The organism is Streptomyces hoynatensis, assembly GCF_003626535.1.
Taxonomy (GTDB): Bacteria; Actinomycetota; Actinomycetes; order Streptomycetales; family Streptomycetaceae; genus Streptomyces; species Streptomyces hoynatensis.
Genome location: NZ_RBAL01000017.1, coordinates 55462 through 111330, shown reverse-complemented (window position 1 = coordinate 111330; position 55869 = coordinate 55462). Strand labels below are relative to the sequence as shown.

The 55869-nt window shown below is 74.9% G+C and carries 54 protein-coding genes (2 of these 54 cut by a window edge); 26 read left to right on the top strand and 28 right to left on the bottom strand.

Features of this window, described 5'->3' with window-relative positions; translation table 11 throughout:
• Both D7294_RS24245 and rhaI read right to left on the bottom strand, forming a co-directional pair.
• Positions 1-1676 carry the 5' portion of a bifunctional aldolase/short-chain dehydrogenase gene (locus tag D7294_RS24245; RefSeq protein WP_120683275.1) on the bottom strand. 463 nt of this gene lie to the left of the window's left edge, so only the first 1676 of its 2139 coding nucleotides appear in the window; it begins with the start codon at positions 1674-1676; the stop codon falls past the left edge of the window.
• Positions 1677-1680: 4 nt separating this feature from the next.
• Positions 1681-2841 (bottom strand): L-rhamnose isomerase, encoded by a 1161-nt coding sequence (gene rhaI / locus D7294_RS24240; protein ID WP_120683273.1) that lies wholly within the window; start codon positions 2839-2841, stop codon positions 1681-1683.
• 260 nt (positions 2842-3101) lie between these two features.
• Here rhaI and D7294_RS24235 point away from each other — a divergent pair, with 260 nt between their 5' ends.
• From D7294_RS24235 to D7294_RS24225, 3 genes are all read left to right on the top strand, one after another.
• Complete coding sequence (locus tag D7294_RS24235) at positions 3102-3422, top strand: L-rhamnose mutarotase (protein ID WP_120683271.1); 321 nt, start codon at positions 3102-3104, stop codon at positions 3420-3422.
• A 74-nt stretch (positions 3423-3496) separates the two neighbouring features.
• Positions 3497-4519 carry a LacI family DNA-binding transcriptional regulator gene (locus D7294_RS24230; protein WP_120683269.1) on the top strand — a complete coding sequence of 341 codons (1023 nt, stop codon included), beginning with the start codon at positions 3497-3499 and terminating at the stop codon, positions 4517-4519.
• 27 nt (positions 4520-4546) lie between these two features.
• A complete protein-coding gene (locus D7294_RS24225; protein WP_120683267.1) occupies positions 4547-4969 on the top strand; it encodes a secondary thiamine-phosphate synthase enzyme YjbQ in 423 nt (140 codons plus the stop codon).
• Between the two features lie 732 nt (positions 4970-5701).
• Here the strand turns inward: D7294_RS24225 and D7294_RS24220 are convergent.
• The 3 genes from D7294_RS24220 to D7294_RS24210 form a co-directional block, all read right to left on the bottom strand.
• Positions 5702-8167 carry a glycoside hydrolase family 2 protein gene (locus D7294_RS24220; protein WP_241562589.1) on the bottom strand — a complete coding sequence of 822 codons (2466 nt, stop codon included), beginning with the start codon at positions 8165-8167 and terminating at the stop codon, positions 5702-5704.
• 269 nt (positions 8168-8436) lie between these two features.
• Positions 8437-8997 carry a YbaK/EbsC family protein gene (locus D7294_RS24215; RefSeq protein ID WP_120683263.1) on the bottom strand — a complete coding sequence of 187 codons (561 nt, stop codon included), beginning with the start codon at positions 8995-8997 and terminating at the stop codon, positions 8437-8439.
• Complete coding sequence (locus tag D7294_RS24210) at positions 8991-9293, bottom strand: ArsR/SmtB family transcription factor (protein WP_120683261.1); 303 nt, start codon at positions 9291-9293, stop codon at positions 8991-8993. The genes D7294_RS24215 and D7294_RS24210 overlap by 7 nt, the downstream gene beginning before the upstream one ends.
• 599 nt (positions 9294-9892) lie before the next feature.
• Between D7294_RS24210 and D7294_RS24205 the strand changes: the two genes are divergently transcribed.
• A complete protein-coding gene (locus tag D7294_RS24205; RefSeq protein WP_422070734.1) occupies positions 9893-11662 on the top strand; it encodes an ABC transporter ATP-binding protein in 1770 nt (589 codons plus the stop codon).
• 64 nt (positions 11663-11726) lie between these two features.
• On the opposite strand, the gene D7294_RS24200 is transcribed toward D7294_RS24205, so the two are convergent.
• The 3 genes from D7294_RS24200 to D7294_RS24190 all read right to left on the bottom strand — a co-directional run bounded on the left by D7294_RS24200 (position 11727) and on the right by D7294_RS24190 (position 16710).
• Entirely contained in the window at positions 11727-13271 is a 1545-nt protein-coding gene (locus D7294_RS24200; protein ID WP_120683257.1) for a glycoside hydrolase family 31 protein, read from the bottom strand.
• A gap of 144 nt (positions 13272-13415) precedes the next feature.
• Entirely contained in the window at positions 13416-14633 is a 1218-nt protein-coding gene (locus D7294_RS24195; protein WP_120683255.1) for a thiolase family protein, read from the bottom strand.
• Between the two features lie 532 nt (positions 14634-15165).
• The gene (locus D7294_RS24190) at positions 15166-16710 is read right to left on the bottom strand and encodes an FAD-dependent monooxygenase (RefSeq protein WP_120683253.1); all 1545 of its coding nucleotides are present in this window, start codon (positions 16708-16710) and stop codon (positions 15166-15168) included.
• 353 nt (positions 16711-17063) lie between these two features.
• Between D7294_RS24190 and D7294_RS24185 the strand changes: the two genes are divergently transcribed.
• Positions 17064-17840: a class I SAM-dependent methyltransferase gene (locus D7294_RS24185; protein ID WP_120683251.1), complete on the top strand. Its 777-nt coding sequence runs from the start codon at positions 17064-17066 to the stop codon at positions 17838-17840.
• A gap of 161 nt (positions 17841-18001) precedes the next feature.
• Here D7294_RS24185 and D7294_RS24180 read toward each other — a convergent pair whose 3' ends face one another.
• The 9 genes from D7294_RS24180 to D7294_RS24140 all read right to left on the bottom strand — a co-directional run bounded on the left by D7294_RS24180 (position 18002) and on the right by D7294_RS24140 (position 27013).
• A complete protein-coding gene (locus D7294_RS24180) occupies positions 18002-18979 on the bottom strand; it encodes a sirohydrochlorin chelatase family protein (protein WP_120683249.1) in 978 nt (325 codons plus the stop codon).
• Between the two features lie 240 nt (positions 18980-19219).
• Positions 19220-20257, bottom strand: coding sequence for an N-acetylglucosamine kinase (locus tag D7294_RS24175; protein WP_241562588.1), 1038 nt, complete (start codon positions 20255-20257; stop codon positions 19220-19222).
• Positions 20254-20931, bottom strand: coding sequence for a uracil-DNA glycosylase (locus D7294_RS24170; protein WP_120683247.1), 678 nt, complete (start codon positions 20929-20931; stop codon positions 20254-20256). Before D7294_RS24170 ends, D7294_RS24175 begins: the two co-directional genes overlap by 4 nt.
• Positions 20932-20993: 62 nt before the next feature.
• Entirely contained in the window at positions 20994-22121 is a 1128-nt protein-coding gene (locus D7294_RS24165) for a WD40/YVTN/BNR-like repeat-containing protein (protein WP_120683245.1), read from the bottom strand.
• A gap of 179 nt (positions 22122-22300) precedes the next feature.
• Positions 22301-23653, bottom strand: coding sequence for an FAD-dependent oxidoreductase (locus D7294_RS24160; protein WP_120683243.1), 1353 nt, complete (start codon positions 23651-23653; stop codon positions 22301-22303).
• Positions 23654-23791: 138 nt separating this feature from the next.
• Positions 23792-24442 carry a TetR/AcrR family transcriptional regulator gene (locus D7294_RS24155; RefSeq protein WP_120683241.1) on the bottom strand — a complete coding sequence of 217 codons (651 nt, stop codon included), beginning with the start codon at positions 24440-24442 and terminating at the stop codon, positions 23792-23794.
• Positions 24443-24646: 204 nt separating this feature from the next.
• Positions 24647-25342 (bottom strand): HAD family hydrolase, encoded by a 696-nt coding sequence (locus tag D7294_RS24150; RefSeq protein WP_120683239.1) that lies wholly within the window; start codon positions 25340-25342, stop codon positions 24647-24649.
• Positions 25343-25383: 41 nt separating this feature from the next.
• Positions 25384-26334, bottom strand: a complete 951-nt coding sequence (locus D7294_RS24145) for a M56 family metallopeptidase (protein WP_120683237.1) — start codon at positions 26332-26334, stop codon at positions 25384-25386.
• A gap of 100 nt (positions 26335-26434) precedes the next feature.
• Complete coding sequence (locus D7294_RS24140; RefSeq protein WP_120683235.1) at positions 26435-27013, bottom strand: DUF5134 domain-containing protein; 579 nt, start codon at positions 27011-27013, stop codon at positions 26435-26437.
• 115 nt (positions 27014-27128) lie between these two features.
• On the opposite strand from D7294_RS24140, the gene D7294_RS24135 reads away from it, so the two are divergent.
• Positions 27129-27680 (top strand): GNAT family N-acetyltransferase, encoded by a 552-nt coding sequence (locus D7294_RS24135; protein WP_120683233.1) that lies wholly within the window; start codon positions 27129-27131, stop codon positions 27678-27680.
• On the opposite strand, the gene D7294_RS24130 is transcribed toward D7294_RS24135, so the two are convergent.
• The gene (locus tag D7294_RS24130; RefSeq protein ID WP_120683231.1) at positions 27664-28341 is read right to left on the bottom strand and encodes a glycerophosphodiester phosphodiesterase; all 678 of its coding nucleotides are present in this window, start codon (positions 28339-28341) and stop codon (positions 27664-27666) included. The genes D7294_RS24135 and D7294_RS24130 overlap by 17 nt on opposite strands.
• 151 nt (positions 28342-28492) lie before the next feature.
• Here D7294_RS24130 and D7294_RS24125 point away from each other — a divergent pair, with 151 nt between their 5' ends.
• From D7294_RS24125 to D7294_RS24115, 3 genes are read left to right on the top strand one after another with little or no spacing between them, the layout of a single operon-like run.
• Positions 28493-29899, top strand: coding sequence for a DUF6421 family protein (locus D7294_RS24125; protein WP_120683229.1), 1407 nt, complete (start codon positions 28493-28495; stop codon positions 29897-29899).
• 52 nt (positions 29900-29951) lie between these two features.
• Positions 29952-30740: an SDR family NAD(P)-dependent oxidoreductase gene (locus tag D7294_RS24120; RefSeq protein ID WP_120683227.1), complete on the top strand. Its 789-nt coding sequence runs from the start codon at positions 29952-29954 to the stop codon at positions 30738-30740.
• Positions 30737-31810 carry a threonine aldolase family protein gene (locus D7294_RS24115; protein ID WP_174248426.1) on the top strand — a complete coding sequence of 358 codons (1074 nt, stop codon included), beginning with the start codon at positions 30737-30739 and terminating at the stop codon, positions 31808-31810. Before D7294_RS24120 ends, D7294_RS24115 begins: the two co-directional genes overlap by 4 nt.
• A 60-nt stretch (positions 31811-31870) precedes the next feature.
• Here the strand turns inward: D7294_RS24115 and D7294_RS24110 are convergent, their stop codons facing one another.
• Positions 31871-32584 (bottom strand): lysophospholipid acyltransferase family protein, encoded by a 714-nt coding sequence (locus D7294_RS24110; protein WP_120683222.1) that lies wholly within the window; start codon positions 32582-32584, stop codon positions 31871-31873.
• A 313-nt stretch (positions 32585-32897) separates the two neighbouring features.
• On the opposite strand from D7294_RS24110, the gene D7294_RS24105 reads away from it, so the two are divergent.
• The 3 genes from D7294_RS24105 (at position 32898) to D7294_RS24095 (ending at position 35188) form a co-directional block, all read left to right on the top strand.
• Positions 32898-33263: a TlpA family protein disulfide reductase gene (locus tag D7294_RS24105; RefSeq protein WP_120683356.1), complete on the top strand. Its 366-nt coding sequence runs from the start codon at positions 32898-32900 to the stop codon at positions 33261-33263.
• 141 nt (positions 33264-33404) lie between these two features.
• Positions 33405-34190 (top strand): electron transfer flavoprotein subunit beta/FixA family protein, encoded by a 786-nt coding sequence (locus D7294_RS24100; RefSeq protein ID WP_120683220.1) that lies wholly within the window; start codon positions 33405-33407, stop codon positions 34188-34190.
• 35 nt (positions 34191-34225) lie between these two features.
• Positions 34226-35188: an electron transfer flavoprotein subunit alpha/FixB family protein gene (locus D7294_RS24095; protein ID WP_120683218.1), complete on the top strand. Its 963-nt coding sequence runs from the start codon at positions 34226-34228 to the stop codon at positions 35186-35188.
• A 39-nt stretch (positions 35189-35227) separates the two neighbouring features.
• On the opposite strand, the gene D7294_RS24090 is transcribed toward D7294_RS24095, so the two are convergent.
• Positions 35228-35446, bottom strand: coding sequence for a hypothetical protein (locus tag D7294_RS24090; RefSeq protein ID WP_120683216.1), 219 nt, complete (start codon positions 35444-35446; stop codon positions 35228-35230).
• 293 nt (positions 35447-35739) lie between these two features.
• Between D7294_RS24090 and D7294_RS24085 the strand changes: the two genes are divergently transcribed.
• The 4 genes from D7294_RS24085 to D7294_RS24070 all read left to right on the top strand — a co-directional run bounded on the left by D7294_RS24085 (position 35740) and on the right by D7294_RS24070 (position 39226).
• Positions 35740-36705: an ROK family protein gene (locus D7294_RS24085; RefSeq protein WP_120683214.1), complete on the top strand. Its 966-nt coding sequence runs from the start codon at positions 35740-35742 to the stop codon at positions 36703-36705.
• 28 nt (positions 36706-36733) lie between these two features.
• On the top strand, positions 36734-37756 hold the full coding sequence (locus D7294_RS24080; RefSeq protein WP_120683212.1) for an NUDIX hydrolase: 1023 nt from the start codon (positions 36734-36736) through the stop codon (positions 37754-37756).
• Positions 37757-37837: 81 nt separating this feature from the next.
• Complete coding sequence (locus D7294_RS24075) at positions 37838-38494, top strand: class F sortase (protein ID WP_120683210.1); 657 nt, start codon at positions 37838-37840, stop codon at positions 38492-38494.
• 168 nt (positions 38495-38662) lie between these two features.
• Positions 38663-39226: a hypothetical protein gene (locus tag D7294_RS24070; RefSeq protein ID WP_120683208.1), complete on the top strand. Its 564-nt coding sequence runs from the start codon at positions 38663-38665 to the stop codon at positions 39224-39226.
• 36 nt (positions 39227-39262) lie between these two features.
• Here the strand turns inward: D7294_RS24070 and D7294_RS24065 are convergent, their stop codons facing one another.
• Complete coding sequence (locus D7294_RS24065; protein WP_120683206.1) at positions 39263-40663, bottom strand: dipeptidase; 1401 nt, start codon at positions 40661-40663, stop codon at positions 39263-39265.
• Between the two features lie 249 nt (positions 40664-40912).
• Between D7294_RS24065 and D7294_RS24060 the strand changes: the two genes are divergently transcribed.
• The gene (locus D7294_RS24060; protein WP_338325690.1) at positions 40913-42166 is read left to right on the top strand and encodes a geranylgeranyl reductase family protein; all 1254 of its coding nucleotides are present in this window, start codon (positions 40913-40915) and stop codon (positions 42164-42166) included.
• Between the two features lie 177 nt (positions 42167-42343).
• Here the strand turns inward: D7294_RS24060 and D7294_RS24055 are convergent, their stop codons facing one another.
• Entirely contained in the window at positions 42344-42685 is a 342-nt protein-coding gene (locus D7294_RS24055; RefSeq protein WP_120683202.1) for a hypothetical protein, read from the bottom strand.
• A 59-nt stretch (positions 42686-42744) separates the two neighbouring features.
• Here D7294_RS24055 and D7294_RS24050 point away from each other — a divergent pair, with 59 nt between their 5' ends.
• The 3 genes from D7294_RS24050 to D7294_RS24040 are packed head-to-tail and all read left to right on the top strand — an operon-like array spanning position 42745 to position 45241.
• Positions 42745-43266, top strand: coding sequence for an MMPL family transporter (locus tag D7294_RS24050; RefSeq protein WP_120683200.1), 522 nt, complete (start codon positions 42745-42747; stop codon positions 43264-43266).
• Positions 43267-43292: 26 nt separating this feature from the next.
• Positions 43293-44579: a sensor histidine kinase gene (locus D7294_RS24045; RefSeq protein WP_174248423.1), complete on the top strand. Its 1287-nt coding sequence runs from the start codon at positions 43293-43295 to the stop codon at positions 44577-44579.
• The gene (locus D7294_RS24040; RefSeq protein WP_120683198.1) at positions 44576-45241 is read left to right on the top strand and encodes a response regulator; all 666 of its coding nucleotides are present in this window, start codon (positions 44576-44578) and stop codon (positions 45239-45241) included. Before D7294_RS24045 ends, D7294_RS24040 begins: the two co-directional genes overlap by 4 nt.
• On the opposite strand, the gene D7294_RS24035 is transcribed toward D7294_RS24040, so the two are convergent.
• Genes D7294_RS24035 through D7294_RS24025 form a run of 3 tightly spaced genes read right to left on the bottom strand, consistent with a single transcriptional unit; the run spans position 45219 to position 47806 of the window.
• On the bottom strand, positions 45219-45701 hold the full coding sequence (locus tag D7294_RS24035; RefSeq protein WP_120683196.1) for a DUF4442 domain-containing protein: 483 nt from the start codon (positions 45699-45701) through the stop codon (positions 45219-45221). The genes D7294_RS24040 and D7294_RS24035 overlap by 23 nt on opposite strands.
• Before the next feature lie 50 nt (positions 45702-45751).
• Complete coding sequence (locus D7294_RS24030; RefSeq protein ID WP_120683195.1) at positions 45752-46528, bottom strand: maleylpyruvate isomerase family mycothiol-dependent enzyme; 777 nt, start codon at positions 46526-46528, stop codon at positions 45752-45754.
• Between the two features lie 12 nt (positions 46529-46540).
• Positions 46541-47806, bottom strand: coding sequence for an MFS transporter (locus D7294_RS24025; protein WP_120683193.1), 1266 nt, complete (start codon positions 47804-47806; stop codon positions 46541-46543).
• Between the two features lie 18 nt (positions 47807-47824).
• Here D7294_RS24025 and D7294_RS24020 point away from each other — a divergent pair, with 18 nt between their 5' ends.
• Positions 47825-49048: an ROK family protein gene (locus D7294_RS24020; RefSeq protein ID WP_120683191.1), complete on the top strand. Its 1224-nt coding sequence runs from the start codon at positions 47825-47827 to the stop codon at positions 49046-49048.
• Positions 49049-49211: 163 nt separating this feature from the next.
• Here D7294_RS24020 and D7294_RS24015 read toward each other — a convergent pair whose 3' ends face one another.
• Positions 49212-50636, bottom strand: a complete 1425-nt coding sequence (locus tag D7294_RS24015) for a P-loop NTPase family protein (protein ID WP_120683189.1) — start codon at positions 50634-50636, stop codon at positions 49212-49214.
• Between the two features lie 2 nt (positions 50637-50638).
• Positions 50639-50833, bottom strand: a complete 195-nt coding sequence (locus D7294_RS24010; protein ID WP_120683187.1) for a hypothetical protein — start codon at positions 50831-50833, stop codon at positions 50639-50641.
• A gap of 249 nt (positions 50834-51082) precedes the next feature.
• On the opposite strand from D7294_RS24010, the gene D7294_RS24005 reads away from it, so the two are divergent.
• From D7294_RS24005 to D7294_RS23995, 3 genes are read left to right on the top strand one after another with little or no spacing between them, the layout of a single operon-like run.
• The gene (locus tag D7294_RS24005; protein ID WP_120683185.1) at positions 51083-52321 is read left to right on the top strand and encodes a Mur ligase family protein; all 1239 of its coding nucleotides are present in this window, start codon (positions 51083-51085) and stop codon (positions 52319-52321) included.
• Positions 52322-52361: 40 nt separating this feature from the next.
• Positions 52362-53090, top strand: a complete 729-nt coding sequence (locus D7294_RS24000; protein WP_120683183.1) for a type 1 glutamine amidotransferase — start codon at positions 52362-52364, stop codon at positions 53088-53090.
• Between the two features lie 59 nt (positions 53091-53149).
• On the top strand, positions 53150-54088 hold the full coding sequence (locus D7294_RS23995) for a cytochrome c oxidase assembly protein (RefSeq protein WP_120683181.1): 939 nt from the start codon (positions 53150-53152) through the stop codon (positions 54086-54088).
• A 117-nt stretch (positions 54089-54205) separates the two neighbouring features.
• On the opposite strand, the gene D7294_RS23990 is transcribed toward D7294_RS23995, so the two are convergent.
• The gene (locus D7294_RS23990; protein ID WP_120683179.1) at positions 54206-55138 is read right to left on the bottom strand and encodes an alpha/beta hydrolase; all 933 of its coding nucleotides are present in this window, start codon (positions 55136-55138) and stop codon (positions 54206-54208) included.
• A gap of 110 nt (positions 55139-55248) precedes the next feature.
• Here D7294_RS23990 and D7294_RS23985 point away from each other — a divergent pair, with 110 nt between their 5' ends.
• Both D7294_RS23985 and D7294_RS23980 read left to right on the top strand, forming a co-directional pair.
• Complete coding sequence (locus D7294_RS23985) at positions 55249-55695, top strand: MarR family winged helix-turn-helix transcriptional regulator (protein ID WP_120683177.1); 447 nt, start codon at positions 55249-55251, stop codon at positions 55693-55695.
• Positions 55696-55862: 167 nt separating this feature from the next.
• On the top strand, positions 55863-55869 hold the start of the coding sequence (locus tag D7294_RS23980) for an exonuclease SbcCD subunit D (RefSeq protein WP_120683175.1). The gene runs 1166 nt beyond the window's last position; 7 of the gene's 1173 nt are visible here — the first part of the coding sequence; the start codon lies at positions 55863-55865; its stop codon lies beyond the right edge, outside the window.

Below are 55869 nucleotides of genomic sequence, written 5' to 3'. Positions count from 1 at the left end.
ATGGCGTGCTGCAGGTCCCAGTCCCGCGCCGTGGTCTCCAGCAGCGGCTTGGAGATGGAGATGCCCGCGTTGTTGACCACCAGGTCGACCCCGCCGAACGCCAGCAGCGCCTCCCGGAAGGCCGCCGCGATCTGCTCCTCCGAGGTGACGTCCACCGCCACCGGCACCGCCCGGTCCGGGCCGCCCAGCTCCTCGGCCACCTGCCCGGCCGCCTCGGCGTTGACGTCCGCCACCACCACGCAGGCGCCCTCGGCGGCCAGCCGGTGCGCCACCGCCCGGCCGATCCCCGAGCCGGCGCCGGTCACCAGCGCGATCCGGGTCGCCAGCGGCTTGGGCGGAGGCATCCGCCGCAGCTTCGCCTCCTCCAGCTCCCAGTACTCGATGCGGAACTTCTCCGACTCCTCGATGGGGGAGTAGGAGGAGACGGCCTCGGCGCCCCGCATCACGTTGATCGCGTTGACGTAGAACTCGCCCGCCACGCGCGCCGTCTGCTTGTCCTTGCCGAAGGAGAACATGCCCACGCCCGGCACCAGCACGATCGCCGGGTCCGCGCCGCGCATGGGCGGCGAGTCGGGGGCGGCGTGCCGCGCGTAGTAGGCCGCGTACTCCGCGCGGTACTCCGCGTGCAGCTCCTTCAGCCGCGCCACGGCCTCCTCAAGCGGCGCCGCCGGCGGCAGGTCGAGCACCAGCGGGCGGACCTTGGTGCGCAGGAAGTGGTCGGGGCACGAGGTGCCGAGCGCCGCGAGCCGCGGGTGCCCGGCGCGGGAGAGGAAGTCCAGCACCACCTCGGCGTCGTTGAAGTGGCCCACCTGCGGCCGGTCGGCCGAGGCAAGCGCCCGGATCGCCGGGGCCAGCGCCGCGGCCCTGGCCCGCCGCTCCTCCTCGGGCAGCGGCTCGAAGCCCTCCCGCACCGGCCCGAACGGCTCCGGCCTGCCCCGCTCGGCCAGGAAGGCCTCCGCCGTGCGGATGATGTCGAGTGAGTTCCGCTCGCACTCCTCGCTCGTGGCGCCCCAGGCGGTGATGCCGTGGCCGCCGAGCACGCAGCCGATCGCGTCCGGGTTGGCCCGCTGGACCGCCGCGATGTCCAGGCCGAGCTGGAAGCCGGGCCGCCGCCAGGGCACCCACACCACGCGGTTGCCGAAGCACTCCTTGGTCAGCGCCTCGCCGTCGGCCGCGCAGGCGAGCGCGATGCCGGAGTCCGGGTGCAGGTGGTCGACGTGGGCGGCGTTCACCAGGCCGTGCATCGCGGTGTCGATGGAGGGGGCAGCCCCGCCCTTGCCGTGCAGGCAGTAGTCGAACGCGGCGACCATCTCGTCCTCGCGCTCGACCCCGGGGTAGGTCTCGCGCAGCGCGCGCAGCCGGTCGAGGCGCAGCGCGGCCAGGCCCTCGGGCCGCAGCGTGCCCAGGTCGCCACCCGAGCCCTTGACCCACACCAGCTCCACCTCCTCGCCGGTCACCGGGTCGGGGGCGGTGCCCTTGGCCGAGGTGTTGCCACCCGCGTAGTTCGTGTTGCGCGGGTCGGCGCCCAGCCGGTGGGAGCGCGCGAGGAGTTCCGCGACCACCGGGTGCAACTCCGCGCCCGCGGCCTCGTTCGCCTCGTGCGTCTTGTGTGCCGTGTTCGCCGTGTTCGCCGTGTTCGCCGTGTTCGCCGTGTTCGCCTTGTCGTCGTTCGTCATCGCCTCAGGCCCCCCAGCCCGCCTGCCGGCCGCCGACCCGCTCGGCGACGATGCGTTCCGCCCAGCCCGAGCGGCCGTAGGCCGCGACCGGGTCGGGGTCGAGTCCCTGCTCCTGGCGCACCTCGGCGAGCAGCGGGCGGACGTCCGTGTTGTAGGCGTCCATCAGCACGGCGTTGGCGCCGAGCACGTCCCCGGCGGCCTGCGCCGCGGCCAGCGCCTCCCGGTCCACGAGCAGCGCCTTGGCCGTGGCCTCCTGGACGTTCATCACCGACCTGATGATGGCCGGGATCTTCGGCTCGATGTTGTGGCACTGATCGAGCATGAAGGCCACGTCCGGCGTGAGCCCGCCGCCGCGCACCACCTCGTACATGATGCGGAACAGCTGGAACGGGTCGGCCGCCCCGACCATCAGGTCGTCGTCGGCGTAGAAGCGGGAGTTGAAGTCGAAGCCGCCGAGCTTCCCCTCCCGCAGCAGCAGCGCGACGATGAACTCGATGTTGGTGCCGGGGGCGTGGTGCCCGGTGTCGACGACGACCTGCGCCTTGGGGCCGAGCTTCAGGCAGTGGGCGTAGGCCGTTCCCCAGTCGGGCACGTCCGTGGTGTAGAAGGCGGGCTCGAAGAACTTGTACTCGAGCAGCATCCGCTGGTCGTCGCCCAGCCGCTCGTAGACCGCGGACAGGGCCTCGGCCAGCCGGTCCTGGCGGGCGCGGATGTCGTCCTGGCCGGGGTAGTTGGTGCCGTCGGAGAACCACAGCTTCAGGTCGCGGGAGCCGGTGGCGTCCATGATGTCGACGCACTCAAGCAGGTGGCCCAGGGCCTTGCGCCGCACCGCCGCGTCCGGGTGGCACACGCTGCCCAGCTTGTAGTCGTCGTCCTGGAAGACATTGGAGTTGATGGCGCCGAGCCGCAGCCCGCGCTCCTCGGCGTAGGCGGCGAGCGCCGCGTAGTCGTCGACCTTGTCCCACGGGATGTGCAGGGCGACGGTGGGCGCCACGCCGGTGAACCGGTGGACCTGGGCGGCGTCGTCGAGCTTCTCCTGGGGGCTGCGCGGAACCCCCTGCTGGGCGAACACCTTGAAGCGGGTGCCGGAGTTTCCGTAGGCCCACGAAGGGGTCTCGATTGCCTGCGAGGTCAAGGCCGCCTTGACGGCGGATGGGGCGGTCATGCGATCACGGCTCCCGGGGGTGCGCAACGTACGTTATGAATCGTTTCACCACTGCGAAGCTAAAAGCCACGCGGGGTGCTGTCAAGGTGAGCGCAGGCGAGAACCCGCAGGAAGGATGCCGGAATCCGGCGCGCACCCCCCGCCTCGCGCCCCGCCCGCGCCGCCCCGCGCCCACGGCGCGCGGGACAACGCGGATCTTGACGCTGAACCCGGCCCGTGGCTAGCTTGCCCACCGGTCGTGAAACCTTTCAGGAGGCGTCGTGCAGCGGGTGTGTTTTCTGCTCAAGGTCCGCCAGGACCGGCTCGAGGAGTACCGCCGGCGCCACGAGTCGGTCTGGCCGGAGATGCAGGAGGCCCTCTCCGCCACGGGCTGGCACAATTACTCCCTCTTCCTGCGGGAGGACGGCCTGCTGGTGGGCTACCTGGAGACGGAGGACTTCGCCGCCGCCCAGGAGGCCATGGCGGCCACCGAGGTCAACGCCCGCTGGCAGGCGGAGATGGCGGACTTCTTCGAGTCCCTCGACGGCGCCAGGCCCGACGAGGCGATGAAGCCGCTCACCGAGGTCTTCCACCTGGCGTGAGGGCGCCCTTCCGGCCGGTGACTACCATGTCCCGGCGGCGTACAGGAGCGTAACGAGACGGAACGGGGCACGCCATGGCGCACACGGTGGGGATCAAAGAGGTGGCCCGGCACGCCGGGGTGTCCGTGGGCACGGTCTCCAACGTGATCAACCGCCCGCAGATGGTGGCCGAGGAGACCAGGGAACGCGTGCAGGCCGCCATCGTCGCCCTCGGCTACGTCCGCAGCGAGTCGGCCAGGCAGCTGCGCGCCGGGCAGAGCCGCATCATCGCCCTGCTGGTGCTCGACATGGCCAACCCCTTCTTCGTCGACGTCGCCACCGGCGCGGAGCGGGTGGCCAGGGCCGCCAAACTGGGCGTCATGCTCTGCAACAGCGCGCAGAGCACCTCGGAGGAGGCCGACTACCTGTCGCTCTTCGCCGAGCAGCGGGTGCGCGGCGTCCTGGTCACCCCGGCCGACATGTCCGGCCACAACCTCGCCGACTTCCGCCGCCACGGCATCCCCTTCGTCCTCGTCGACCGGGTGCTGCCCAGCGCGGAGGGCTGCTCGGTCTCGGTGGACGACGTCCTCGGCGGCACCCTCGCCGTCCGCCACCTGCTGCGCCAGGGACACTCCACGGTGGCCTACGTCAGCGGGCCGATGTCCCTCGCCCAGTGCCAGGACCGCAAGCAGGGCGCGGTGGCCGCCCTCGCGGAGGCGGGACTGCCCGAGTCGACGCTGCGTCACCTGGAGGCGGAACGCCTCGACGTCACGGCGGGCCGGGAGGCCGGGGCCAGGCTTCTGGCCATGACCCCGCGGCCCACCGCCGTCTTCTGCGCCAACGACCTGCTGGCCCTGGGCGTCCTGCAGGCCCTGTTCGCCGCCGACGTCCGGGTGCCCGACGAGGTCGCGCTCGTCGGCTACGACGACATCGAGTTCGCCGCGGCCGCCGCCGTACCCCTCACCTCGGTGCGCCAGCCCGCGGTCAGGATGGGCAGGCAGGCCGCCGAGCTGCTGCTGGAAGAGACGAGCGAGCAGGCCGGCGCGCACCAGCACCAGCGGATCGTCCTCGACCCGGAGCTCATCGTCCGCGAGTCGAGCCTGGCCGCCAGGCGCTGAGCGCGGCGCACTCGTAGCGTGGGAGCCATGAGCGACGCCTTTCACACCACGGTCCTCCACCTGACCACCGGCGGGCGGGAGTCCGTCACCGACCTCACCCGGCAGTGCGAGTCCTTCCTGGCGGAGGCGGCCGCCGGAGCCGACGGCCTGCTCAACGTCTTCGTGCCGCACGCCACGGCGGGCATCGCGATCCTGGAAACCGGTTCCGGCAGCGACGAGGACCTCCTCGCGATCCTGCGGGACCTCCTGCCCCCCGACGCCGGCTGGCGCCACCGCCACGGCCACCCGGGCCACGGCCGCGACCACGTTCTCCCCTCCCTGCTCGCCCCCCACGCGACCCTCCCGGTCGTCGGCGGCCGCCTGCAACTCGGCACCTGGCAGTCGATCTGCCTCGTCGACACCAACGTCGACAACTCCTCCCGCCAGGTCCGCCTGAGCTTCCTGGGCTGAGCCGCCCGCCTCCGGGCGCGACCGCGAACTCTCCCCACCCTGACCGTGAATGGAGAACGCCGCGGGCCGGGCGGACCCGGAGAGGACGGCACGGGCCCCCGGCCCCCTCGCCGACGCCGGGGCGCCTGCTCACCGCCGGGCCGATCGGCCGGGCGGCTCACGGTTCTGGCGCGCGGCGGTGTGAAGCGGGCGGCGGAGGCACCTTTGCCGCAGGGCGCAGGCCGAGGCCGGGCCGGGGCGTCCGGAGGCGGGGTGGACGGCGCGGAGCCGGGGCCGGCTTCTTCCGGTCGGCCGCGAGGGATGCCGCGAGCCGGCCCCTCCTTGGCGACGGCCGGAGGACTGCCGGGCTGCTCCGCCGGGGGCGGTTCGGGCGAGCAGCAGGGCCGCGTCCCGTCGGGTCGCCGGGGAACGTCCACGGCGCACACCGCCAGTGCGAGCGCGATCGAAGCCGAGCAACGATGGCCGCAGTGAGGCAGGGGTACGCCCGCGCAGCAGCCGGCCGGCGATCCGTGCGATGGCCGTGTCCTGGCCTGGCACGCGGACCCCGGTGCGGTAGGCCAGCGCCGGCGGCCCGGGCGCCCGGTGCGCCAGACCCACGGCCGGGCGTGAGGAGCGCCGCGGGCGGCACTCCCCGTCACGCCCCTGCGCGTGACGGGGATGCGCCTCGATCGGCGAGTGGGCGCGGCCGGCCCGGCAACGCCGCCCTGGCCTCAGGACCGGGGCGGCGCCGCCTCAGAGCAGGTCGTTCGCGGTGCGCAGCACGGGGGCGGTCAGCAGCGTCCGCGGGTCGAGTTCCGCCGCCGAGCGCACCGTGAACTCCGCCTGCTCGCCCGGCAGGAGGGTCACCAGCGCGTCGTCCGCCTCGGCCGCCGGGTCGGCGCGGTCGGCCAGCAGCGTCAGGTCCCGGAGCAGCGACCCGGCGGTGACGGTGACCAGGTAGCCGCCGGCGGTCCGCGCCACCTCGCCGCTCAGCCGGGCGGCGGGCAGGCCGGAGGCGCGGTCCTCGTGGGTCCACCAGGTGGCGCGCCGCGCGCCGGGCGCCTCGGCGGTGAGCAGCAGCGGAACGGTGCCGTCCCCCAGCAGCGCGGCCGGCACCGGCACCACCTGGGTGCCGCGTGGGGCGATCTTGAGGTCCGCCCCGGCCTCCCCGGCGGGCGCGCCGTCCAGGGTGTGGGCGCGCAGCCGAAGCTCGCCGTGCCAGGGCTCGGCGTGGTCGTCGAGCGCCACCAGCTCCAGACCGCCGGACGCGGCGCGGCGGAACCGCAGCAGCCGGTCCGCCTGCGCCTGGCGCAGGGCGTACCAGGCCGGCTTGCGCCGTCCGTCGCCGTCGATGACGGACCAGGAGACCACCGGCCAGCAGTCGTTGAGCTGCCACAGCACGCTGCCCGTGCAGCGGGGCGCCAGCGTGCGGAAGTGCCCGACGCCGAACGCGACGGCCCGCGCCTGGTTGAGCTGGGTCGCCCAGTGCCAGTCGGCGAAGTCCTCCGGGACGGGCAGATGCGGCTCCAGGCCGCGGCGCAGCTTCTCGTTGCCGTCGTCGGCCTTCTGGTGCACGAGCAGCTGGGGACCGTCGGGGTGCAGCGGCTCGTCGTGGACGACCCGGGTCAGCGCGGTCCAGGACGGCGGGCCCTGATAGCCGAACTCGGAGGCGAAACGCGGAGTCCAGTCGGCGTAGCAGGTCCAGTCGCGCCGGTTCCACACGTCCCAGATGTGCACGTCGCCCAGGTGCGGGGCGTCCGGTGAGGCGTAAGCGCCGAAGGAGTACGGGCTGTTGGGGACGTAGGGGCGGGTCGGGTCCAGCTCGGCGACGATCCGCGGCAGCAGGTCCTCGTAGTAGCCGGCGCCCCAGGTCTTGCCCTCCAGGCGGGCCCGCCAGCCGCCCCACTCGGCGAACGCGGCGATCGTCTCGTTGCCGCCGCACCACAGCGCGAGGGAGGCGTGCGGGGAAAGCGCGGCGACCGCCTCGCGCGCCTCGGCCTCCACCTCGCTCCGCAGCGGCTCCTCCTCCGGATAGCCGGCGCACGCGAAGAGGAAGTCCTGCCAGACCAGCACGCCCAGCTCGTCGCAGACGTCGTAGAACTCGCGCGGCTCGTAGATGCCGCCGCCCCAGACCCGCAGGAGATTGCACTCGGCCTCCACCGCCTGCATCACGCGGTGGCGGTAGCGGGCGGCGTCGATCCGGGTGACGAAGGCGTCGTCGGGGATCCAGTTCGCGCCGCGGACCAGGACCTCCTGGCCGTTGACCGACAGGTGGAACGGGATGCCGTGCTCGTCCGGGGTGGTGTCCAGCGCGACGGTGCGGAAGCCCACGCGCCGCTCGTAGCGGCCGAGTTCGGCGCCGGCGGCGTCCTCCAGGGTGACCACCAGGGGATGCAGGTGCTGCTCGCCGTAGCCGCGCGGCCACCACAGGGCGGCGTCCGGCACCTCCAGCTCCACCGTCAGCCGGGGCGCGCCCGCGGGGACGTCCACGCGCCGGCGCACGCCGCCGACGGAGACGGTGGCGCGCACGCCCGCGGCGGGCGCCTGCGGGGTGGCCCAGGCCAGGTCCAGCTCCGCGGTGACACGGCCGGTGGAGCCGTGCACCGAGGTGAGCGGCCGGACGCCGGCCAGCCGCGCGGTGTGCCAGCGCTCCAGCGCGAGGGGCCGCCAGATGCCCGCGGTCACCAGGTCGGGCCCCCAGTCCCAGCCGAAGTTGCACGCCATCTTGCGCAGCGCCCAGAAGGGGTGGGCGTTGGCATGGGGGCGGGGGCCGTAGCGTTCGGCGGCGCGCTCCACGTAGTCGAGCGCGGAGGCGAAGGTGATCACCAGGTCGTGGGCCCCGTCGCGCAGCCGGTGGGTGAGGTCGAAGCGGTAGGTGCGGAACTGGTTCTCCGTGTGGCCGAGGCGCTCGCCGTCGAGGTGGAGCTCTGCGAGGGTGTCCAGGCCCTCGCAGACCAGTTCCACGCGCTCGCCGGGCGCGGGTGCCGCCGCCTCGAAGGCGGTGCGGTACTCCCAGTCGTGCCGCCCGATCCAGGCGAGTTCCCGTTCGTTGTCGCCGTCGAAGGGATCGGGGATGAGGCCGGCGCCGATCAGGTCGGTGTGCACGCAGCCGGGGACTTCGGCGGCGACGGCGGTGCCGGTGGCGGCCTCGAACCCGGGGGCGGGGGGTCCGCCCGCCGACCGCAGGGTCCAACCGGTGTGCAGGAGAGTGCGGTCCACGTGGTTCGTTCCGTTCGTTCCGTGACTGTACAGGTGCGTTGTTGTCGGACTATGTGCCTTCACCGTACCGAGCCAGGACTGCACCGTCACGCGGACGTCGGTGCAGGCGGAGGGGCACGCCGTCGCCACCCGGGGGATCGGGGGGCGGAGGGCCGCACTCTCGGCGGCCGGTTGCGTCACCGATGAGCCGCCGGACATCCGGCATCTCCCACGCGGCGATCAAGGGTGGATGGCCGATCGCGCGCCGCGACGGGTCGCCCCTGGTGGGATCACGCCTCCCTGGTGGCGATCGGCCGGATCTGCGCGCCGATGCGCCGCAGGTGATCCCGGTAGTCTTGAGTGTTCAGGGACAGAGAGCGATCCAGCCGTGCGGCGTTGAAGAAGATCTCGGGGTGTTCCAAGGCCCCAGGATCCACGACGAGTTCGAGATCCGGGTGGAAGCTGAACGGCAGAATGGTGCCGCTGACGCTGCCGGACAGCGCCTCGGCCTTGTCCGTCGACGCGAAGGACACGTACGTACCGCCGGCCAGAGCCTTCAGCCCTTGCAGATCGACCCTGGCATCACCGGAGACGACGGCGAGGAAGTACCGCCTGCTGCGTTTGCCGGTCTTCACCATGACGACCAGGCACTTGGCCGCGTGGGCCACCGGGTGGCCGCGGTACCGGCTGACCACCTCGGTGCGCCCCTCGGGGGCGTGGTCGATGACGCGGTACCGGGCTCCGTGCGCGTCGAGCAGCGAGATGAGCCGCGCGTAGGTGTCCCTATCGGCGCTGCCGGAGTCCGCAGCGCCTTGCGGCGGGGAGGCGTACTGCTGGGGCACTTTTACCATCCTTCGTCGAACATCCGCTTGACCTCGGCGATGCGCTGCTCGTCGCGGCGATAGAAGGTCCACTGCTTGATCTTCGTGGCGCGCAGCAGCCCGGCTTCGGTGAGCAGCTTGAGGTGCACGCTCGCGGTGGGCCGGCTCACGCCGAGCTTGTCGGCGATGAACACCGAGCAGACCCCGTCCTCGACGAGGTCGCCGTCGCGCTGCGGCGGAAAGTGGGCGGTGGGGTCCCGCAGCCACTGCATGATCGCCAGGCGCTTCTCACTGCCGAGCGCCTTCAGCACCTCGACATCAATCATTTAGGCAGTTTGCTAACTGGCTAACTCTCATGTCAAGCCCTGCTTCCGCCGGCCGGCGCGAGAGGCGTTCACCACGCGTGCGCCTCCACGCCAAGCGGCGACGCCGCGCCGGCGACGGCGGCCGCCCCACCACTCGACGGCTGAAGTGACGCCTCCTGCCGGTCGCGCCCACGGCACGTCACATCACCACGGATGTACGGCCTTTGGGGCGCCGCCGGACCCGGTGCCCCGCCCCCGGGCGCGCGCGGGGGCGCGGGGGCGTGCCGAGACGCCGGGGCGATGCCCCCGTGCACCGGCGGAGCCGTCCCGTGGCGTGCGCCGGGACGGGAAAACCCTTGGACTGCGCCGGAGCCGGTACGGGACACTGACGGTCCCTGCCCCGTACTCGCCCTTTCCGCCGGTACCGCGTGGCGGCCCGGCCCGGCGCCGGCCCCCTGCAGGGCGCCCTGAAAGGGATCCGTTCGACTCGACACTCATCGCGGCAGGTTCCCGGCCACCGGCGTCCTCCTGGAGGAAGCGTGTGGCGGACCGCCGCACGACCGTACAGAGGTGGGATGGGAACGTCGCTTGCACAGGAGAGTCAACCGCAGAGGGGCTCCATGCTCCTCGCCCTGCGCCACTACACGGGTGAGCTGATCCGGCTGCGCCTGCTGGCCGTGCCCGGGATGCTGCTCCCGGCGCTGGGCACCATCGGCACCAACTACATCGCGCCGCTGATCGTCGCCAAACTCGTCGGCCACATCGCCGAAGGCGGCGCGACGTCCGCGGACGCGACCCTGCCCTACATCCTCGCCTTCGCCGGGGTCCTGCTGCTGGCCGAGACGCTGTGGCGCATCGGCATCCACTGCCTGAACCGGCTCGACGCGCTCGGCATCGAGCACCTGTACGTCATCGGCATGGACGAGCTGTTCAGCAAGGACGCCGCGTTCTACCACGACAACTTCGCCGGATCGCTGACCAAACGGGTGCTCAGCTTCGCCTCGCGCTTCGAGGAGTTCGTCGACACCCTGACGTTCTCCGTGCTGGGCAGCCTCGTGCCGCTGGCGTTCGGCGCGTTCGTGCTGTGGGGCTACGAGCCGCGGCTCGTCATCGGGCTCCTCACCGTGATCGCGCTGACGGCGCTGCTGGTGGTGCCGCTCATCCGGCGCCGCCAGTCGCTCGTCGACCAGCGCGAGCAGGCCATTGCCCGGGTGTCGGGACACGTCGCCGACAGCCTGATGAACATGGACACGGTTCGCGCGTTCGCCGCCGAGGAGCGCGAGGCCGCGGAACACCGTGCCCGCGTCGCGGAGTCGAGACGGCTGTCGCTGCGCTCCTGGGACTACGGCAACCTGCGCATCGACACGGTGGTCGCGCCCATGTCCGTGCTGGCCAGTACGCTGGGGCTGGCGATGGTGCTCGGGCTCTCCGGGGACGGGCTCGGCGTCGAGGCGCTCGTGGTCACGTTCACCTACTACAGCAACGCGACGCGGCTCATGTTCGACTTCAACCGGATCTACCGGCACCTGGAGAACTCGCTGACGGAGGCCGCCCAGTTCACCGAACTGCTGCTGACGCCGCCGACCGTGGTCGACCCGCCGTCGCCCGAGCCGCTGCGGCCCCGGGACGCCGACGTCAGGTTCGAGGGCGTCTTCTTCACCCACGCGGGCGGCAGACCGCTCTTCGAGGGGCTCGACCTGCAGGTCCCCAGCGGGTCGCGGATCGGGCTGGTCGGCCGCTCCGGCGGCGGCAAGACCACCCTCACGCGGCTGCTGCTGCGGATGACGGACATCGACGCCGGCCGCATCCTGATCGGCGGGCAGGACATCAGCAGGCTGCGCCAGGCGGACCTGCGCAGCCAGATCGCCTACGTGCCGCAGGACCCGGCGATGTTCCACCGCTCGCTGCGGGACAACATCGCCTTCGCCCGGCCGGACGCCACGGACGCCGACATCCGGCGCGCGGCAGACGCCGCGCACGTCACGGAGTTCGCCGACACGCTGCCTCAGGGCTTCGACACCATGGTGGGCGAGCGCGGTGTGAAGCTGTCGGGCGGCCAGCGCCAGCGGGTCGCCCTGGCCCGGGCCGTCCTGCGCGACGCCCCGATCCTGCTGCTGGACGAGGCGACCAGCGCCCTGGACTCGGAAAGTGAACTCCTGGTCCAGGAGGCGCTGTGGCGGCTCATGGAGAAGCGCACGGCGCTCGTCGTCGCGCACCGGCTGAGCACCGTGGCCGGGATGGACCGGCTCGTGGTCCTCGACCAGGGCCGGATCGTCGAGCAGGGCACGCACGAGGAACTGCTCGCGCTTGAGGGCACCTACGCAAAGCTGTGGCGGCACCAGTCGGGCGGCTTCCTCGACGAGTCGGCCGCGCCGCTCCTCGCCGACTGAACCGGGCGCGACCGCGGCCCGCCGGTCCTCCTCCGGCGGCCCGCGGTTGCCCCGGCGGCCGGACTCACGCCCGGGCGGCGGGCGTTGCGGGGGCCACGCGGCGGAACCAGGGGAGGCGGGACAGGGGAGCGTCGACCTCCAGGGTGGCGGGGCCCTCGGCCTCCCGGCCGTCATCGGCGCGCCAGTGCCCGGGCGGCAGCGTGACGCGCCTGCGGGTGGCTCCCTTCTCGGTCACGGGGGCGACGAGGATGTCGGGGCCGAGCAGGAACTGGTCGGTGACATGGGCGAATCCATGCCCCGGGTGGTCGAATTCGAGCGGCCGCAGCAGGGGTTCACCGGTGCGGGCGGACTCCCGGGCGAGGGCGAGGATCTCGGGGCCGAGGCGCCGGTGGAGCTCGGCCGCCTGCCGGCAGTAGGCCAGCTGCTCGGCGCTCAGCAGCCGCCAGGGTGCGGCCGAGAACTGCATCATGGGAAAGAGCGCCGCGGCCTGGGCGGAGCGGACGAACAGTTCCGGGTCGAAAACGGCACTGCCGAAGGAACCGTACTCCCCACCACCGATCATGTCCGGGCAGATGTAGGCGTGTCCGGTCAGGGCCTGTGCCAGGGCGTTGGGGACGAGGGCCGCAAGACCGTCCCGGCCGGCCCATGCGTGCTGCTTGTCGCGCTGGCGCTGCGCGAGGGGAAGGTTCGCCGCGAGCCAGGCGTCGCGGAACTCGTTGAGCGGGTAGGCCAGGCCGAAACGGTTCCACGCCACGGTGAGGGACTGCGGGTCGGGGCAGCCGAGCGCGGCGTAGAACGGCGGCTCCCCGCCGTCGAACTTGAACCCGTCCACGCCGAGTTCGCGCAGCCGCCCCAGCACGTCGGACAGCCACCGCAGGGTCCCGGGGTTGAGCAGGTCGAGGGCGGCGCCGAAGCCGTTCCACCACTCCCCGAGGGCGATCCGGCCGCGCGGGTCGCGCAGCAGCAGCCCCGCCTCCCGCAGCTCCCGGAACACCTCCGTGTCCGGGGTGACGTAGGGCACCAGCCACAGCATGACCTTGAAGCCCCAGTCGTGCAGCCGCGCCAGCATCGCGGCCGGGTCGGGGAAGCGGCCCTCGTGGAAGGTCCAGGTGCCGTACGCCTCGTGCCAGCGGTCGTCGATCATCAGCACGCCCGGGCCCAGTCCGTGGTCCAGGGCCGCCCGGGCGTAGTCGAGCACGCCCTGCTGCGTGGGGTGGTAGAGGGTCTCGATCCACAGGTTGTACTGCGGCGCCGTGAACAGCAGCGGGTCCGGCGTGCGCCCACCGGCGGGGAACCGCTCGCGCACCGGGGCGCGGTAGGCGCCGGCCAGGTCGCCGTGACCCTCGCGGAGCACCACGCCCACGGCCGGATCGGCCCGCAACCGCAGCGCGCCACCCGTCAGTTCGAGGGCGAAGGGCCGGCCGGACCAGACGTATCTGCCGTGGCTGGACAGCAGGGCGGGCATGCCCTGATTGCCGCCGAGGTCGCGGAGGTCGGCGCGGTAGCCCTCCCGGAAGGGCATGTCCAGTCCGTCGGCCGCGGCCCCGCCCCACCAGTGCTCTCCGTCCGCGACCGGAATCGTCACGGCCGAGCCCAGACCCTCGCCCATCCCGTCCTTCCCCTGCACAGCGCGTCGTCTTGGAAAGCAAACGCAAGGAATGGGCGTCTGCCGGAGGGATCCTAGGGTCGCGCTTGTGGAACGGCAAGAGATGGATGGGTTTGGAAGCTTCGGTGGGGGGCCGTCATGCGTGCGTCACCTCGGACCGTGCGGGCCGGGGGTGTCCCGGCCTGCCGGGCCCGCGAGGTTCTCCAGCACCACCGCGAGGGCCTGGCCGACGCCGATGCAGATCGCCGCGAGGCCCCAGCGTTCCCGCCGCTCGCGCAGCACCTTCGCCAGGGTGCCGAGCAGCCGTGCCCCCGAGGCGCCAAGCGGGTGGCCGAGGGCGAGGGCGCCGCCGCGGGTGTTGACGATGCCCGGGTCGATGCCCCAGGCGTCCACGCAGGCCAGCGCCTGCACGGCGAAGGCCTCGTTCAGCTCCACCGCGCCGACCTCGCCCCAGCCGATGCCGGCCCGGCGCAGGGCGCGTTCGGCGGCCACCACGGGGGCGTAGCCGAACATGGGCGGCTCGACCGCGTGGACGCCGCGGCCCGCGACGCGGGCCAGGGGCGGCAGGCCGATGCGTTCCGCGGCCTCCTCGGTGCCGAGCAGCAGCGCGGCGGCGCCGTCGCTCAGCGGGGAGGCGTTGCCCGCGGTGATGGTCCCGCCGGGGCGGAACGCCGGTGCCAGGGCGGCCAGTTGCTCCTCGCTGGTGCCGGGCCTGATTCCCTCGTCGCGGCGCAGGCCCGCCGTCTCAAGCACCAGGTCGTCGTAGAAGCCGGCGTCCCAGGCCGCGGCGGCCAGCCGGTGGGAGCGCACGGCGAACGCGTCCTGCCGCTCGCGGGGGATGGCGAACCGCTCCCGCAGCAGTTCGTTGCACTCGCCGAGCGAGACGGTCCACGCGGCCGGCATCGCGGGGTTGACCAGCCGCCAGCCGAGCGTCGTGGAGACGGCGCCCAGGTCGCCCGCGGGGAAGGCACGGTCGGGCTTGGGTAGCACCCAGGGGGCGCGGGTCATCGACTCCGAGCCCCCGGCCACGACGATCTCGGCGTCCCCGCACTCCAGGGCGCGCGCGGCCAGGATCGCGGCGTCCAGGCCGGAGCCGCACAGCCGGTTGACCGTGGTCGCGGGCACCCCCACGGGCAGCCCGGCCAGCAGCACCGCCATCCGCCCGACGTTGCGGTTGTCCTCGCCCGCGCCGTTGGCGTTGCCCCACACGACGTCACCCACGGCCGCCGGGTCGAGTCCCGGTGCGGCGGCCAGCACTCCCGACAGGGCGGTGGCCGCCAGGTCGTCGGCGCGCACCGCGGCCAGCGCCCCGTTGAAGCGGCCGAACGGCGTCCTGACCGCCGCGTACAGGAAGGCCCCGCTCACCGCGGGCGGTCCTCGGCCGGGTCCGCCCAGGCCCGCCGGGCGGGGGCCGGCTTTGGCACGGGCTCTCCGGCGCGGGCGGTGGGCGGCGGTGGCGGAGTGAACATGGCGGGCTCCTCCCCGGGGCTCGGCGCGTCGGGCCGTACGGCCGGTGAAACGGTAGCCGCGGCCCGCCCGTTCGCACAGGGCCACGGCCGCGCTCCCGCGGGACGCGGGGCCGCCGGGGCGGGCCTCGCCGGTTCCGCGGCGGCCCCCGCGCCCGGGCCGCAGGACGCTGCACACCGCCGGCGCCCCCGCCGCCCTGCGGCTCACCTCCGACGTGACGGCCCTCACCACCGGCCCGGACGGCCTCGCCCACGTCCTCGCCGGTGCGGCTGCCGGGAACCGCCGAGACGGCGCCCGCCCCCGGCCCGCCCCCTCGCGCCGGACCCGGAATCCCGCCACCGGGGTCCCGGCGGCCCCTGCCCGCGGCGGGATTCCGGCGCCACCGGCCGTTCGCGCCTTCGCGCGGGCCTCTTCCCGGCCCGGGCGGCGATCAGCGGGCGGGCCTGCCGAACCAGCGCCCGAGGTGCGTGTCCAGGTCCCGCTGATCGTCGCCGATCCAGGCGACGTGGCCGTCGGGGCGGAGCAGAACGCACGGAACGTCCAGCGCCGCGGTGGAGTCCCCGAGGTAGTCGACCCGGTCCGACCAGCCGCCGCAGGTCAGGCGTTCGGTGCGGTCGAGCAGCAGGCCGCGGCCGCGGTGCAGCAGGCCGTAGAGGCGGCCCTGCCGCACCTCGATGTCGCGCAGGCGGCGGCCGAGCAGTCCGGGGCCCTCGCCGAAGTCGTAGCGAATGCCGATCGCGGTGATCTTCTCGATCAGATGGCGGTTCACCTCGTCGAAGTCCATCAGCTCGGTGAGCAGCCTGCGCACGGCCTGCGGGCCGGGTTCCGGGGACAGCAGCTCCCGCTGGGCGCGGGTGTTGTCCAGCACCGCCTCGGCGACCGGCCGGCGTTCGGCCTCGTAGGTGTCAAGCAACGTTCCCGGCGCCCAGCCGCGGATCTGGGCGGCCAGCTTCCAGCCGAGGTTGACCGCGTCCTGAATGCCCAGGTTGAGGCCCTGCCCGCCGGTGGGCGGATGGATGTGCGCCGCGTCGCCGGCCAGCAGCACCCGCCCGACCCGGTAACGCTCGGCCAGCCGGGTGGCGTCCCCGAAGCGGGACAGCCAGCGAGGGGAGTGCACGCCGAAATCGGTCCCGGCGAGGGCGCGCAGCCGCCGCCGGAAATCCTCCAGGGTGGGCGGTTCGGCGCGGTCGCCGACTCCGGGGACGGGGACCACGACGCGGTACGTTCCTCCGCCGAGGGGCCCGAGGCTGAACGTCCTGTGGGTCGCCTGGACTTCGGCCACCTTGGCGGCGATCTCCTCCTGCGGCACGGCCACGTCCATCTCGCCCATCAGCGTCTCGTTCCGCGCGGGCTCGCCGGGGAAGCCGACGCCGAGCAGGCTGCGCACCGAGCTGCGCGCGCCGTCACAGCCCACGAGCCAGCGGGCGCGCAGCCGTTCGCCCTCGGCCGGCACGACGGTCACCCCCTCGTCGTCCTGCTCGAAACCGGCCAGCTCACGGCCGCGCCCGATCTGCGCGCCCAGCCCGCTCGCATGCTCTTCGAGCAGCCGAACGAGGACCGGCTGCGGAATGCCCAGCAGATAGGCGTGTGCGGTGTCCAGGTCCCCGGGCGCGGGTTTGGGGATGGCGGCGAAGAAGCCGCCTGCCGGGCGCCTTCTTCCGTGTGCCGCCACGCGCTCCAGCAGTCCGCGCATGGCCATCAGCTCGATGCTGCGCACGTGCAGGCCGACGATGCGGGCGAGCGACACGGGCCCGGTTTCCTTCTCCAGCACCCGTACCCGCACGCCGTGCAGCCGGAGTTCGGCGGCGAGCATCGCGCCGGTCGGCCCGCACCCCGCGATGATCACGTCGAACACGGGGGGCGTGTGAGCGGCGCTTGAGGCCGGGGGCCGGAGTCCGGGGGCAGCCTCCACGGGGACGTCGCGGCCGGCCGGGCCGCTCGGGGAGGGCCCGGTGGTGAACGGTGAAGAGCGCACAGGTGTTGCCTTTCGGGAGTGCCTTGCTGGGGAGGCGCTCCCGGCGACACCTACGTCAATCGCCCGGCCGTGACGGGGAGGCGGAGCACCCACGGCGATACAGCGTTCATGGGTCTCACCTCCTCGGGCGGCGTCACGGTCCACCGCACGCTACCGCCCGGGCATCACCCCGTCCAATCCCTTGTCGCCCTCAGCCGTGGACGCGGTCGTCGACGCGGCCGGGATCGCCGAAGCCCTGGTGCGCCGCGCCGCGGCGGAGCAGGCACCCGGTGGCCGCGCACCCGCGCGGCCGGCCCGCGCGCGAATGGCCCGCCTCGCTGGACTTCCCGGTGCCGGGGGCCTAGGTTAGTTCCGTGAGTGAACAAAATGCGGACGGCAGCGCCGGAGACGCCGACTACGGGACGATCGGCGCCGGCTACAGCTCCTACCGCCGGCCGGACCCGCGCATCGCCGAGGCGGTCCACCGCGCCCTCGGCGACGCCGGGACGGTGGTCAACGTCGGGGCCGGAGCCGGGTCCTACGAACCGGCGGGGGCACGGGTCACCCCCGTGGAGCCCTCCCGGGCGATGCGGGCCCAGCGCCCCGCCCACCTCGCCCCGGCCGTCGACGCCACCGCCGAGCAACTCCCCTTCGCCGACAACGAGTTCGACGCCGCGATGACCACCTTCAGCGTGCACCAGTGGAGCGACCTCGCCGCCGGGCTCTCGGAGATGCGGCGCGTGGCCAGGGGGCCGGTGGTCATCCTGACCTGCGACCCGGCCCTCGTGCGCGACTTCTGGCTCTACGACTACGCCCCCCTGGTCCTCGACACCGAGGCCAGGCGCTACCCCGCCCCCGGGGACATCGCCGAGGTCCTCGGCGGCACCGTGACCGTGGAGCGGGTGCCCATACCCGCCGACTGCGTCGACGGCTTCAACGAGGCGTACTACGCCCGCCCGGAACGCCTCCTCGAACCGGGAGCCCGCCTCGCCTGCTCGGCCTGGAGCTTCGTGGCGGCCGACGTGCAGGAGAGCTACCTCGCCCACCTGCGCCGGGACCTGGAATCCGGCCGCTGGGACGAACGCTACGGCGCCCTGCGCACGCTGCCGCACTGGGACGGCTCCCTCGTCCTCATCCGCGCGGTGCCCTGAGGCGCCCCGCGCCCGCAACGGGGACGCGGCGGCGCCGGGGAATCCGGGGTGCTTCGGCCGGGCCGTGCTGAGCTCTTGCACGACCCGGACGCACCCCGGCCGGATGCCGCACCCGCCGTCTCGGGCGCTGCCGCCGCCGCGACGGACGGGCGCCCTGCGTTTCAGCGGACCGGCGTGCCCTGGGTCGGATGCTGAGGGGCGATGCCCACCTTCGCCATGTACGCCGAGAGCACCAGCTTGCCCACCGCCGGATAGGCCGCAAGCGGCTCGGCCGCCGCGCAGCCGGCCTCCTTGGCCGCCTCCGCGAGCAGGCCCTCGGGAATCTCGGGGCCGATCAGGCAGGGCGCGAGGGCCAGTTGCTGCGAGCCGGCTTCGGTCAGCTGCCGCGCCGTCTGCGCCACCGAACCCTCCTCGTCCAGGGCGGCGGCGAGCACCGGCACCGCGAGCCTGGCCGACAGCAGCATCCCCGTGATCCCGGCCGCCTGCACCGCCTCCTGGCCGCCCACCGTGACCAGGATGATGCCGTCGGCCGCGGTGGCCACGGTGAACAGCCGGGCGCGGTCGGCGCGGGCCAGCCCCGCCTCCGACAGCCGCACGTGCACGCCCTCGGCGAGCAGCGGGTGCGGGCCGAGCACGTCCGTCAACTCGGCGCCCGAGCCGCTGTCGAGCACCACCTGCCGTATCAGCCGCAGCTGCGCGGCGTCGGGGTTGGCGAGCAGCGGAACGACGACCGCGGGAACGTCCCGGTCGGGGTCGGCGCGCCGCGCGGCCAGGCCGGTCAGCACCTCGCGCAGCGAGGGAAGCGCCGGGGAGGAGGCGAAGGTCTCCGTCGCCTGCGACGCGTCCGCGGCCTCGGCGCCCGGGGCCTCCTCCGCCGGCCTCGGCGCCTCGGCGTCGGCCCGCCGCTCCTCGACGAACCCGATGCGTGCGTCGAGGCCGGGCAGCTCCGAACGTGCGATGCTCGCCACCTCCTCGGCGAGCGCACGGCTCTCCTCGGAGGGGCCGCCGGGGACGGCGAGCACCAACGCGGGCGCGTCGTCGGGCGCGGTCACGGGCTCAGGCCGACGGTGACGGCCTGGCTGTCGGGGGCGCGGCATTCGTACGGGCAGGCCGTGGCCTGGGCCGGTGGGGGAGCTCATGTCGCCGCATGTTAATGCCTTGATGTGCTTTGCTGTTCGCCCGGGGGCTTACGGTCCGCATCTGTCCCGAAATATCCCGCGCGTCGGAGTGACCCACCGACTCCTCCCGCGCGCACGGCATTTCGGGCGGTACCCCTGCATCCCGCCGCACCGGGCGAACCGGCGGGGCCGGGAAGGCCGAAGGGGCCGGAAAACCGGAGGAATCAGAGGAATCAGAGGAATCGGCGGAACCAGGAGGGATCAGAGAGCGGGGGAGGGGTCCCCCGGGCCAAAGGAGACGGTCAGCAGGGCGGGGTCGGTGGGCAGCCGCAGCGCACCGGCGGCGAGCCTGGCGGCCACCAGCAGCGCGCCGTCCAGCGGCTCCCCGGCCGCGGGCACCGATTGCGTCCGCGGCAGCCGCTCGGCCAACTCCCGGCGCAGGGGCGCAAGCAGCGGCTCACCCAGCTTGAACAGGCCGCCGGTCAGGGCCAGTTCGGTACCCGCCGCGTCAGGGCAGGCGGCGGCCGCGGTCCTGGCGATCTCCCGCGCCGCCTCCCGCAGGATGCCCGCGGCGACCGGATCGGCCGGCCGGCCCGCCAGGCCCCGGGCGCAGGCGGCCACCTCGGGGGCGAACGAGGCCAGCACCGCCGGCCGGTCGGCGCGCGGATAGACCCGGCCGGGCAGCCCGGAAGGCGGGCCGAACACCGCCTCCGCCCTGGCCAGCAGCGCGGCCGAACCGCCCTCGCGCCCGTCGTGCGCGCGCAGCGCCGCCTCCAGACCGGCCCGGCCCACCCAGGCCCCGCCGCCGCAGTCGCCGAGGAGGTGGCCCCAGCCGTCGGACCTGCGCCAGGCCCGCAGGTCGCAGCCCAGGGCGATCATCCCGGTGCCCCCGGCCACCACGGCCCCCGGCCGCTCGCCCAGCGCCCCGGCGTATCCGGTCACCGCGTCGGCGGCGAGCGCGACGTGCCGGGCGCCGAGCGCATCGGCCAGCGCCTTCGGCAACTCGGCCCGCAGCCGCCCGCCCAGGGTGGCCATGCCCGCGGCGCCCACGCACACCGCCACGACGCCCTGCGCGCCGGCCTCGGCGAGGAGGGTCCTGGCCGCGGGCAGCAGCAGCTCCAGCAGGTGCCCCGGGTCGAGGCCGCCCTCGCCGGTCCGCACCGGCTCGGCGACCGCGACCTCGCCGCGCCGCCCCGGCACGCCGCTCGCCCCGGCCCTGGCCAGGGCGACCCGGAGCCCGGAGCCCCCCGAGTCGGCGCCCAGCACCCAGCCTTCGGCGTCCCGGCCGGGCAGGGTCACGGCAACTTCCAGTCCACGGGGGCCGCGCCCTGCTCCCGCAGCAGGGCGTTGGCCCGGCTGAAGGGCCGCGAACCGAAGAAGCCGCGGTCCGCGGACATCGGGGAGGGGTGCGCGGACTCCACCGCGGGCACGTCGCCGAGCAGCGGGCGCAGGCCCCGTGCGTCCCGGCCCCACAGGATCGCCACCAGCGGCTTGCCGCGGGCCGTCAGCGCCCGGATCGCCTGGTCGGTGACCTCCTCCCAGCCCTTGCCGCGGTGCGCCGCGGGCCGCCGCGGCGCCGTGGTCAGCGCGCGGTTCAGCAGGAGGACGCCCTGGTCGGTCCACGGCGTCAGGTCGCCGGTGGCGGGCCTCGGCAGGCCCAGATCCGAGCCGAGCTCGCGGAAGATGTTCTCCAGGGAGCCGGGCAGCGGGCTGACGTCCGGGGCGACCGAGAAGCTGAGCCCCACGGCGTGCCCCGGCGTCGGGTAGGGGTCCTGACCCACGATCAGCACCCGTACCTCCTCGAAGGGCTGCTGGAAGGCGCGCAGGACGTGGGCGCCCGCGGGCAGGTAGGTCCGCCCCGCGGCGATCTCCGCCCTGAGGAAGTCCCCCATGGCCGCGATCCGGTCGGCCACCGGCGCCAGCGCTTCCGCCCAGCCCGGTTCCACGATGTCGTTCAATGGTCGTGCTGCCACGGTCCGTCACCCTACTGGCAGGCGAGGGTCCCGGTCCTTCCAGGCCGCGCCGTGCCCTCGCCCTAACCGATCAACGCCGCGCGCACGCACAGGACGTCGGGCAGGTGCGCGGCCAGCTGCCGCCAGCCGTCCCCGTCGTCCGCGCTCGCGAAGACCTCGCCGTTCCGGTTGCCGAAGTAGATCCCGGCGGGGTCCGCGTCGTCCGTGCACAGGGCGTCGCGCAGCACCGTGCCGTAGTGCGGCTCCTCGGGCAGCCCCGCGCCGAGCTCCTCCCAGCTGCCGCCCGAGTCGGCGGTGCGGTACACCCGGCAGCGGCGGCCGGCCGGGACGCGGTCGGAGTCCGCGTTCAGCGGGAAGACGTAGGCCACGCCGGAGCGGCGCGGATGGGTGGCCACGGCGAAGCCGGAGTCCGAGGGGAGCCCGCCGCCGATGGAGGTCCAGGTGGCGCCCGCGTCCTCGCTGCGGTACACGCCCCAGTGGTTCTGCAGGAAGAGCCGGTCCCGCACCACCGGGTCGGGCGCGATCTTGTGCACGCACTGGCCGAACTCGGGGTGGCGATCGGGCAGGAACACCGCCTCCACCCCGGTGTTGGACGGCGACCAGCTCCGGCAGGCGTCCCGCGTCCTGAAGACCCCGGCCGCGGAGATCGCCACGGTGACCGAGGCCGGGTCGCGCGGGTCGGTGAGCACCGTGTGCAGCCCGAGACCGCCCCCGCCCGGCTCCCACCGCTCCCGGGTGGGGTGCTCCCACAGCGGACGCACCAGCGCGAAGGACTCGCCGCCGTCCTCGGAGCGGAACAGCGCGGCCGGCTCCACACCCGCGTACACCACGCCCGGCTCCTCGGGCCCGGCCGGGTGCAGCTGCCACACCCGGGTCAGCGAGGCCCCGGTGCCCTCCGGGAAGCGCAGCGCCGCCCGGTCCGGCGGCTCCCGCCAGGTGGCGCCCAGGTCGTCGGAGTGGAAGACGGAAGGGCCCCAGTGCGCGCTGTCCGCCCCCACCAGCAGGCGCGGCGCGCCCGGCCCGCGGCGGTCGATGGCCACCGCGTACACCGACTGGGCGGGGAAGTGGGGCCCGTCGAACTCCCAGCCGCCCCGCGCCCTGGCCGCCACCGGCCGCCTCGCGAGGAACAGCCCCTTGCGCGTGCCCACCGCGAGCAGCACCTCGCTCGCGCCGCCGAACACATCCGTCATCTCGCCCACCTCCGGGTCGTTTCGCCGCCATCGCCGACACGTCCCGAACAGTGTGACCCGGACCACTGACACTCCCGCCCCTGCGCCCGCGGAACCCCGGGAAACGCGCAGGTCACCGGCGAGCGCGGCCCTGGGGCCGCCCTCCCGCGGCGGGCCCGGCCGCGGGAGGGGGGCCGGGCTCAGGCCCCGCGTGCGGCGGTCAGCAGCCCGTCCCAGTCGGGGATCTTCACGGTGCCGCGGGCGAGGGTGCTGCCGAGCGCCGCCTCCGCCGCCTCGATGCCGAGCCAGCCGCGCCACTCGACCGGCGAGAGCCCGGCCTCGCGCAGCGCCTCCAGCGGGTCGCGCCCGGAGACCGCACGGCCCTCGAGCGCGGGCAGGTCGGCCAGGACCGATCCCGCGGTCTCCTTGGCGCAGGGCCGGTTGGTGCCGATCACCCCGGTGGGCCCGCGCTTGATCCAGCCCGCCACGTACTCGCCGGGCGAGGGCGCGCCCTGCCGCAGCACCCGGCCCTGGGCGTGCGGCACCGTTCCGGTGCCCGTGTCAAACGGCAGCCCCTCCAGGGGCACTCCGCGGTAGCCGACCGAACGCAGCACCAGCTGGGCCTCGATGTCCACGAGCTCGCCCGTCCCGCGGACGCCGCCCGCGCCGTCCGGCGCCGTCCGCTCGAACCTGACCGCGCGCACCGCGCCCTGCCCGTCGTCGAGCAGTTCCACGGGCCGCAGGAAGAACCGCAGGTGGATACGCCGCTGCTCGTCCCCGTCCGCCTTCACCCAGTCCCGCAGCGCCGCGACGTTGCGCCGGGCGGTGGCCGGCAGGCCCGTGGGGTCCGCGTAGCCGGGGTCGGCGGCCAGCTCCTCCTCGCGCACCCGCACCCCGGCCCCCGGCAGGGTGCCCAGCTCGCGCAGCTCCTTGGTGGTGAACTTGGCCTGCGAGGGGCCGCGCCTGCCGACCATGTGGATGTCGCGCACCGCGCTGGCCGCCAGCGCCTCCAGCGGCCCCTGCGGCATGTCGGTGGCCGCCAGCTCGCTCGCCCCACGGGCCAGGACCCTGGCCACGTCGACCGCCACGTTGCCCACCCCGATCACCACGGCGCTGCGGGCCCCGAGCGGGAAGCCGTGCCCGATGGCGTCCGGGTGGGCGCTGTACCAGGACACGAAGTCGGTGGCCGAACAGCTCCCGGCCAGGTCCTCGCCCGGGATGCCGAGCCTGCGGTCCTTCGCGGCGCCCACGCAGTAGACCACCGCGTGGTACAGCTCGCGCAGCCGCCGCGTCGCAACGCCCGCCTCTCCCACCGGCACATTGCCGAGGAAGCGCACCCGCGGGTGCTCCAGGACCCGGCGCAGATTCGTCTGCAGGGACTTGATCTTCTCGTGGTCGGGCGCCACGCCGTACCTGACCAGGCCGTAGGGGCACGGCAGCCGGTCGAGGACGTCGATCGCCACGGGCGGCCCATCGGCGCCGTGCTGATCGATGAGGGACTGAGCGGTGTACACCCCGCTCGGACCGGAACCGACAATCGCCATTCGAAGCATGCGCGAGCTCCTCACACCGCCGAGTGGGACGGAGCATTCAGCATCCCACTGAAGGGAACCTTGTGGCGGGGCGCGAGCGAGCCTCCGGCTACCCTTCGTGATCGCCGGGGCGCCGGGGGGCGCGCGGACGCGGCCAGGTCAGCGCCGGGGCAACAGGATCGAGCCGCTTGCCCCTTCGGACGGTTTTTCGCCCGGTGGCACGCCGAGCTCCCAGTCGAGCCCGTAACGGGAGAACAGCTCGGCCCGCAGCCGGGGCAGCGGCATGGGGGCGCCCGGCAGGAGCTGGGCCACCACGCTGCCCATCAGCAGCGCGCGCAGCAGCGGATAGTCGGTGTCCGGGTCGGCGGAGCCGAAGCGGACCATGGTCTCCCGCAGCAGGGCGGCCAGCCGCTGCTGCTCCGCGCACCGGATGAAGCCCTCCTGCTGCAGCAGCCCCGCCATGTGGGCCCGCATCAGCACCGGCTCGTCCCTGGCCAGGCCGAGGATCGCGTCGATCGCGCGGGCCAGCAGCTCCTTCCCCGCCTGCGGGCCGGAGGGCCGGGGCGGGCGGTCGAGCGCCGCGGCGAGCGTGAGGTGCATCTTGCGGTGCACCGCCGCCTGCAGCAACTGGTGTTTTCCGGGGAAGTAATAGGAGATCAGCCCGCGGGCGGACCCGGCGCGCTCGGCGATGTCCGCGAAGGTCGTGGCCTCGTAGCCGCGCTCCGAGACCAGCTCCACGGTGGCCTGCAACAGCCGCTCCCGGGAGCGTCGGCGCATTTCCGCATTGACCGAAGCGCGGCGAGGGGACATGCTGGACTCCCGTTGACTGGCTAACAGTCAATATACTCATCGGGCACCCGGACGCCGCCGCCCGGTAGGCGGCGCTGTCCGGAGTCGGTGGCGGTATCGGGCGGCGCGGGGGACCGTCCGATACCGCCACCCGTTTCACCGTCCGCACCGCCGCGTCGCCTTCAGACGGCGCCTACCCCATCATTGCGGGCCAAGGCCCCCGGGTCACCCGACGAGGTCGAGTACCGGCCGCAGGTCCTCGGGTCGCTCGCCGACCGGCAGGTGGCGCACCAGGTGCACGGCGCAGCCGAGCGCGGTGGCGCCGCCGTCGGCCCGCTCGTCGTCGCCGACCATCAGCACGTGCTCCGGCGCCAGGCCGAGCCCCTCGCAGGCGAGGCGGAACAGCCGCGCGTCGGGCTTCTGGACGCCGTGCTCGAAGGAGAGCACGCAGACGTCGAGGCAGCCGAACAGGCCGTGCTCCCGCAGGACGGGCCGCAGGTCCCAGCCGATGTTGCTGATCAGCCCGATGCCCGTGCCGCGCTCGCGCAGCGCGCGCAGCACCGGGAGGACGTCCGGGTACCGCCGCCAGGCCCCCGGCTCCCGGTGCCGGTCGTACAGGACGTCGTACAGCCTGTCGTCGGGCAGCGGAACCCGGCGGGCCAGCGCCGTGTAGAGCTCCCGGTGCCTGCTGCCGTCCCGGTCGCGCTCCCGCCACAGCCCGGCCAGCTCGGGCGGCACCTGCCGTGGCCTGGACCCCCCGGGCAGCGCGCCCACCTCCTCGAGCGCGGCGGCCAGGCGGCGCACCTCCTCCTCGGGCAGGGCGACGCCGGTCCTCTCCAGCGCGACGCGCAGCCAGGAGACGGCCGGCTCGATGCGCATGAGGGTCCCGGAGAAATCGAAGAGCACGCCGTGGATGGCCATGACTCGATCCTGCCCGTGCCAGGCCGGGGCGCGCCAGCCGATCAGGCGCCGAGCGCGGTCAGTCCGGGCAGGAAGGCGACCAGCAGCGGCACCAGCGGCATCAGCGCGGCGGCCGCCGTCATCCGCCTGCGGCGGCCCCGGGTGAGCCGCCGGCCGGGGCTGAGCAGCCGGTGCACCCGCTGCGGGAGGTGGGCGTGGTGCGCGGGGTGGGCGGCCAGCGTGAACACGCCGCGGTCCTCGTTCAGGCCGACCAGGGCCAGGGCGGTGGTGAACCTGCCGAAGCGCCGGGAGGCGACATCGTCCGCGGCCAGCTCCACGAGCCGGTGCACCTGGTGCCTGAAGGCGGCGAACACCGGCACCTGCGGGAAGCCGCGGGCCAGCGCGCCGGCGCAGTACACGAGCCAGTGGTGCCTGGCCCGCACGTGGCCCTGTTCGTGGGCGATCACGGCGTCGAGCTGGCGCCGGTTGAGCCGGCGGAGCGCGGCCGTGGTGATCACCAGGCGCGGCGGCGTCCCCGCAAGCAGCCAGGCGTCGGGCCGTTCGTCCTCGAGCACGATCAGCCGGTCGCCGGTGGCCGCCTCCTCCCCGGGCAGCCGGGGGGAGCGGGAGAGCAGCCCGGCGCGCTGCCTGCGCCGCCAGGCCCGGGCCGCGGCCACCTCGCGCACCAGCATCAGGCCCGTCCAGCCGCCCCCGCCCGCGAGCAGCAGGGCGATCGCGGCGGCCCAGCGCCGTTCGTCCGGGTGCAGCCCGTAGGCGTCCACCACGACGGCGGGAGCCGGCGCGAAGAGCTGCCCGCGCACCTCGTGCCAGGCCGCGGCCCCGCACAGCGCCATGGCGAGCACGCAGCACAGCAGGACCGCCGCGACGACGCACTGCCACACCCACAACGCGAGCACCGGCTCCCGGTCGGGCCACGATCCGCGGGCCAGCAGCCGCGGCGCCGTCGCCGCGGTGAGCCCGCCAAGCACCAGGAGCGCGAGGGCGATCACCATGGGGTCAGCCTAGAGCCAGGGCCCGGCAACCGGAACGGCCCGGCCCGGCCGCCGTCCCGGCCCGCCGCACCGGCCGGCTCGGCCCGGCGCCGGCCTGGCCTCACATGGTCAGCAGCATCGCGAACATCCCCACCGCCAGGGCGAGACGGCAGGCCGCCGCCAGCTCCGGAGGCCGCTCGGGCGCGCCGCCCGCCCCACCGGCGGGCCCTCCGTGCCCGCCCCCCACGGCGGCGGGGAGCAGCCGCGGGCCTGCGCACAGCGCGTAGCCGCCGAAGTAGGCCAGCAGCACCCCCGTGAGCAGCGGGTTCCCGCCCGGCTGGTGCGCCGCGTGGTGCGCGGCCGCCGGGGCCGCCCCCATGGCCAGCGCCATGTAGAGCATCGCCGCCGTCTCCACCACGTGGTGCGCCCGGTGCGCGGCGCCGAACCCGAGCACGGCGGCGGCCCCGAGCGCCGTCCCCCCGGAGAGCACCGCCACGCACAGCAGGACGAGGTCCCCGGGGAACCCGCCAGGCTGCCCCGTGGGCAGCGCCATCACCGCCATGCCGAGGCCCATCGCCGCCTCGGCCGCGGCCGCCCGCCGCTCCCTCGGCCGTCCCCCGCGCACCCGCGTCAGGCAGTAGCCGCCCGTCCCGCCGCACAGCGCCACCAGCAGCCAGCCCACGAGCACCGGCCCGTGCATCGCCCACCTCCCCGCCGCGGTCCGCGCCGGGAGACTGCCCACCACGCGCCGGGTGCACGGGAGCGCACGGAAGCGTGTAGGGAGAGCGCGCACGCCGGCGCTACGATGCGGGGCTGTGACGACGACGGAGCACCTCACCTTCCGCGAAGCCGGGGAGAGCGACATCCCGGCGATCGTGGCGCTCGTGGAGTCCGCCTACCGCGGCGAGTCCAGCCGGGCGGGCTGGACCACCGAGGCCGACCTCCTCGACGGGCAGCGCACCGATCCGGAGGGCGTCCGGGAGGCCCTCGCCGCCCCCGGCAGCCTGCTGCTGGCCGCCGAGCGGCTCGGGGAGCTCGTCGCCTGCTGCCACCTGGAGCGCCGGGCCGGTGCGGGGGGCAGGGACGCGGCGTACTTCGGGATGTTCGCCGTGCGTCCCACGCTCCAGGGCGGCGGCCTCGGCCGGCGCGTCCTGGCCGAGGCCGAGCGCCGGGCCCGCACGGAGTGGGCGGCCGGCGAGATGCACATGCAGGTGATCTCGGCCCGGGCCGACCTCATCGCCTGGTACGAGCGCCGGGGCTACGCCCGCACCGGGCGCACCAGCGCCTTCCCCTACGGCGACGAGCGCTTCGGCATTCCCCGGCGGTCCGACCTGGAGTTCGAGCTGCTGGTCAAGCCGCTGCGCTGAGCGCGATCTCCGGCCTGTCGGTCACCACGCCGTCGAGGCCGAGCCCGATCGCCCGGTCCAGTTCCCCGGCGGTGTTCACCGTCCAGCTGATCACCTTGAGTCCCGCGGCGTGTGCCCGGGCGACCACGCCGGCGTCCAGGTGGGCCAGCTCGCAGGAGATCATCCCGGCGCCCAGCTTCGCGGCGCGTTCCGGGGCCGAGCCCGTGGAACGGCCGCTGACCAGCGCGAGGGGGATCTCCGGGAGCAGCTCTCTGGTCTCGCGCAGCGCGTCCCCGTGGAAGGAGATCACGGTGACGCGGTCCTGAAGGCCGAGCCGCTCGATCTCCTCCGCCAGCACCCGGGCCGCGGCCCGGTCCTTGATCTCGGCCTGCAGCGGCGCGGCCACGGCCTCCACGACCTCCTCGAAGAGCGGCAGCCGCTCGCCGAGCCCGGCGTCAAGGGCCCGCAGTTCCTGCAGCGTGAGCTCGCCGACCCGGCCCGAGCCGTCGGTGGTCCGGTCCACCTCGGCGTCGTGGATGACGACCAGGCGCCCGTCCTTGCTCAGGTGCAGGTCGAGTTCGATCATGTCGAGCCCGGCGCGGTCGGCCCTGCGGAAGGAACGCAGGGTGTTCTCCGGCTCCACGCCCATCAGCCCACGGTGTCCGACGGTCAGCAGCGGCATGCCGATCACCCTAAGCACGGCGGGTGAACGCCGGTGTGCCGGGGGACGGGGGCCAGGCCACGACCGGGTGGTCTCACGGTTGCCCGGTTGATCGAAGGATCTGCGCCAGATACCGTGCTCTTACGAGAATTTCTGCTGTGGAGGATGGGTCATGACGGAAACTCTGGCGTCCATCACCCCAAAGGGCGCGGGTTTGTCGGGCGAGGACTCCGAGCGCGTCGTCGCTCACCCGGCCTGGGCGGTGCTGAAGCAGGCCGTGGCGGACATCCGCCCGGCCCAGTCGAAGGACGGCTCCATCGACTTCGATGCCGAGGGCGCCCCGGCTCCCGCCGAGATCCGCCGGCTGATCGACCGTGTCGTCGAGGCCGTCGGCGAGCTCTCCCCGCTGCTCCCGCACGACGCCGCCTACCACCGCGCGCTCGTCGGCGACCTGCGCGCCTGGGCCGAGGGCGGCTTCGGCGTCCCCGACTTCCTCGACTCCCTGCTCGCCTTCCAGCCGGCCGCCGGGCGCACCGACGGGCGCCAGCACCTCGTCGTCTTCCCCATGTACACGCAGAACGGCAACCCCGACCGCAACCTGGAGGCGGTCGTCCTGCGGGTGGTGTGGCCGCAGTGGCTCGCCGAGCTGGAGCGCACCCGCTACGACAACCCGATGTTCCTCGGCATCACCTTCGAGGACTTCACCGCGGGATACGACACCAACTCCGCCGTGCTCTTCCCCGAGACCATCGCGGTCAGGAAGGCCCCCGAGCGCTTCACCTGGGGCGGCATCTTCTGCGACCGGGAGGCCGCCAGGTTCCGCCGCGTCGTCGCCGCCGCCCGCGAGGTCACCAGCCTGCCGCTGCCCGCGGAGGCCGAGGCCCTGCTGGCCGACCAGGAGCGCTGCCAGCAGACGTTCGTGCTGTGGGACATGATCCACGACCGCACGCACAGCCACGGCGACCTGCCCTTCGACCCGTTCATGATCAAGCAGCGCCAGCCCTTCTGGATGTACGGGCTCGAAGAGCTGCGCTGCGACCTCACCGCCTTCCACGAGGCCGTGCGCCTCGCCGAGGACGGCTACCCGCAGGGCCGCGACGTCCAGTACGCGGTGCTGCTCGAACGCCTCTTCCGCTTCCCGGTCACCGGCGAGCGCGTGCGCAACTACGACGGCCTCGGCGGCCAGTTGCTCTTCGCCTACCTGCACCGGCACGACGCCCTGCGCTGGACCGACAACAGGCTGGCCATCGACTGGGACCTGGCCCGCCGGGTCACCGTCCGGCTGCGCGAGGAGATCGAGACCCTGTACCGCAGGGGCATCGACCGGCCCAAGCTCGTGCACTGGCTGAAGGCCTACGAACTGGTCTCCGACTACCTCGCCCCGCACCCCGGCTCCACCTGGGCCAAGGGCCCCGAGGCACTCGACCTGAGCCTGCCGCCGCGCAAGCTCGTGGACGACGTGCTGCCGGACGAGTTCCCGCTGAGCCTCTTCTACGAGGCGCTGGCCAAGAAGCTCCGCAAGGTGATCGAATCCACTCGGGGCATCACCGCGGACAGCCCCGCGGAGCGGGCCGCCTGACCCTGCCCGCCCCGGCCGCACTGCCCCAGGAAACGGAACCAAGGAGGCGCCGATGACGAGCCCCGAAGGCGGCAGCCAGGACCCCCGCCCCCCGGACGGGGACGGCGGACTCGACGGAGCGGTGATCGCGGTCGCCGGAGCGGGCGGCCCCGCCGGGCAGGCCACCCTGCTGCGCCTCGCCGAGGCGGGCGCCACCGTGGTGGGCGCCGACGCGGACGCCGAACGGCTCGCGGCGGCCGTGGACGCCGCCCGCTTCGCGCACGGGGGCGCCACGGTGACCGGCGACACCGTGGACCTGCTGGACTACGAGGCCGTGGGGGACTGGGCCGCCAAGACCGAGAAGGAGTTCGGCAGGATCGACGGGCTGGTCCACCTCGTGGGCGGCTGGCGCGGCTCCGCCGCCTTCGGCGAGACGGCCCTCGCCGACTGGGAGGCCCTGCACGACCTGCTGCTGCGCACCGTGCAGCACACCTCGCTCGCCTTCAAGGCGCCGCTCGAGCGCGCAGGCAACGGCCGCTACGTGCTGGTCAGCGCGGCGGCCGCGGCCAGGCCCACCGCGGGCAACGCCGCCTACGCGGCCGCGAAGTCCGCCGCCGAGGCATGGACCCTGGCCCTGGCGGACGGATTCCGCAAGGCGGCCGGCGACGGCCCCCTCCGGGCGGCGGCCGGCATCCTGGTCGTCAAGGCCCTGGTCAACGACGCCATGCGCGCCCAGCGCCCCGAGGCCAGGTTCTCCGGCTTCACGGACGTCGCCGAACTCGCCGAGAACATCTGCCGGTTGTGGGCCACGCCCACCGAGCACGTGAACGGAACCCGCCAGTGGCTGACCCCCAAGCCGTGACCACCGACGCCCGCCGCCACCACGACCCCGGCGCCCGCGGCTTCGCGAGCGACAACTACGCGGGGGCCCACCCGGAGGTGCTCGCCGCCCTCGCCCTGGCCAACGGGGGCCACCAGACCGCGTACGGCGAGGACGCGTACACCGCGCACCTCCAGGAGGTCTTCCGCGCCCACTTCGGGCCCCGCGCCGAGGCCTTCCCCGTCTTCAACGGCACGGGCGCCAACGTCGTCGGCCTCCAGGCCATGACCGACCGCTGGGGCGCGGTCGTCACCGCGGACAGCGCGCACATCCACACCGACGAGGGCGGCGCGCCCGAGCGGGTGGGCGCCCTGAAGCTGCTGCCGGTGCCCGCGGAGGACGGGAAGCTCACGCCGGAGCTCGTCGCCCGCGAGGCACACGGCTGGGACGACGAGCACCGCGCGATGCCCCAGGTGGTCTCGCTCACCCAGTCCACCGAACTCGGCACCCGCTACACGCCGCAGGAGGTGCGCGCCCTGTGCGAGTTCGCCCACGAGCGCGGCATGGCGGTGCACGTGGACGGCGCCCGCCTGGCCAACGCGGCGGCCGCCCTCGGGCTGCCGCTGCGCGCCTTCACCACCGACGTGGGCGTCGACGTCCTCTCCTTCGGCGGCACCAAGAACGGCCTGCTCTTCGGCGAGGCCGTCGTGGTGCTCAACCCCGAGGCCGTCCGGGGGCTGGTGCGGCTGCGGAAGTCCTCGCTCCAGCTGGCCTCGAAGATGCGCTTCGTCTCCGTGCAGTTCGAGGCGCTGCTCGCCGGGGACCTGTGGCTGCGCTCGGCCGCGCACGCCAATGCCATGGCCCGCCGCCTGGCCGAGGGGGCACGGGCGGTGCCGGGCGTGGAGATCCGCCACCCGGTCGAGGCCAACGCCGTCTTCGCCCGCCTGCCCCACGACGCGGCCGAGCGGCTGCGCAAGCGCCACCGCTTCTACTTCTGGGACGAGGCGGCGGGCGACGTGCGCTGGATGTGCTCCTTCGACACCACCGAGGCGGACGTCGACGCCTTCCTCACCGCCCTGCGCGAGGAGATGCGGGACCAGCCGGGGGCCTGAGCCGCCCCCCCCGGGGCCGGCCTGTGGAGCTCCGCGGCCCGCGGAGCTCCACAGGCCGGCCTAGCGCGCGGTGGCGGGCGGCGGCGCGGTGCCGCCCAGGTGCGCGGGCAGCCACCAGGCGTCCTCCGCGCACTTGGGCTTGGCCGGGTAGGCGCGCTGTGCCGCCTCCAGCAGCTCCTGCACCCGCTCCCGCAGCCGCCTGGTCACCCGCAGCGCGGGCTCGGCCGGGTCCGGCGTGATCGGCGCCCCGACGCGGATGGTGATCGGGACGTGGTTGCGCCGCAGGTCCCGCTTGCGGCCCTTGGTCCACAGCCGCTGGGTGCCCCACAGCGCGACCGGCAGCATCGGCACCCCGGCCTGCTGCGCCATCCGCGTCGCGCCCGTCTTGAACTTGCCGAGCGTGAAGGACTCCGAGATCGTCGCCTCCGGGAAGACCCCCACGATCTCGCCGGCCCGCAGCGCCCGCAGCGCGTGCGCGAAGGCCGCCTCGCCCTCCGCACGGTCCACCGGTATGTGCTTCATCGCCCGCATCAGCGGCCCCGAGAGCCGGTGCCGGAAGACGGAGTCCTTGGCCATGAAACGCACCAGGCGCTTCGCCGGGCGCGCGGCGAAGCCGGCGAAGACGAAGTCCAGATAGCTGATGTGGTTGCTCACCAGCACGGCGCCACCCCGGCGTGGCACATGCTCGGTGCCGTCGATGTCGAAGCGCAGGTCGAGCGCCTTGAACATCGCCCGCGCGGCGGCGATCACCGGCGGATATACGAACTCTGCCATGCCCGGGTGCCCTTCGTGAGTGCGGACCTACGCCACCGTAACTTTCGGTGCCGTCGGATCGTGCCCGAAAGCGGCGGCGTTCGCCACCCCGGGTCCGCACGGGCGCCCAAGGGCGCGCCCGGAAACCGGGCGAAAACGGGGTGATTCGGCCCGCCCCGTGCCGTCCGTGGGGGCGCGGGGCGCCCGCCGGGGGCGTCGTGCGGCGCGCGAGGACCGGCGGGGGCGGGTGGCCGGGAATGCGCCCGCCGTCGCCGTGCTTGACTCGGACGACCGGGGGAAGGCGCCGGAACGGCCGCGGGCGAGGGAGGAGCGCATGGGCGAGAGGACGGAGCCGGATCGGCTCGATGCGGCGGCGCTCGGCGTCGACCGGCTCGGGCGGCGCGCCACGCTCGTGCACTTCTCCAGTGCCTTCTGCCGGCCCTGCCGCGCCACCCGCCTGGTGCTGGCCGAGGTCGCCGGGCTGGTCGAGGGGGTGCGCCACGTCGACGTGGACGCCGAGTCCCGCCTCGGGCTCGTGCGCGCGCTGGGGATCACCCGTACCCCGACGGTGCTGATCCTCGCGGCGGACGGCCGGATCGTGCGCCGGGCCACCGGCCGGCCGCGGAAGGCCGAGGTCATCGCCGCGCTGGGGGCCGCCGTGTCCGAGGAGCGCACGCCGCGATCCGAAGATCGTACGTAGGCAAGGTCACAGTGCGGCATTCTTGTCCGCGAGGTATACGCTGGATTTACTGGCCAGTAACAATTCCGGTGTGGATCTTCGAGGACCTTCGAACAGACCCGTGTGCCCCCTGTACGGACCGATAGCGGTAGGAGAGCCGGCGTGAGCCTGAAGATCGTTGTCTGTGTGAAGTACGTGCCCGACGCCACCGGCGACCGGGGCTTCGCCGAGGACCTGACCGTCGACCGCGAGGCCGCGGACGGGCTGCTCTCCGAGCTGGACGAGTACGCGGTGGAGCAGGCCCTGCGGATCGCCGAGGAGGCCGAGGAGGCCGAGGTGACGGTCCTGACCATGGGCCCGGAGGACGCCACCGACGCGCTGCGCAAGGCGCTGTCGATGGGCGCGGACAAGGCCGTGCACGTGGAGGACGACGACCTGCACGGCACCGATGTGCTCGGCACCTCCCTGGTGCTGTCCAAGGCCGTCGAGCACGTGGGCTACGACCTGGTGGTCTGCGGCATGGCCTCCACCGACGGCGGCATGGGCGTGCTGCCTGCCCTCCTCGCCGAGCGCCTCGGCGTCCCGCAGGTCACCCTCCTGTCGGAGCTCTCCGTCGCCGGGGGGAAGGTCACCGGGCGCCGCGACGGCGACGCCGCGACCGAGCACCTCGAGGCCGCGCTGCCCGCCGTCGTCTCGGTCACCGACCAGTCGGGCGAGGCGCGTTACCCCTCTTTCAAGGGGATCATGGCCGCCAAGAAGAAGCCGCTGGAGACCCTCGACCTCTCCGACCTCGACCTGGACGCCGGGCAGGTGGGGCAGGAGGGCGCCAGGACGGCCGTCGAGTCGGCCACCGAGCGCCCGGCGCGCACGGCCGGCGAGATCGTCACCGACGAGGGCGAAGGCGCCAAGGCCCTGGCCGCCTTCCTCGCCGAGCGCAAGTTCATCTGAGGACCGTCCGCACCTTCCCGCTGGAGACAGACCCCATGGCTGAAGTTCTCGTTTACGTCGACCACGTGGACGGCTCCGTCCGCAAGCCCACCCTGGAGCTGCTCACCCTCGCCCGGCGGCTCGGCGACCCGGTGGCCGTCTTCCTCGGCGCGGGCGCCGACACCGCCGCCCCCACGCTCGCCGAGTACGGCGCCGTCCGGGTCCTGGCCGCCGACGCCCCCGAGTTCGCCGACTACCTCGTGGTCCCGAAGGTGGACGCCCTCCAGGGCGCCGCCGAGGCGCTCTCGCCCGCCGCCGTCCTGGTGCCCTCCTCCGCCGAGGGCAAGGAGATCGCCGCCCGCCTCGCCCTGCGGCTCGGCTCCGGCCTGATCACCGACGCCGTCGACCTCGAGGCCGGGGAGAGCGGCCCGGTGGCCACCCAGTCGGTGTTCGCCGCCGCCTACACCACCACCTCGCGCGTCACCGAGGGCACCCCGGTGATCACCGTCAAGCCCAACTCGGCCTCGCCCGAGCCCGCCCCCGCCGCCGGCACCGTGGAACAGCTCACCGTGGAGTTCGGCCCGCTGGCCACCGGCACCGCGGTGGTCTCCCGCAGCCCCCGCGAGGCCACCGGCCGCCCCGAGCTGACCGAGGCCGCGATCGTGGTCTCCGGCGGGCGCGGGGTCAACGGCGCGGAGAACTTCGCGGTCATCGAGGCGCTCGCCGACGCCCTGGGCGCCGCCGTGGGCGCCTCCCGCGCCGCCGTGGACGCGGGCTGGTACCCGCACTCGCACCAGGTCGGCCAGACCGGGAAGACCGTCTCCCCGCAGCTGTACATCGCCGCCGGGATCTCCGGCGCCATCCAGCACCGCGCGGGCATGCAGACCTCGAAGACCATCGTGGCCGTCAACAAGGACGCCGAGGCCCCCATCTTCGAGCTGGTCGACTACGGCGTCGTCGGCGACCTGTTCGACGTCGTCCCCGCCCTCACCGAAGAGGTGAAGGCCCGCAAGGGCTGAGCCCCCGCGGGCCGGGGCCGTCCGCCCGCCGCGGCGGCCTCAGCCCGCCGTGGCGGGCGCTGTGCCGCGCGCCCCCCGCCGGAACCGCGGCCGCCCGCGGCGGGCCCGGCGGGCCGGGCCGCGGGCGCCCGCCCCGGCCTTCCCCATGCTCGCGGCGCGGTCGGCCTCGTGGCCGGCCGGCGCCGGGGGCGGGCCGCTGCCGCTGTCCGCGGGAAGCCGGCCGATCGCCAGCGCCGCCAGGAACTGAAACTGCTCCATGCTCTCCTCCGTCACACCGAGTGCCGCGGAACTCTCCGCCCCCTCAGGGTCGGGCAGGCGCATGACGCCCCTTTTGCCCGTGAGTCAACCCCTCGTGGCGAATCGCCGCCGCGCCGTGAACAAGGCATGACTCGCACACCCCCTGTGTTTCCTCCGGCCACCCCCCGGCGTGGCGGAGCGCAAACCACGCGCACGGCGGCGCGCCCGCGCCCGGCCCGCGGGCGGAAAAGCGTCGCTGAGGTCACTCCCAGGCGACTGGACATCCCGGGCGCCACAGGTCAGGCTTCCTGCTCATGACCACTGATCTTGTCGCCGCCGTGGACATCGGCGGCACCAAAATCGCCGGCGCGCTCGTGAACGGCGCCGGTGAGCTGCTCCACCGCCTCCAGCGCCCCACCCGGGCCAGGGAGTCGGCGGACAGCGTGCTGCGGTCCCTGACCGACGTGCTGACCCCGCTCACCGAGCACCCGCTGTGGTCGCGCGTCGGTGCGGTGGGCGTGGGCAGCGCCGGCCCCGTCGACGCGCGCAACGGCACGGTCAGCCCGGTCAACATCGCGGCCTGGCGGGACTTCCCGCTGGTCGAGGGCATCCGCAAGACCACGGGCGACCTCCCCGTCGCGCTGGTCGGCGACGGCGCGGCCATCGCGGCCGGCGAGCACTGGATGGGCGCGGCCAGGGGCCGGGCCAACGCGCTGTGCATGGTGGTCTCCACCGGGGTCGGCGGCGGCCTCATCCTGGACGGCAGGCTCCGCCCCGGGCCCACCGGCAACGCCGGGCACATCGGCCACATCAGCGTCGACTTCAACGGCGAGCTGTGCCCCTGCGGCGGCCGCGGCTGCGTCGAGCGCATCGCCAGCGGCACGAACATCGCCCGCTATGCCCTCGCCTCCGGCTGGCGTCCGGCCGAGCCCGAGGGCGATCTCACCGCGGCCGGCGTCGCCCTCGCCGCCCGGGCGGGCGACCCGGTGGCCCTGGAGGCGTACGAACGCGCCGCCCGCGCGCTGGCCGCGGGCATCGCGGCCACCGCGACCCTGGTGGAGCTGGAGACCGTCGTCATCGGGGGCGGCGTCAGCCAGTCGGGCGAGGTGCTCTTCGGGCCGCTGCGGCGCGCGCTGGGGGAGTACGCCACCCTGCCCTTCGTCTCCGACCTCGAGGTGGTGCCCGCGGAACTCGGCACCGACGCGGGCCTGGTGGGGGCGGCGGCCGTGTGCTGGAGCGACTCGGACACGTTTTTGAGCCTGGGTGCAGCGGGCAACTGACACACGGGCGAAGAACGGAGGGGGATACGTGATCATCTGGCTGAACGGCGCGTCCGGGGCCGGCAAGACGACCGCCGCGCAGGAACTGCTCCACCTGCTGCCGGGCAGCACCCTGTACGACCCCGAGGTGGTCGCCTCGGGGCTGCGGGCGCTGCTGCCCAAGGAGCGGCTCGCGCAGGTGGACGACGTACAGGACCTCCCGTCCTGGCGGCGCCTGGTGGTCGACACCGCCGCGGCGCTGCTCGCCGAGCTGCCCGGCCCCCTCATCGCCCCGATGACCCTCCTGTGCCAGGAGCACCGCGACGAGATCTTCGGCGGCCTCGCCGCCCGGCGGATCCAGGTGCAGCACTTTCTGCTCCACGTAGAGGAAACGTTCCTGCGCGAGCGCATCGACCGGGGCGCGCCCCCGGAGGGCGACCTGGTCCGCACCCGGCGCCTGAGCCGCATCCCCCGCTATGCCGCCGCCCTGCCCTGGCTGACGGCCGACGCGCACACCGTGGAGACCTCGCGGCTGACGCCGCGGGAGACCGCGGAGGAACTGGCCGAAGGGGTGCGGCGCGGCGACGGGACCTGCCGCATCGTGCAGAGCCCGCCGCCCCGCGCCGAGACCCTCGCCGCCGGGGTCCTCCTCTTCGACGACCGCGACCGGGTGCTGCTCGTCGACCCCACCTACAAGCCCGGCTGGGAATTCCCCGGCGGGGTCGTCGAGTCGGGCGAGCCCCCCGCCCAGGCCGCCGTGCGCGAGGTGGCCGAGGAACTCGGCCTGGAACTGGGGCACGAGCCCGCGCTGCTGATCGTGGACTGGGAGCCGCCGGCCCCGCCGCTCTTCGGCGGCCTGCGACTCCTGTTCGACGGCGGCCATCTGACGGCCGACCGGCTCCGGGACGTCCTGCTGCCCGGCGAGGAACTGCGCGACTGGCGCTTCGCCACCGAGGACGAGGCCGAGAAGCTGCTGTCCCCCGGGCGCTTCGCCCGGCTGCGCTGGGCCCTGCGGGCCCGCGCCGAGGGCCGGGCGCTCAACCTGGAGGCCGGCGTCCCGGTCGGGGCCTGAGCCCGGCCGCCGAATCGCGCGCCGCCCACCGCGGAACTAGCGTGGCCGGTAGTGGCCCGTTCCCCCTCCTGGAGCGGTGAGATGCGCATACCGGAGTACGTCCAGGACGACGAGCCGCGCGGCTGGGGGGCGCACGCGGCCTTCGGCGCCGCGGCCGCCGCGCTGCTGCTCGGCGCCACCCTGCTCCTGTCCTCCCCCGAGGAGGCGCCGGGGCCCCCGCAGCCGCAGACCGCCCAGCGGCAGCAGCCGGGCACCGCCCCCGCCGAGAGCACCGCAAGGCCGCTGGAACCCGCGCGCCCCCTGCGCGTCTCCGTCCCGGCCATCGGCGTGGACGCGCCACTGGTACCCGTCGGCCTCACCCCCGACGGCTGGATCGACACGCCGCCCGAGGACTCCCCAGGCGTCGCCGGCTGGTACGAGGGCGGCGTCACCCCGGGCACCGTGGGCACCGCGGTCATCGTCGGGCACGTCGACGACCGCGAGGGGCCGGCCGTCTTCTACGGTCTGGGCGCCCTCGTCCCCGGCCACGGCGTCGAGGTCGCCCGCGAGGACGGCCGCACGGCGCGCTTCACGGTGTACGACATCGCCGTCTACGACAAGGACGCCGTGCCCGCACACGTCTACCGCGACACCGGGCAGCCGGAGTTGCGGCTCATCACCTGCGGCGGCAGCTTCGACGAGGCCGGCGGCTACTCGGGCAACGTGGTGGTCTTCGCCCGCCTGTCCGGCGTGGAATGAGCGCGCCGGGCGGCCTCCCGGCGGCTTCCCGGGCACGGCAGAGCGGCGCAAATGGCCTGTCGGCTAACCCGTTTGACGCGTTCCGGAGGTTATGGGCGGACATGGGTGCCTAACGTCGTGGTGCGGGGCGACTTGCACGTCGCGCACTCTCGACGAAGGAGCCCATCGATGAGCACACTGCGAGGCGTCCTGGCCGCGGCCGGGCTGAGCGTGACGGTCCTCGGCGCCGGCGGCCCTGCCGCCGCGGCGCCCACAGCGGAGGCGCGGCAGCCGGAACAGTCCGTGTCCTTCGGGTTCAGCGTCTCCCCGAGCAGCGTGCGGCCGGGCGGCGCGGTGGTCCTCACCGTGACCGGCTGCACCGGCCACGAGGCGTTCGCCGAGTCCGCCGTCTTCGACCGCGTCGGTCTCGGCACGCCGGGACCGACCCAGTCGGCCAGGACCACGGTGGACGCGGACGCCAGGGTCGGCGCCCAGTACGGCGTCACCTTCACCTGCGGCTCGGAGACCGCGAGCGCCACCCTGACGATCGTCTCCGCCACCCAGAGCCCCACGCCCACCCGCACGGCCACCGCGAGCTCCACCACCCTGCCCACCCGCGGCGCGCAGGCGGGCGCCGGCGGCGCGCAGCCCGAGAGCCACGGCGCCCTCCTGCTGGCGGGGGCGGGGCTCACCGCGGGAGCCGCCGCCACCACCCTGCTGCTCCTGCGGCGCAGGACCCGCCGCCACGACTGAACCCAGGACCCCGCGCGGCGCCCGGGCCCGGCACCCTCAGGCGGGGGCCGGGCCGCCCGCCGTCGCGGCGTAGCGGCGCAGGAACAGCGCCTCGGCCGTCGCCATCCGGCGCAGCTCCTCGGGGGAGACGCTCTCGTTCACGGCGTGGATCTGCGCCGCCGGGTCGCTCAGGCCGATCAGCAGGATCTCCGCCTCCGGGTAGAGACCGGCCAGGGTGCTGGTCAGCGGGATCGAGCCACCCTGCCCGACGACCGCCATCTCCACTCCCTCGTACGCCTCCCGCATCGCCTCGGCCATCGAGGCGTAGGCGGGGCTCGCGGTGTCGGCCCTGAAGGGCTGGCCCTCGCCGGTGGCGCGCACCGTGACCCGCGCCCCCCACGGGGCGCGCGAGGTGAGGTGCCCGGCCAGCAACTCGGCCGCCTTCGAGGCGTCCACGCCCGGCGGCACCCGCAGGCTCACCAGGGCGCGCGCGCTCGCCTGCACCGAGGGCGTGGCCCCCACGACCGGCGGGCAGTCGATGCCGAGCACCGTCACCGCGGGCCGCGCCCACAGCCGGTCGGCCACGCTGCCCGAGCCGATCAGCTCCACGCCCTCCAGCACCTTGGCGTCCTCGCGGAACACCTCCTCGGGGTAGGCGGTGCCCTCCCACACGCCGTCGGCGGGCAGGCCGTCGACGACGGTGGAGCCGTCGGGCGCCCGCAGCGAGTCGAGGATGCGGATGAGCGCGGCCAGCGCGTCGGGGGCCGCCCCGCCGAAGGCGCCGGAGTGCAGGTTGCCCTCCAGGGTGTCGACCTCCACCCTGACCATGGCCATGCCGCGCAGGATCGCCGTCACCGTCGGCTGCCCCGCCCGGAAGTTGCCGGTGTCGCCGATGACGATGGCGTCGGCCCGCAGCAGGTCCGGGTGCTGTTCCGCGTACCGCTCCAGGCCCCCGGTGCCCTGCTCCTCGGATCCCTCGGCGATCACCTTCACGCCGACAGGCACGCCGCCGTTCTCCTTGAGCGCCCGGAGCGCGAGCAGGTGCATCAGCACGCCGCCCTTGCAGTCCGCCGCGCCGCGGCCGTACCAGCGGCCCGCCCGCTCCGTCAGCTCGAAGGGCGGCGAGAGCCAGGCCGCCTCGTCCAGCGGGGGCTGCACGTCGTAGTGCGCGTACAGCAGCACCGTCGGCGCGCCCGCCGGGCCCGGCAGGTGCCCGTACACCGACCTGGTGCCGTCCGGCGTCTCCAGCAGGGCGACGTCCTGGAAGCCCTCGGCGCGCAGCGTCCCGGCGATCCACTCGGCCGCCGCCAGGCACTCCGTCTCGGGGAACTGCTCCGGGTCGGCGACCGAGCGGAAGGCGACCAGCTCGGCGAGCTCCTCCCTGGCCCTCGGCAGAAGCGAGGCGACGGTGGCGGCGACGTCGGCGGCCGGGGAAGTGGGCGGGGGAGGGTAAGGCATGGCACGCTCCTTCGACGGGCGCCGTCCCCGGCGCCGTGACCGGCGTCGTTCACTGGTACAGATGAACGGGTGACGTCCGCCGATCATCGCACAGTGCCCCCGCCGAGCGCCCTCGTGGAGCGGCCCTCGGCCGCCGCCCCGGGAGGCGGCGGGTCCCGCGGAGAACCGTTCCGCCCGCCCGGCTGACTACGGCTTAGGATGCCCTGCGGTGGCCGAAGGACCGATCGCGACGGGGAGCTACAGCACATCGTGAGCAGCGACAACGAAGCCGGGACGAGAAGCGTGTGGGACGTCGTCGTCGTGGGGGCCGGACCCGGCGGAGCCTCGGCCGCCCGCGCGGCGGCCGAGGCGGGCGCGCGGGTGCTGCTGCTGGAGAAGGCCGAGCTGCCGCGCTACAAGACCTGCGGCGGCGGCATCATCGGCCCCTCGCGCGACGCCCTGCCTCCGGGCTTCGAACTGCCGCTGCGCGACCGGGTGCACGCGGTCACCTTCTCCCTCAACGGCCGCCTCGCCCGCACCCGCCGCTCCAAGCGCATGCTGTTCGGGCTGGTCAACCGCCCCGAGTTCGATCAACGGCTCGTCGACGCGGCGGTCCGGGCGGGCGCCAGGCTGCGCACCGGCGCCACCGTCTCCCGCGTCGAGCAGCACGGGCCCGCGGTGCCCGACCGGCGGACCGTGGCCGTCGTGCTCGCCGGCGGCGAGACGCTGCTGGCGCGGGCCGTGGTGGGGGCGGACGGCAGCGCGAGCCGGATAGGGGCGCACGTCGGCGTCCGCCTGGCCCAGGTGGACCTCGGCCTGGAGTCCGAGATCCCGGTGCCGCCCGAGGTGGCGAAGGACTGGGCCGGCCGCATCCTCATCGACTGGGGCCCGCTGCCCGGCTCCTACGGCTGGGTGTTCCCCAAGGGCGACACCCTCACCGTGGGGGTCATCTCCGCCCGCGGCGAGGGCGCGGCGACCAAGCGCTACCTGGAGGACTTCACCGCCAGGCTCGGCCTGGCCGGCTTCACGCCCAGCGTCTCCTCCGGCCACCTGACCCGGTGCCGCACCGACGACTCGCCGCTCTCCCGCGGCCGGGTCCTGGTGTGCGGCGACGCGGCGGGGCTGCTGGAGCCGTGGACGCGGGAGGGCATCTCCTTCGCGCTGCGCTCCGGCCGGCTGGCCGGGCAGTGGGCGGTGCGCATCGCCGAGGCGGGCGACGCGGTCGACGCCAGGCGGCAAGCCCTGAACTACACCTTCGCCATCAAGAGCGGCCTCGGCGTGGAGATGGGCGTCGGACGGCGGGTGCTGGCCGCCTTCGCCCACCGCCCGCGGCTGCTGCACGCGGCCCTGATCGGGTTCCGCCCGGCCTGGACGGCCTTCACCCAGATCACCCGCGGCTCCACCACGCTGGCCGGCCTCGTCCGCACCCACCCGCTGGCCCGGCGCACGCTCGCCGCGCTCGACCGGGCCCCGCGCGCCGATCAGGAGACGAGCGCGGACGCCGGGAGCAGCGCCGGGTCCTGACGCAGCATCCGCGCGTGCAGCTCGCCTGGGGCTCCCCGACCAGCGCGTCCTTCCCACCGGAACGTCGAGCCGGCAGGCGGCGGAGACCGTCCGCCGGGAGTTCCCCGCGGAGCCGACCGACACCGTCTTCGTGGTCCCCGCGGAGGAACGGGCCGGCGACCCACGGGCGCGGGCGGACTACGCCGCCGCGCTCTCCCGGGTGCCCGGGGTCTTCGAGGTCGTCTCGGCGGCCGGCACCCACCGCGGGGGCCACCTGGCCGCCCCGCCCGGCGGGGAGCAGGCCGCGAATGCGCCGGAACCCGGCCTCGGGCGGCTTGCCGTCGTGCCCACCCAGGAGGCCATGGCCCAGGACGTGCCCGGCCTGGTGGCCGCCCTGAGGGAGGTGCCCGCGCCGCAGCCCGTCCTCCTGGGGGGCCACCCGGCCGAGACCACCGACTTCCGCGCCACCCTGCCGGCCAGGCTGCCGCTGGTCGCCGGCCTCGTCCTCCTGGCCACCTGCGTGATGCTCTTCCTGTTCACCGGCAGCGTCCTGCTCCCGGTGAAGGCGACCCTCCTCAACCTGCTCAGCCTGGCCGTGTGTGGCCGGCGCCCTGGTGTGGGTCCTCCAGCGGGGGCACCTCTCCGGCGCCCTCGGCCTCACGCCCACCGGCAGCCTGGAGCCCAGCATCCCGATGCCGATGCACTGCGTCACCCACGGCCTGTCCATGGACTGCGACGTGTTCCTCCTCTCCCGGATCAGGGAGGAGCACGCGCACACCGGCGACACCCGCCGGGCCGTCGCCGCGGGGCTGCGCCGCACCGCGCCGCTGATCACGGCCGCCGCCGGGATTCTCGTCCTCACCTTCGCCGCGTACACCCGCAGCGGCGTCGTCTTCCTCAAGGAACTCGGGCTCGGCACCGGGCTGGTCGTCCTCACCGACGCCACCCTGGTGCGGCTGGTGCTGCTGCCGGCCGCCATGCGCCTGGCGGGCCGCGCCACCTGGTGGGTCCCGGGCCCGCTGCGCTGCCTGCACGCCAGGTTCGGGCGCCCCGAGGCGCCGCGCCCGCCCGGCCCCCGGCGTACTGCGGCGGGAGTAGGCGGGAGCACTGCGCAGGGCTGACGCACCGGGCCGCCGTCCGGGTTAGCGTGGCGGGCGTGACGGGACACACGACCCAACCGGACGGCGGCGGGCCGCCCTGGCGGCGCTGGGCGGGCGCGCCCGGGGCCGCGGCCGGGCTGCCGCTGCTCTCCTCGGCCGCCGTCCTGCTGATCCAGCTGGTCGGCAGCCACTTCGCCGCCCGGTACGCCGAGCAGAACCTGCACCACAGGATCGACCTCGACCTGTTCGGCCGCCTGCTGCTGGCGCTCGGCCCCGCCCTGCTGCTCCTGCGCCGCCGCCACCCTGGCCCGGTCGCCCTGGGCACCGCGGCCACCGCCCTGGTCTACCTCGGCGCGGGCTACCCCTACGGGCCCGTCTTCCTGAGCGTTCTCGTCGGCTCCTTCTCCGCCGTCGTACGCGGGCACAGGTACGCGGCCTGGGGCGCCTTCGGGCTGCTGTGGACCGGCCTGCTGCTCGTGGGGCACTGGCTGTACCGCTGGCTGCCCCCGGCCGGGGACGGGCCCACCGACTGGGCCGGGGACGGGGCGCTGGCGGCCTGGTCCGTCGCCGTCCTCGCCGTCGCCCAGCTGGCCAGGACCCGCTTCGAGCAGCGGGCCAGGGAACGCGCCGAGCGCGCCGCGGCCGAGCGGCGCCGGGCCGACGAGGAGCGGCTGCGGATCGCCCGCGAACTGCACGACGTCCTCGCCCACAGCATCTCCGTGATCAACGTCCAGGCCGGGGTCGGCCTCGCCCTGCTCGACTCCGACCCCGAGCAGGCCCGCAGCGCGCTGACCACCATCAAGGCCGCGAGCAAGGAGGCCCTGGGCGAGGTGCGCCAGGTCCTGGACACCCTGCGCAGCCCGGGGGCCGCGCCCCGCGCCCCCGCGCCCGGCCTCGGCCGCCTGCCCGAACTCGCCGAGCAGGCGGCGAACGCCGGGCTGCGGGTCGACGTCGCCACCGAGGGCGAGGCGGCCCCCCTGCCGCCCGGCGCCGACCTGGCGGCCTTCCGCATCGTGCAGGAGGCGCTGACGAACATCGTCCGGCACTCCGGGTCGCGGACCGCCCGGGTCCGCCTGCGTTACGCGGCCGGCGCCCTCGAACTGCGGGTCGACGACGAGGGCCCGGCCACCGGCGAGGGCGCGGGAGGCGGCAACGGCCTGGTCGGCATGCGGGAGCGCGCCGCGGCCTTCGGGGGCACCGTCGAGGCCGGACCGCGCCCGGGCGGCGGCTTCCGCGTGGTGGCCACGCTGCCCCTGACCGAGGCCGCGCACCGCACCCCGGTGCGCGCGGCCGGCGGGCCCGCACCGAAGACGACCGCACGGGAGGACACGTGATCCGGGTACTGCTCGCCGACGATCAGCTGCTGGTCAGGGCGGGCTTCCGCGCGCTGCTCGACGCCCAGCCCGACATCGCGGTGGTGGCCGAGGCGGCCGACGGCCTCGAGGCCCTCGCGCTGGTGCGCGAGCACCGCCCCGACCTGGTCCTGATGGACATCAGGATGCCGCGGCTCGACGGGCTGGCCGCCACCCGCCGCCTCATCGAGGACCCGGAGCTCGGCGGGGTGCGGGTGGTGATGCTCACCACCTTCGAACTCGACGAGTACGTCTTCGAGGCCCTCCGCTCCGGCGCCTCGGGCTTCCTGGTCAAGGACACCGAGCCGGAGGAACTGGTGCGCGCCGTCCGGGCCGTGGTCGCCGGGGACGCGCTGCTGTCGCCCGGCGTCACCCGCCGCCTGATCGCCGAGTTCGCCGCCCGCTCCAAGGAGCCGGCGGCCGCGGCGGGCCTGGCCGAGCTGACCGAGCGCGAACGGGAGGTGATGACGCTGGTCGGCATCGGGCTCTCCAACGAGGAGATCGCCAGGCGGCTGGTCGTCTCCCCGCTCACGGCCAAGACGCACGTCAGCCGCGCCATGGTCAAGCTCGGCGCCCGCGACCGGGCCCAACTGGTCGTGCTCGCCTACGAGTCGGGGCTGGTCAGGCCGGGCTGGCTGAGCTGAGCCGCGCCGGCTTGCGGCGCACGTACAGCTGCTTGCGCACCCGGGCCACCACCGTGCCGTCTGCGGCGGTCACCACGCAGTCGAACCACGGCAGCGACTTCGCCCCCGAGGCGGTCTCCTCCCGTATCCGGTCCACCCGGTCCTCGGTGAGCACGAACTCCGCGAAGACGTCGCCGCGGCCTGGCGAGACGTACTCGATCTCCGCCGCCTTGTCCCAGACCACGTAGCCGGAGCCGAGCCGGTGCAGCACGAGGAGCGCCCAGAAGGGGTCGCACATCGAGTACAGCGAGCCGCCGAAGTGGGTGCCGAAGTGGTTGCGGTTGAGGCGGCCGAGGCGCAGCCGCACCCGGGCGCTGCCCCAGTCGTCGGAGATGTGCAGGACCCTGATCCCGGCGAAGCGGTACGGCGGCCACCAGCGCATGAGGCGGCACAGCGTCCCTGGCTTGACAACGCGAGGCATCAGCCGAAGCTACCACGCCGACTTACCGGCCGGTAACGTGGGGGCGCCCGTCACACCGCGGCGGCCGAGGCCCACAGGTCGGCCAGTTCCCGCTCCCCGCGCACCGTGAGCGCCGCCCGGTCGTGCGGGCGGTTCCACAGCGCCGGGTAGAGCACGGCCGCCGGCCCGCTGATCTCGCAGTCGGCGGCCACCCTGCCACCGGCCGCCGGCGCCCCGCCCGCCTCCGGTGCGGTCCTGCCCACCCGGGGCGGCGCGGCCGAGACGGCGACCGTCCAGTCCGCCTCCGCCCGGTCCGACGCCCTGATCCGCAGCACGCCGGGCCGCTCGCGCCGCACGCGGCTCCGCGGCCTGCCGTGGAAGCCGGTCACCAGCTCGTCGATCCCGTCCTCGGCGAACTCGGCGTCCACCGGCGAGATCGCCTCCCCGGCCGCCGCCTGGGCGTCCATGCGGTGGATCGCCGTCTCGTGCGCCTGCCGCCTGGCCCAGAAGCGCCGGCCCGTGGCCGGCCCCGGCAGGAACGTCCAGCACTCCAGGTCCTCGGGCGCCTTCGCGAGCGCGGCGAGCAGCGCCCGGTGCCCGGACGCGTACCAGTCGGCCAACTCCCCGTCGGGCACGGCCTCCTCGCCCGGCGGCACGAACCGCTGCAGGCCGTCGGCCACGAAGCCGGTCGCCCAGCGGTGGACGTGCCCCAGGTGCCGCACCAGGTCGCGGACGCGCCAGCCGGGACAGGTGGGCACCTCGGCCGCCAGGCCCGCGCGCAGCGCCGTCCCCAGGAACAACTCGCCCTCACGAGTCAGGGCTTCGCAGAACTCGTCGGTGCTCTTCACGGGCGGATTGTCTCAGGCCGCCGCCCGCACCGCCTCCCGCGTCCCATAGGTGATCACCGCGGCGAGCGCGGACAGCAGGGCCACGGTGGTCAGGGCCGTGGACAGCGAGAACCAGTCCGCGAGGAAGCCGATCGCGACGGGTCCCGCGAGCATCCCCCCGTAGCCGAGGGTGGAGGCGGCGGCCACCCCGCTCGGGCCGGTCAGGGCGCCGGCCTGCCCGATCGCGATGGGGAAGATGTTGGCCAGGCCGAGGCCCGTGATCACGAAACCGGCCAGCGCGAGCCACACGTTCGGCGCGAGCGCGCCGAGCAGCATGCCCGCCGCCGCCACCGAGCCGCCGAGCACCAGCGCCGGCGTCTGGCCGAGGCGTTGCAGCATCGAGGAGCCGGTGAGCCGGCCCACCGTCATGGCCATTGCGAAGGAGGAGTACCCGGCCGCGGCCAGCGACTCGCTCGCGCCGAGCGAGTCGTGCAGGTGCAGCGCGCTCCAGTCGGCCATCGCGCCCTCGCCGTAGGCGGTGCACAGCGCGATGAAGCCGAACACCACGACGAGCCACCGCGCGCTGCCCGCGCCGCCGGCGGCCACCGCGGCCCCGCCCTCCGCGGCCGCGGCGGCCCCGGGCTCCTGCGTCCGCGCGGGGGAGGCGGGCGCGGGCTCGGCGAGCAGCAGCCGCCCGGCCAGCGCCACCCCCACCAGGCCGACGGCCGCCAGCAGAGCCAAGTGCCGCGCGGCGCTGAGGTGTTCGGCGATCAGCCCGCCAAGTCCCGCCCCCAGCATGCCGCCGAGCGAGTAGGCCGCGTGGAAGCTCGGCATCACCGGCCGCCGCAGCGCCGCCACCAGGTCCACCGCGGCGCTGTTGGCCGCCACGTTGACCGCGCCGAAGCCCGCGCCGAAGACCAGCAGCACGAGCCCGAGCATCCACGCGGAATGCGTGTGCGGGGGCAGGGCCACGCTCAGCACGAGCAGCACCCCGGAGGCCACCGTCACCGGATGGTTCCCGAATCGGCGGCACAGCCTCCCGGTGAGCATCATCGTCACCACCGCGCCTGCCGAGACCCCGAGCAGCGCCAGGCCCAGCGCGCTCGGCGAGGCTCCCGTCTGCTCCTTGACCGCCGGGATGCGCACCACCCAGCCCGCGAAGACGAAGCCGTCGAGCGCGAAGAAGGCGGTGACGGCGATCCGGAGCCGGCGCAGCCCGGGCGAGGCGGGCGTACGGTCTCCGGTGCCGCGCCGCGTCCCTGCGGCCAGCGCCGCCCTCAGTTTGTTTATGGGAGGCACAAAGCAAACAATAGGCCCGTGACCCAGCCCCGTACCAGGCTTGACAGAGGCCGGAACGCCCTCGGGCCCGCCCTGGAACTCGTCCACACCGGCCGCGCTCCCACCCGGGCCGTCCTCACCAGCGAGCTCGGCGTGACCCGGGCGACCGCGGGTGCCGTCGCCACCGAGCTGGAGAGCCTGGGCCTGATCACGGTGGACTCCCGACCCGGCGCCTCCGCGGGCAGCCAGGGCCGCCCCTCGCACCGGCTCGCCGTGGCCGAGGACGGGCCGGTCACCCTGGCCACCCAGGTCCACGCCGACGGCTACCGCGCCGCCCTCGTCGGACTCGGCGGGCGCCTGGTCGCGACCACGCCCGCCTGCATGACCGTGGGGGCCGACCCGGCCCAGGTGCTCGGGGAGGTCGTGGCGGCCGGGGCCGGGCTGCTCCGGGAGAGCGGGCGCCGCTGCGTCGGCGCGGGCCTCGCGGTGCCCTCCGCGGTCGCCGAGCCCGAGGGCACCGCCCTCAACCCCCTGCACCTCGACTGGCCCGTGGGCGCCCCCGTCCGCGACATCTTCCGCCGCTGCCTGGCCGAGTCCGGCATCGACGTGCCGGGCTTCTGCGGCAACGACGTCAACCTCGCCGCGCTCGCCGAGCACCGGCACGGCGCCGGGCGCGGCGCGGCGCACCTCCTGTGCGTGGCCACCGGCCACCGCGGCGTGGGCGGCGCCCTCGTCCTGGACGGCAGGCTGCACACCGGAAGCGCCGGGCTCGCCCTCGAAGTCGGGCACGTCACCGTCGACCCCCAGGGCCGTCCCTGCCACTGCGGCGGCCGCGGCTGCCTCGACGTGGAGACCGACCCCCTGGCCCTGCTCGAGGCCGCCGGCCGCGTACCCGGCCCGGAGCCCTCGCTGCTCGACCAGGCCAAGGAACTGGTCCGCACCGCCTGTGCCGGGCCGCCCGGGGAGGGCGACGCCGCGGCCCGCGAGGCCGTGGGCACCGTGATCGACCGGCTCGGCCTCGGCCTCGCGGGCCTGGTCAACATCCTCAACCCCGACCGGATCATCCTCGGCGGCCTGCACGGCACCCTGCTCGCGGCCGATCCCCGGCGGCTGCGCGCCGTCGTCGAGGAACGCAGCCTGTGGGGGAGGAGCGGCAACATCCCGGTCCTGGCCTGCACGCTGCGCCACAACAGCCTGGTCGGCGCCGCGGAACTCGCCTGGCAGCCCGTCCTCGACGACCCCCTCGCCGCCCTCGCGCCCTGAGCACGCGGGAAACGGCGGCCACCACCGGCGGCGAGGCACCGGCCGGCCCCGGCCCGCCGCCGCGTGGCACCCGGCGCCGCGTGGCACCGGGCGCGTCCCAGGCCGCGGGGCGTGTCCCCGGGCCGCGGACACCCGGGCGCGCGCCCCCGGGGGACGCCCCCGCCTAGCGGTTCTCCACCGCCGTCCGCCGGTGCCGCGGCAGCAGCGCGAGCACCGCGCCCCGCAGCGGCTCGGGCGTCGCGTCGTCGTAGGGGTCGGGCGTCGCCGGAACCTGCATCCGGTACGCCCGCCCCGACCCCAGCCGGGCGTACCCCCGCCCCGGCGGCACCCACGCCGGCGTCGAGCCGGGCGGCGGCACCCCGAGCACGGCCTCGGCCTGCCCGGCCCCCACCGCGCCGAGCACCACCCGCGCCCGCGTGCAGCCGAGCACCGCCTCGCCCAGACCGCCCCAGGCCTCGAACTGCTCGGCCAGCACGACCGTCACCCGCCCGGCCCGGCCATAGCGCAGGGGCACCTCGAGCAGGCCCAGCGGATCGCGCACCCCCTCGATCCGCGCCAGGTGCCCGAGCAGGGCCGGACGGTCCACCACGATCCACAGCGCGGGCTCCGCCGGGCCGGGCCGCGGCCCCTGCCCCGCCGCGAGCAGGCGGCGTTCCGTCTCCCGCTCCGCCCACTCCAGCGCGGCGACCGCCCCGACCGGCCCCGCCTCGACCCCCACCACGCCCGCCCGGCCGGCGAAGCACGCGAACTCCCCGGTCCCGCTGCCGTCCACCAGCAGCACCTCCCCGTGCTCGAGCGCCTGGAGGGCGATCGAACGCAGCAGCGTCGTCGCGCCGGCCCCCGGCGCCCCCACGACCAGCAGGTTCGGCTCGGCCGAGCGCGGCCCGGTGCGCCAGACCACGGGCGGGGCGTCCACCAGCAGGCCGTACCGCAGGCCGCAGCGCACCGGCACGGTGCGATCCACGGCCGCGGCATCCGTGAAGCCCAGCACCGTCTCCCCGGCCGACGTCACGAACCGCTGGGCGCAGATCCCCGTGGGCAACGGCGCCAGCAGGGCCATCTCCAGCCGGTTGCGCTCCTCCTCCCAGCGGAAGGCGAACTCCCGGTCGCGCCCGGCCTTGCCCGCGAGCACCCGCTCCACCCGCGCCCGGCAGGCCGGGTCCCCGTCCGGGAAGAAGGCCGGGTACCGCAGCGTCAGCCGCGCGATCCGGCCGTCGGAGCCGAAGGAGAAGCCGGTGAAGCACCGCTCCCACTCCCCGCCGGGCGCGAACAGCGGCTCGGGCGAGGGGTCGGCGGCGGCCGAGAAGTAGGGCACGAGCGCCTCGTACAGCGTTCCCAGGCACTCCCGCACCGCCCCCGGCGGCCCGCCCGCCTCCCGCGTCTCCCGCCAGCCCAGCCAGGCGGCCGTGACCGGCAGCGCAAGACCCACGGCCCACCAGGCGTACGGCACCCCGGGCAGCGCGGCGCAGCCCACCACGCCCAGCGCCAGCAGCGGCCCGCGCCGCTCCCGCGGCGTTCGCGACCAGCCCCGCCCGGCGGCCGCCGCCAGCAGCCGGAAGCCGCGTGCCAAGACCCTCAGCGGCGGCACGGCTACAGCGTCATCCCGCCGAGCAGCCGCGCCAGGCCGGCCCCGCCCGCCTCGATGCCCGGCGCGACCGAGGTGCCCGACAGGTAGAAGCCGAAGAGCCCGCACACCACCGCGTGGGAGAGCCTCAGCCCATCCTTGCGGAAGTACAGAACCATGATGACCCCGAGCAGAATGGCACCGGAGACGGACAAGAACATGAGCACTCCCGGTCAGCAGCCGAAGGCGAATCACCGTAAGCACTCTATGGCGCACAAAGCGTGACGCCCTCCCGGTCCGGCGCATAAGGGTGAAAGGGGGGATTCCGGCCGCCCGGCTCACCCAACGGCCCCCGTACGAGGGGTGATGCGGTGCGGGACCCGGCCGGAGGCTCGGTAGGCTGGGCTTCGGTCGAGGGCGAGGTCGACGGCCCCATCCGGGCACGTCCGACGGCAAGGAGAGCAAGGACGATGGCAGAGAGCTCGCAGCCGCTGTCCGCGCGCGCCAGGCTGGCCGTGACGGCCGGCAAGGCGGCGGCGGCGGTATCGCGCGCCGCGGGGCGCGGCAGTGGATCGGTGATCGGCGGGCGGGTGGCCCTGAAGCTCGACCCCGAGCTGCTGTCCCGGCTTTCCGGGCACCTCGACGTGGTCCTGGTCTCAGCGACCAACGGCAAGACGACCACCACCCGGCTGATCGCCGAGGCCCTGCGCGCCGGCGGCGAGGTCGTCTCCAACGCGCTGGGCGCCAACATGCCGGCCGGCATCACCTCGGCGCTCTCCGCGGGCGCGAAGGCCCGCTTCGGCGTCCTCGAGGTGGACGAGAAGTACCTGGCCATGGTCGCCAGGGACGTCAACCCCAAGACCATCGCCCTGCTCAACCTCTCCCGCGACCAGCTCGACCGCGCGGCCGAGACCCGGATGCTGGCCGAGCGCTGGCGCGAGGGACTCCAGGGCCTGAAGGCCACCGTCGTCGCCAACGCCGACGACCCCCTCATCGTCTGGGCCGCCTCCTCCTCGGGGAACGTCGTCTGGGTGGCCGCGGGACAGGAGTGGAAGGACGACGCCTGGTCCTGCCCCTCCTGCGGCGGCGTGCTCAAGCGGGAGGCGGACGACTGGCGCTGCGGCGCCTGTGGCTTCGGCCGCCCCACCCCCACCTGGGCCCTGTCGGGCGACCACGTCCTCGACCCGCACGGCTCGGCCTGGCCCATCCACCTCCAGCTGCCGGGCCGCGCCAACAAGGCCAACGCCACCACCGCCGCCGCCGTCTCGGCCGTCTTCGGCATCCCCCCGCAGATCGCCCTGCAGCGCATGCAGTCCGTCACCGCAGTCGCCGGCCGCTACGACGTGGTCACCCACCAGGGCCGCGAGCTGCGCCTGCTGCTGGCGAAGAACCCGGCCGGCTGGCTCGAGACCTTCTCCCTCATCGACGGGCCCCCGGCGCCCGTCATCCTCTCGGTCAACGCCCGCAGCGCCGACGGCACCGACACCTCCTGGCTGTGGGACGTCGACTACACCCGGCTGGCCGGCCACCCCATCGCGGTCCTCGGCGACCGCCGCCTCGACCTCGCCGTCCGCCTCGAAGTCGCCGGCGTCGACTTCCGGGTCTGCGAGACCCTCCCGCAGGCGCTTCAGCTGCTGCCCCCCGGGCGCATCGAGGCCATCGCCAACTACACCGCGTTCCAGGATCTCCGCCGCGTCGTCGGCAACTGACCCCGCACACCAGGGAACACCAGGCAGAAGGACGGCAAGCATGAGCGCATCGGCCCTGCGGGTCGCGTGGGTCTACCCGGACCTGCTGAGCACCTACGGCGACCAGGGAAACGTGCTGGTCCTGGAGCGCCGCGCCCGCCAGCGCGGGCTGAGCGTCGAGCGGCTCGACATCCGCTCCGACCAGCCCGTGCCCACCTCGGCCGACATCTACCTCGTCGGCGGCGGCGAGGACCGCCCGCAGCGCCTGGCCGCCGAGCGGCTGCGCCGCGACGGCGGGCTGCAGCGCGCCGCGGCCAACGGCGCGATCATCTTCTCGGTCTGCGCGGGCTACCAGATCCTCGGCCGCGAGTTCGTCAACGACCTCGGGCAGCGCGAGCCCGGGCTCGGCCTCCTCGACGTGGTCAGCGTCAGGGGCGAGGGGGAGCGCTGCGTGGGCGACGTCCTGGCCGACATCGACCCGAGCCTCGGCCTCCCGGAGCTGACCGGCTTCGAGAACCACCAGGGCGTCACCCACCTCGGCCCGGGCGTGCGGCCCTTCGCGCACGTCAGGACGGGCCGCGGGAACGGCACCGGCGACGGCACCGAGGGGGCCTGGCGGGAGACCGTGTTCGGCACCTACATGCATGGCCCCGTCCTCGCCAGGAACCCCAAGATCGCCGATCTGCTGCTGCGGCTCACCCTCGACGTGTCCGCGCTGACCCCGATCGACGAGCGCTGGTACGAGGCGCTGCGGGCCGAGCGCATCGCGGCCGCGACCCAGACGGCCTGAGTCATTCGGGCCGTTCTAGGCTGAATGCCGGGAACCGGCGCGAGCGGAAGTCAGGGACAATGGATCACCACGGCCACGGAATGGACATGGCGGACCTGCCGCCGTTCTCCTTCTCACGGCTCTTCGAGATCGGCGGCGACGGCTTCTTCCTGGCCGGATGCCTCCTGCTGGCCGCGCTGTACGGGTGGGGCGTGTGGCGGCTGGCCCGCCGCGGCGACCGCTGGCCCGTCGGCCGCGCCGTCTCCTTCTTCCTCGGGGTGGCGTCGATCTTCGCGGTCACCTGCACCGGGCTGAACGACTACGGCATGGTGCTGTTCACCGCGCACATGGCCCAGCACATGGTGATCAGCATGGTCTCCCCGGTGCTGCTGCTGCTCGGCGCCCCGGTCACCCTGCTGCTGCGCGCCCTGCCCGCCGGCGGGCGGGCCAGGCGCCTTGCGGTCCGGCTCCTCCACAGCAGGTACGCCCGCCTGGTGACCAGCGTCTTCTTCACCATCCCGCTGTTCGTGGCCAGCCTCTACGGCCTGTACTTCACGCCGCTCTTCGACTTCCTGATGGAGTCGCGAGCCGGGCACATCGCGATGATGGTGCACTTCCTCGCCGTCGGCCTGGTCTTCTTCTTCCCGATCATGGGCGTGGACCCGGGCCCCCACCGGCCCGGCTACCTGATGCGGATGCTGGAGCTGTTCGCGACGATGCCCTTCCACGCCTTCTTCGGCATCGCCCTGATGATGGCCTCGGAGCCGATGGTGGACACCTTCGCGGACCCCCCGGCCTCGCTCGCCGTGGAGGCGCTGTCCGACCAGTCCAGCGCCGGCGGCATGGCCTGGGCGTTCAGCGAGATCCCCACCGTCGTCGTGCTCATCGCGCTGGTCGTGCAGTGGTACGTGTCCGAGGAGCGGCGGGCCAGGCGGCTGGACCGCACCGCCGACCGGGACGGCGACCAGGACCTGGCCGCCTACAACGCCTACCTGGCCTCCCTCCAGGCCCGCGGCTGACCGCGGCGGAGCCGTCCGTGGGGGCGGCGGGGGCCGGCCGGGCCGGCGGCCGGCCGCTTCGGGCAGGACGCGGCTGCGTCTCCCCGGGGCATCCCCCGGCGCGTTCCCCGGCGCGGGTCAGTGAACGACCTCGGCGCTCCCTTCGGCCGGGTCCACCGCGGCGTCGAGGTGGCCGACGAGGAAGCGGGCGGCACGGTCGAGTGCGGCATCGGCCTCGTCGAGACGCCCGTGCTCGTGCTGGTAGACGTGCGGGAGGCCCGGCCCGATCTCCAGCGTGGCCGCGACGTCGGCGGCGCCCGCGCGGCCGGCCAGCCGGACCGCGTCGTCGAGCAGCACCTCGTTCGCCCCGGCCTGCACGAGCAGCGGGGGCAGGCCGGAGAGGTCGGCGAGCACCGGGCTCGCCAGGGGGTGACTCCGGTCGCCCGCGCCGACGTAGAGATCCGCGTACGCGCGTATGTCGGCCTCGCTGAAGATCGGGTCGGCTTCCTCCTTGGCGCGCATGCTCGCTCCGGAGAGGGTGAGGTCGACCCACGGGGAGAAGACGACGACGGCGGCCGGTTGCGGAAGTCCCGCCTCCCGGGCGGCGAGCAGGGTGGCGATGCCCAGGCCGCCACCGGCCGAGTCGCCGGCCACGACGAGCTCCCGCGGGTCGGCCCCGCCGGCCAGCAGCGCGCGGTAGGCGGCGAGCCCGTCGTCGACGGCCGCGGGGAAGGGGTGCTCGGGAGCCAGCCGGTAGTCCACCGACGTCGCCCGCAGCCCGGCGCGGGCGGCGAGCGCACCGGCCAGGCCGGCGTGGGTGTCCGGGGAGCCGACGAGGTAGCCGCCGCCGTGGAAGTAGAGCAGCCGGCGGCGGTCTGCCGCCCCGGCCGGCTCCAGGTCCAGGGCGGGCCGCCCGCCCAGGGCGGTCCTGCGGGTGGCCACCCCCTCCGGCGCCGGTCGCGTCATGGCGGCGGCGAACGAGGCGCGCTGCCGCGCGGGGGTGGGCCGCGTCTCCTCGCGCGGGGCGGAACGGAGCAGGGCGTCCAGGGCCTGGCGCTGCTGTCGGGACATGGTGGGCCTCCATTGGCCGGGATGCGAGGATGGATTCCTCGGAATCCATCTGTTTCCCGTCCCAACAGGCTTCCCGGGAAGATGATTCCTCGGAATCTATCGGAGGTTCTGTGCGCCAGGTCACCCCGGTCTTCCTCGACCTCGTTCGGGTGGAGACCCGGCTCTACAACGCGGTCGGCGCCCGTCTGCGCGCCGAACACGGCCTGGCCCTGGGCCAGTTCGAGCTCCTGCAGATCATCGACCGGGTGGACGGCTGCCGCGTGCTCGACATCGTGGGCGAACTGGCGATCACCGTGGGGGCCGTCAGCAAGGCGGTCGACCGGCTGGTGGCCGCGGGCTGGTGCGTGCGGGTCGCGCACCCGCAGGACCGCCGCTCCTCCGTGCTGCGCCTCACGCCCGAGGGCGAGGCGGTGCTGGCGGCCGCCGGGCCCGTGGTGGAAAGCGCGCTCGCCTCGCTGACCGGGACGCTTTCCGCCGCCGACCTCAGACGCCTCGCCACCACCCTGGCCGCCCTCCGCGCGAGCCTGGAGGCGGACGGCCTGGGCCGGCCCGGCTGACGGCGCAGCCGACCCGGGACGGGGCCGGCCGCCAAGGCGGCACCCGGGTGCCCCGGGCACCGAGCCGTCCCGGCGGCATCACCCCGCTCATCCCCGCGCCGGTCAGGGCCCGTTGGTGCCCCGCCTCGCCACGGGCGTTGTCGGCGGGGCCGGGTACCGTCCCCCTCATGCGTT

Excerpts from the sequence above, each read along its gene's own strand:
- rhaI (WP_120683273.1), bottom strand. The coding sequence starts at position 2,841 with ATGACCGCCCCATCCGCCGTCAAGGCGGCCTTGACCTCGCAGGCAATC.
- D7294_RS24230 (WP_120683269.1), top strand. The coding sequence starts at position 3,497 with ATGGCGCACACGGTGGGGATCAAAGAGGTGGCCCGGCACGCCGGGGTG.
- D7294_RS24225 (WP_120683267.1), top strand. The coding sequence starts at position 4,547 with ATGAGCGACGCCTTTCACACCACGGTCCTCCACCTGACCACCGGCGGG.
- D7294_RS24215 (WP_120683263.1), bottom strand. The coding sequence starts at position 8,997 with ATGGTAAAAGTGCCCCAGCAGTACGCCTCCCCGCCGCAAGGCGCTGCG.
- D7294_RS24210 (WP_120683261.1), bottom strand. The coding sequence starts at position 9,293 with ATGATTGATGTCGAGGTGCTGAAGGCGCTCGGCAGTGAGAAGCGCCTG.
- D7294_RS24205 (WP_422070734.1), top strand. The coding sequence starts at position 9,893 with ATGCTCCTCGCCCTGCGCCACTACACGGGTGAGCTGATCCGGCTGCGC.
- D7294_RS24200 (WP_120683257.1), bottom strand. The coding sequence starts at position 13,271 with ATGGGCGAGGGTCTGGGCTCGGCCGTGACGATTCCGGTCGCGGACGGA.
- D7294_RS24180 (WP_120683249.1), bottom strand. The coding sequence starts at position 18,979 with ATGAGCTCCCCCACCGGCCCAGGCCACGGCCTGCCCGTACGAATGCCG.
- D7294_RS24165 (WP_120683245.1), bottom strand. The coding sequence starts at position 22,121 with ATGACGGATGTGTTCGGCGGCGCGAGCGAGGTGCTGCTCGCGGTGGGC.
- D7294_RS24160 (WP_120683243.1), bottom strand. The coding sequence starts at position 23,653 with ATGCTTCGAATGGCGATTGTCGGTTCCGGTCCGAGCGGGGTGTACACC.
- D7294_RS24155 (WP_120683241.1), bottom strand. The coding sequence starts at position 24,442 with ATGTCCCCTCGCCGCGCTTCGGTCAATGCGGAAATGCGCCGACGCTCC.
- D7294_RS24150 (WP_120683239.1), bottom strand. The coding sequence starts at position 25,342 with ATGGCCATCCACGGCGTGCTCTTCGATTTCTCCGGGACCCTCATGCGC.
- D7294_RS24145 (WP_120683237.1), bottom strand. The coding sequence starts at position 26,334 with ATGGTGATCGCCCTCGCGCTCCTGGTGCTTGGCGGGCTCACCGCGGCG.
- D7294_RS24140 (WP_120683235.1), bottom strand. The coding sequence starts at position 27,013 with ATGCACGGGCCGGTGCTCGTGGGCTGGCTGCTGGTGGCGCTGTGCGGC.
- D7294_RS24130 (WP_120683231.1), bottom strand. The coding sequence starts at position 28,341 with ATGCCGCTGCTGACCGTCGGACACCGTGGGCTGATGGGCGTGGAGCCG.
- D7294_RS24125 (WP_120683229.1), top strand. The coding sequence starts at position 28,493 with ATGACGGAAACTCTGGCGTCCATCACCCCAAAGGGCGCGGGTTTGTCG.
- D7294_RS24120 (WP_120683227.1), top strand. The coding sequence starts at position 29,952 with ATGACGAGCCCCGAAGGCGGCAGCCAGGACCCCCGCCCCCCGGACGGG.
- D7294_RS24110 (WP_120683222.1), bottom strand. The coding sequence starts at position 32,584 with ATGGCAGAGTTCGTATATCCGCCGGTGATCGCCGCCGCGCGGGCGATG.
- D7294_RS24105 (WP_120683356.1), top strand. The coding sequence starts at position 32,898 with ATGGGCGAGAGGACGGAGCCGGATCGGCTCGATGCGGCGGCGCTCGGC.
- D7294_RS24095 (WP_120683218.1), top strand. The coding sequence starts at position 34,226 with ATGGCTGAAGTTCTCGTTTACGTCGACCACGTGGACGGCTCCGTCCGC.
- D7294_RS24090 (WP_120683216.1), bottom strand. The coding sequence starts at position 35,446 with ATGGAGCAGTTTCAGTTCCTGGCGGCGCTGGCGATCGGCCGGCTTCCC.
- D7294_RS24085 (WP_120683214.1), top strand. The coding sequence starts at position 35,740 with ATGACCACTGATCTTGTCGCCGCCGTGGACATCGGCGGCACCAAAATC.
- D7294_RS24075 (WP_120683210.1), top strand. The coding sequence starts at position 37,838 with ATGCGCATACCGGAGTACGTCCAGGACGACGAGCCGCGCGGCTGGGGG.
- D7294_RS24070 (WP_120683208.1), top strand. The coding sequence starts at position 38,663 with ATGAGCACACTGCGAGGCGTCCTGGCCGCGGCCGGGCTGAGCGTGACG.
- D7294_RS24065 (WP_120683206.1), bottom strand. The coding sequence starts at position 40,663 with ATGCCTTACCCTCCCCCGCCCACTTCCCCGGCCGCCGACGTCGCCGCC.
- D7294_RS24035 (WP_120683196.1), bottom strand. The coding sequence starts at position 45,701 with ATGCCTCGCGTTGTCAAGCCAGGGACGCTGTGCCGCCTCATGCGCTGG.
- D7294_RS24010 (WP_120683187.1), bottom strand. The coding sequence starts at position 50,833 with ATGTTCTTGTCCGTCTCCGGTGCCATTCTGCTCGGGGTCATCATGGTT.
- D7294_RS24005 (WP_120683185.1), top strand. The coding sequence starts at position 51,083 with ATGGCAGAGAGCTCGCAGCCGCTGTCCGCGCGCGCCAGGCTGGCCGTG.
- D7294_RS24000 (WP_120683183.1), top strand. The coding sequence starts at position 52,362 with ATGAGCGCATCGGCCCTGCGGGTCGCGTGGGTCTACCCGGACCTGCTG.
- D7294_RS23995 (WP_120683181.1), top strand. The coding sequence starts at position 53,150 with ATGGATCACCACGGCCACGGAATGGACATGGCGGACCTGCCGCCGTTC.
- D7294_RS23990 (WP_120683179.1), bottom strand. The coding sequence starts at position 55,138 with ATGTCCCGACAGCAGCGCCAGGCCCTGGACGCCCTGCTCCGTTCCGCC.